This is a genomic window from Faecalibacterium prausnitzii, from assembly GCF_049532945.1.
GTDB lineage: Bacteria > Bacillota > Clostridia > Oscillospirales > Ruminococcaceae > Faecalibacterium > Faecalibacterium prausnitzii_N.
In genome coordinates this window covers 2164585-2218754 of the sequence record NZ_CP186691.1, presented here as the reverse complement: position 1 = coordinate 2218754, position 54170 = coordinate 2164585, and the positions used below count along the sequence as shown (strand labels likewise).

Sequence of the window (54170 nt, the reverse complement as noted above, 5' to 3'; positions counted from 1 at the left end):
TGCAATCCATGCTTTGAAAAACGACCGCCTTTAATGGAAATGATAAGGAAACGATATGTCCATCTATCTTGATGAAAAGAATCCCAGCAAGCACAAACCGTTCGATGATGCTTCGGCGGACATTGTGGAGTATGTGCGTTATCTGGAAGTGATCGCAGGCAAAAGCGCGAACACAGCGTTCAGCTACTACTGTGATCTGCGCGGATTCAGCCGTTTTATGAAGCGCCGCAGGGGCCTTGTGGCAGAGGATGCGGAACTGAAAGAGATCGACCCCAAAGGGCTGGACACCGCATTCTGGGCCTCCGTAACAAAGGAGGATATCTACGAATATCTGTACTTTTTAAACCGCGAGTGCGGCAACAAAAAGTCTTCAACGGCCCGGCGGCTGGCAAGCCTGCACGGCTTTTATGATTACCTGGTCAATCAGGTCAACCGCCTTTCGCAGGACCCGACGGCCTCCATCAAACCGCCCAAACAGGATAAGGTACTGCCCAAATATCTGACGGCGGAGCAGTCCATGGAGTTATTGGAAAGCACGCAGACCCAAAGCGATTTTCCGGAGCGGGATTATTGCATGGTGACGCTGTTTTTGAACTGTGGAATGCGTCTGGCAGAGCTTGTCGGCATGAATCTGGACGACATTGATTTGGAAAACCGCCAGATACGCCTGTTTGGCAAGGGCCACAAGGAGCGCATGGTTTATCTGAATGATGCCTGCATGGAAGCGCTGCAATTGTATCTCAAAAAGCGGAACACGATGGAAGGTCTGGACCCCAAGGAAAAGGCCGTTTTTGTGACCCGCCGCATGAAAGACCGCATCTCGAACCGCCGCGTGGAACAGCTGGTGACAGGTGCCATGAAGGCGGCAGGGCTGAAGGGCTTTTCGACCCATAAGCTGCGGCATACAGCAGCTACGCTGATGTACCAGACCGGCAATGTGGATATTCTGACGCTCAAGCAACTACTCGGCCACAGCAATGTGGGCACGACCCAGATCTATACGCATCTGCAAGAATTTCAGGTCCGCGCGGCCATTGAGCAGAACCCGCTGGGGGAAGTCCGGAAGACAAATTTGGATACAACAAAACAAGAAGCGGGGGAGACCCACGGGGGAATTTCGCCGGACGGCGCAGAAATGGACGCAGGATCGAAGGATGCTCCGGATGATGCAGCCGAAACGCCGACCGGGCCGATGGAAGCCTTTGATGGGGCTGCCAAAGACGGTTTCCGCGTAGATGTTTCGGCGCTGCGTGAGCCGGATGCAAGTGAGAAAATGGAGCGCTAAAATGGATTATACGAAATTTTCAGGCACTTATACGGTGCGACGACTGCTCCGTGATGATATTCCGTCTGTTTTTGCGCTCTGTGAGAAAAATCCGCAGTATTATGAGCATTGTCCGCCGTTTGTGACGCCGGAAAAGATCGAAGCCGATCTGAAGGCCATGCCGCAGCGCAAGGCCGGTCAGGAACAGGATAAGTATTATCTGGGCTATTTTGACGTCCACCAGCGGCTTGTGGCTGTGATGGATTTCATCGACCATTATCCGGATGCGCAAAGTGGGTTCATCGGATTCTTTATGATGGAGAAAGACCTGCAAGGAACCGGCGTCGGAAGCTCGATCATTACAGAGCTGTGTGCCTGTCTGGCGCAATGGGATTATCAATACATTCGTTTGGGTTATGTGGATGGAAACGAACAAAGCAGATCGTTCTGGCTGAAGAATCAATTCACAGACACCGGCTTGAGAGATCATACAAACGATTACACCGTCGTTGTGATGAATCGTTTCTTGACAAAAGTGTAGATCAAAAAGCAGAAAAAACAGACCAAGAATACACCAATTGCATACATACCGCAAAAAGGCCGCTGGAGCTCAAAATCGAGCCCAGCGGCCTTAATTGGCAAAAATTGGAGAAAAGAGGGCTTTTTCACTTCCCTATGTTTCGCATAACGTGCATTATACGAAACTTATGTTATTGAAAAAACAGGCCCCCTCTTCTGCTGTGTTCCACGCGCACAGCTTTGCCGGGAGGCTCGTTTTTCGTTTCTGTTTCAGGACGCACACCGTTGCAGGTTCAGGCTATGTGTGTTGCGCCGGGTCTGGTTTATTCCGGCAGCGGCGTGATCTCAAAATATGTACAGATGGCTTCATAGTAAGCGCGGGCGGTTCGCCTGCAACCTTCTTCACTGCCGAACTGTGCAACATCGGCTGCATTGGTCACAAAGCACTGCTCTGCCAGAGCGGCTGGACAATTTGCATCTTCCAGAATGGTAAAACTGCGCTCTGCCCGCACTTCGGTATGGCTGGTCTCGACCAGCTGCTTTGCTTCTCCGATATAATAAATGTATCGGACTCCCCCGCGCCCACGCAGACTGGCCCCGGCGGAACGCATGGCGCTGGCCAGGAGTTTCGCGAAATAATAGCTTTCCTGATGCCAAGTCCGGCCCGGCACACTGGGATAGCACTCGAACCCGGAGGCCGTGGAGCCTTCCGGTGCAGAGTTGCCGTGGATGGAAAGCAGCAGGTCCGGCGAGAGCGCATTGGCCGCAGCGGCGCGTTCTGCTGGCTTTACCGTGGCGTCATAGCTTTCGCGGGTCTGGAGCGGGATAAAATTAGGGTCGGCCTCCAGCCACCCGCGCAGTGCTTCGGCGGTAGCTGCCGTCATCTCCTTTTCCGTTACGTTCCCCTGCGCTCCGGGGTCCGTGCCGCCGTGCCCGGCATCGATCGCAATGCGATAGGGCGGCGGGCCGAAGGTAGGACGGAAATCATCATCGTCTACAGCGGGTGTTCCCTGCCCGATCGTAAAGGCTGCATACCACAAATAAAGGCCGAAACAGATCCCGATGAAACAGAGGCAGAGAACGACCGCGTGGCGGAATGAAAAGGCCTGATTTTTCTGCTTCTTTTTGCGATGGACTGCATGTTTTGCCATATAGACTTCCCTGCTTTGAATAAAACAAAACCTGCCCGCGAGATGGTTTCCGGGGCAGGTTTCCGGGAAATGCCCGGAGAAATTTTACTTCAGTTCGACCACGGTCACGCCGCTTTCACCCTCGCCATAACGGCCCAGACGGAAGCTTTTGACCATGCGGTTGCCGCGCAGATGCTTGTGGATAGCTGTGCGCAGCGCACCGGTACCATTGCCGTGGATCAGATAAACCACTGTCTGTCCGTTCAGGATGGCACGGTCGATAAAGGAATCCACCTCCGGCAGCGCTTCGTCCACCGTCAGGCCCAGCAGATTGCATTCCATCTTGGCGGAACGCTGTACCCTCTCTACCCTGCCGTTCGGGCGGTTGGCATCGCCGGTCAGGCGGGAATAACGCTGCTGTGCTTTAGTCTGCGGTTTCTTTTCCTTGACCAGCTTTTCCGGCTGTTTCAAGCCCTTGAGCGGAACTTTGGTCTTGATGATGCCTGCACGCACCAGAACATCGCCGTTTTTATCCGGCAGGGCCAATACGGTGGCCAGCTGGTTCAGCTCTGCAATGCAGACCTCCTGCCCTACCTTGACCTCTTTCAGCGGCACAAATTCCTTGACGGGGTTATGCACCGCCTCGGAGCCGATAAACAGCTTTTCCGATTCTTTTTTGGCGATCTCGCGGGCGCGCTGAGCTTTCTGCTGGGTGCTCATGCGCTCGTCCTTCTGCAACTGACGCAGTTCATCGGTCAGGGCGTAAGCCTGACTTTCCACCTGCTGTGCCAGCGCACGAGCCTTGGCACGGGCAGCTTCCAGTTCATTTTCGCCCTGACGGATCAGCTCATCACGCTTTTTCTGCGCGGCTTCCAGCTGGTGGGAAGCTTCATTTTTCAGCTCTTCCACCTCGTTCTGGCTTTCCTTCAGCTGCAGCTTCAGATCATCCAGCTGTCCCAGAACGGCATCCAGACGCTTATCCTCTGCGGAAAGATGCTGCTGTGCCGCTTCGATCACGCGCTCCGGGATGCCCAACTTTTCGCTGATGAGGAACGCATTGGATTTGCCCGGCACGCCGACGCTCAGCTTATAGGTCGGGCGCAGCGTTTCCAGATCAAACTCACAGCTGGCATTGACAACGCCCTTGGTTTCCAGAGCAAACACCTTCAGCTCCGCGTAGTGAGTGGTGGCCATCAGCAGCACGCCGCGGCGGCGCAGCTCTTCAATGATGGCCACAGCCAGCGCAGCACCTTCGGCGGGGTCGGTACCGGCACCAAGCTCGTCCAGCAGCACCAGTGTGTGCGGCATGGCAAGCTCCAGAATGCCGGTGATCTTTTTCATATGACCGGAGAAGGTGGAAAGGCTCTGCTCAATGCTCTGTTCATCGCCGATATCCACCAGAAATTCGTCAAATACGCAGATCTCGCTGCGCTCGTCAGCCGGGATCAGAAAGCCGCACTGCGCCATGGCGCACAGCAGGCCCGCTGTTTTCAAGGTGACGGTTTTGCCACCGGTGTTCGGGCCGGTGATGATCAGAGAATCGTAATCCCTGCCCAGAGCAATATCCACAGGCACGCACTTTTTGGGGTCGATGAGCGGATGCCGTGCCCGGATGAGTGAGAAGGACGAATCGGTCCGCACGGCAGGCTTAAAGGCCTTCATGTCCAGCGCCAGCCGCGCTTTGGCCAGCAGGACGTCAATTTCCAGCATAGCCTTGTAGCTGTACTGGAACTGCGGCTCAATGGCGGCCACCTGTGCGGTAAAGGCCACCAGAATGCGCTCAATCTCCTGCGCTTCCTGCGCACGGTACTGCAAAATGCGGGCATTGGCTTCCACAACGGCCTGCGGCTCCACAAAGACGGTGGCTCCGGTAGACGAAACATCATGAATAATGCCGCTCACCTCACCGCGGTATTCGCTCTTGACCGGCACAACATACCGGCCATTGCGCATGGAAACCACGCTTTCCTGTAGATACTTGGAGGTATCCATATTGCGGACCATGCTCTCCAGACGGTCACGGATGCTGTTCTCCGTTGCGCGGATCTTTTTGCGCAGGTCGTTCAGGGTATAAGAGGCCGTGTCTGCCATGGCATCCGGTGCCAAAATGGCGCTGGAGATCTGCTGTTCCAGGCCCGGCTGCGGTGCCAGCGCATAGAACAGATCGTCTGTAGGCAGCGCCTCGTGATCCGAGGAACCGTACCAGCTGCTCAGATTCTGGAAGTTGCGGAGTGCCCCCGCCACCATCAGCAATTCTCCCATCGAGAGAACACCGCCCTTGACAGCGCGGGTCACCAGCTGGCTGACATTCTCCACGCCGCCAAAGCGCGGGGAGCCGTTTTTGATCAGCAGGGTGTTGATGGCATCGGTCTGTTCCAGCGCATAGCGCACCTCGTCCGGGTCGCACTGGGGCTCAAGCGCCAGCATCTGCGCTTTGGCCTCCCGGCAGACACAGCCCTCGGCTGCGCGGGCGATGATCTTATCCAGTTCCAGAGTTTTTAAGTAACTTGTTTCCATAGTACACCTTCTAACCCTATATAATTGACGCTATATCGTAATATCGAACCGTGCAATGTAGGAATAAAAATGACGTCTAACTGCTGCTGTAGGAGTCGCAATTCCTACACTGCACATCCATTACGTGTCAAAAGCACGATTCATCCATATCACAAAATAGTATACCATACTCCCTCAAAAAAGAAAACACCCTGTCAAAACTGCGTTCCCCGACCCGATCGTCGGAGCCTCTCAGTCTGGCAGGGTGTTTTGTTATTTCGTCAGCTCCGGTTCTTCTCCCTGACTCGTTCAAAGGTCTTGTCCGCCTCGATGGCAGCTTCCGTGAACGAATTGTTATACCACCAGTTCACGATGGCCGTCACGATGGTCACCCCAGCGGTCACGAGCTGGTTCACGGTCTCGTTGTCGATGGGGATCACGCTGTGTCCGCCCGCGCTGAGCAGCTGGTTGACCAGAGCCAGAGCGAGGCAGACGGTCCGGACGATGGTCGCGGTCGATACTTTTTTGTCCATTTTGAAATCCTCCGTTATACGGCGTGGATGGGCAGGGCCTTGGCGCGGTTGTAAAGCTCCGTACCGGTGCCGTTCCCGCCCATCATGTGGTAAGTCTTATATAGGTATCCCAGGTTTCGCAGACCGTCCTGCGTGATGTACCCCAGCTCCATGAACCGGTAGCATTCGGTGTAGATGCGGTCGTGCAGCAGTGCCAATACTGCGTTCCAGAGGGCCTTGATCTTCGGCAGCGCAGCCAGAATGCCCGCACCGATCAGCGTACAGACCCATTGGGCCCAGTATTCCATGAGAAACTGCCACATCGGTGTCACGCCTCCTTCATCCGGGTCAGCCCGGCCCGCTTGAGGATGCCGGGGTAGTCCTTGTAGGCATGGCTGAGGTCTACGCCGTTTTTCACGCCGGGCACACGCCCCTTGCTCGTATACTGCCACATCCCATGCTTGCGGGTGGGGCGCTTGCCGCGGTAGTCCGCGATCCACAGGTCGAAGTCGGTCAGCTCGTGCATCGCCAGCGCCGTATCGGCGAAGTTCGTGTAGGTGTACACCATGGCATACAGTCCCCACGCTTCGATCTGCTTCGCCTCCATTTTAACGAGCTTCGCCAGCTCCTCCGGCCGCAGGGCTTTCAGGCTGGGGTCTTCCACGTCCACGGCAATGGGCATCGTAAAGTCCTTGCCCTCCAATGCAACTTTCAGCTTTGCCAGCTCCTGTGCGGCATAGAGGGCCGTGGTAGCTTTGGTGTAATAGTACGCCCCTACCGGCAGCCCGGCTTCCACGCAGCCCCAGTAATTTTTCTCAAAGGTCGGGTCGATGTAAATGCCGCCGTATACCGGGCTGGTCGAGACCGTCCGCAGCATCACGCCGTCCACTTTTCCGCTGGCCTTGACTTTCTTCCAGTCCACATTCCCCTGCCAGCGGGAAACGTCTAAAATCTCCATTTTGAAATTTCGCCTCCTTAGGTCGCAACTGCGTAGCTGTAATAGTTGATGTTCACCTTCAGGGTATTGGCATACCAAGCATAGTTGTCAGTGAGTTCTCTGTCACAGGTTGCAGTCACTCTACCATCTGTCGTAAAGTCCCAGCGTACATACAGGTAATGGTAGTATCTACCAGGATCATCGTATACACTCCATAACTGATTCACCGAGGAAGAGCCACGAAGAAGCTTACCTACCGTATCAATTTTAACAAATGCCACCTCGCTGCCAAAGGTCGCCATCGTGTGGGTCGCACCTTTATACAGGGTGTCACCCTTGATGGCCGGGCTTACGACCGTTCCGAGAAGAACTTCCGTCGTCTTGGCAATAGCTTGATACTTCTGTTCCAGTGTGGAGATGCGGGTGGTGGCTTCCCGCAGCAGATCGTCCAACGTGGCATAGTCTATGTTGTTGTCCGTGAACACAGGCACCCAGGTCGTCCCGTGCACAGTAGCATGGTTTTTCCGCAGGGTGTGGTTGTTCCACTGGGTGGCGCTGCCGGTCAGGTTGCCTTTGATGCCGCCTGCCGCTTTCAATTCGCCGGTCATGGTGCCGCCGCTCAGCAGCAGGTACTTCACGATGCGGTCGTTCAGGCTCTTGATGCCCTGTTCCGCCGCGCTCATCCGGGTGCCGGTCGCTTTGGCGTCGGCGGGCATGTTCTCCTGGGTCAGGGTCGGGTCGGTCAGCAGCGACAGCGTCGCCTGGTTGCCGACACTCATGGGTCCAAATGCCATTTTGAATTTTCCTCCTTACGCTGCATACTTGTAATAATCGATGTTCACCTTCAGGGTATTGGCATACCAAGCATAGTTGTCAGTGAGTTCTCTGTCACAGGTTGCAGTCACTCTACCATCTGTCGTAAAGTCCCAGCGTACATACAGGTAATGGTAGTATCTACCAGGATCATCGTATACACTCCATAACTGATTCACCGAGGAAGAGCCACGAAGAAGCTTACCTACCGTATCAATTTTAACAAATGCCACCTCGCTGCCAAAGGTCGCCATCGTGTGGGTCGCACCTTTATACAGGGTGTCACCCTTGATGGCCGGGCTTACGACCGTTCCGAGAAGAACTTCCGTCACCCCGCCAATGGCCTTGATCTTCTGTTCGCAGGTCGCGATACGGGTGATCGCATCGTTCAGGCTGGTGTTCAGGGCCTTCCCCATCGCGGCGCTCAGCGAGTCGCTCGTGGAGTCGCTGCTCAGGTTGTTCTGGATGCCGCGCCAGCTGTTCGTGTCCTGTCCCGGAATGCCCAGCGCTGTGATATCACCCTTCGTGATGCCCGCCACGCTGGAAACATGCCCCTGTCCGTCCACGGCCAACTTGTAAAGCCCCAGTCCGTGCCCGGTGTAGCCCGGATGGATGTAGACGGTATCCTGTCCCGGAATGCCCAGCGACGTGATATCGCCCTTCGTGGCACCTGCCACACTGGAAACATGGCCAAGTGCGTCAACGGCGATCTTGTAGAGCCCCGTTCCGCGCGCCGTGTACTTCGGGTGGGTGTAGACGGTATCCTGTCCGGGGATGCCCAGTGACGTGATATCGCTCTTCACAGCCTTTGCTGCGCTCGTCACGTGGCCCAGATTGTCCACTACGATCTTATACAGCCCCGACCCATATGCCGTGTGGCTGGGGTGGACGTATGCATTCGCCCTGATGGCCGCGAGTACATCCGCGTTCGTCTGGTATCCCGCATCGTTCACCAGATTGTTTGTGCCGGTCGGAATTGTAATGGCCACTCGTTTCTGACTGTCCACCGGCATTTTTGTGCCGTTCAGCAGCACCTGCTCGATGACGTTCTCCTGAAACTTTTTGTCGTTGTCCAGGTCTGAGATCTTGGTAGGGATCGTCATCCGAACGGCTTTTTCGCGGTCAGGGAACAGTTGCGTCCCGTTTACAAGGATCTTTTCCAGAACATTGTCTTCGCCGCCCCGTTCGTCGATGGTCTTCACCTGTGCCTGCAATGCCTTCAGCACCATGCCGATCGAACAAGCCATCTGATGCAGCTGTTCTAATTTTGCGTAGATCACATCCGCCATCCGTCTACCTCCCCGAAAGCGTCCTGCATTGCAGTCCGGAACTCTTCATTCGTTGCCCCGCGTGTCGAAATGCGTCCAGCCGCTGTCACGTCCATGCCGTCACCGATCATCACAAGGCCCAGCTCCGTCTTGGTGGCCGGGCGGTTCACGGGCTCTTCCCGCTTGAGCAGAATGACATTCACATGGATGTTCGCCTCCGGTCTGCGCACGGCATAGAACCGCACATAGCCGTCGCCGGTGCTCAGAACGCTTGCCATGCCTGCGTTTTCCGCTTCCTCCCAGTTCACAAGGTCAGTCATGCCCAGCGGGATCATGTCGGAGGTGCAGTTCTTCACGGCCACATCACAGTAATACTGGTTCGGGCCAATGGTAGGCCGCAGCGGCGTCCAGTCGGCCGTCGGCACTGCCAGAAAATAATTCAGGGTGCCCACACCGAACAGGGTCAGGATGATGTCCAGGTCTGCGTCCGGGATGCGGCGGGAAAACAGCCGAAGACAGCCCTTCCGGCTCTCCACACTGCATGCCACACCGGCCGCCGTGGCCGAGGCGTAGCTTTCCAGCGTCATGGCGGCAAACGGCGTGAACCGTTCGGTCAGGTCTTCGACCGGGATGTCACAGTAATAGGTGAAGATGCCCTGCGCCTGCGGCAGGGTGCCCCACTTGTTCCGGTAGGCCACCAGGTTGAAGGTCTTATAGTACCCGCCTTTGTAGTCATTTTGAAAATCGTTGACGATGTCCCGCGACCTTTCCGAGTAGAGCTTCGAGCTTTCCTCACTCAGCTTCGAGTTTTTGGCGCTCTTGGCCGAGGCTGCGGCGCTTGTCTTCGATTCTGCCGCGCTCGCTGCACTGGCATCTGCACTTGCTTTCGAGCTCGCTGCGCTGGCCGCACTCTGGCTGGCGCTCTCCTTTGATTCTGCTGCGCTCTTGGCCGAGGCCGTGGCGCTCCGCTGGGCATCCTGGGCGTAGTGCTTGGCCCATTCGAGCCAGTTCTTCATCTGCTCGACCTGTTCGGTCACCCATTCTTTTACCCACTGGATCGCATAGGCGAAGTATTCGCGCACCTCGCGTCCGTACAGCGCTTTCCGGATGCCCTCAATGATCTCATCGAAACTCATCATTTTGAAAAATCACCCCGCTTTATTTGTTCAGCCAACTCAGCACGCCCCGCAATTGGTTCTTGATTGTCTTCTGGTTTGTAGTGTTCGCGTTCTGCTGATCGGTCAGTTTTCTTGGCGGCAGGCCATATTCATACCGCTTGTTGTCCGGTGCATCCAGTGTCAGGGCTGTTTTGGTGCAAACATACCACCCGTCTATTCCATGCGGTTCGGACACCACATGGGTCTTTTTCAGAAATTGCAGCCGGTCCAGGTCCCGCCCCGTGTCTTTGTAGTCGAACGCTTCGATCATCAAACTCGGTTCTACGTCCTGCTTGTATTCCTTCAGCTGCTTGTCCGCCGTTTCCTGCAAGCTGGCTTCGGTCGTATCCCCATCCACGGTCACGATCTTCTCCACGACGCCGTATTTGCTTTCCGCTTCTTCGTTCTTTGCCACCGCCACTATGGCCGATGTTGAGTATTTCTTCCAGATCCACCACCCGTGCGATTCCGTCTTTGAGCCATACGCCGTGATCCGGGTCGCAAAGTCATTGGGGATCTTCTCGGTATAGGTCAGGTCCAGCAGATTCGAGCCGTAATAAATCGCCTGCCGGGTCGTCTCTTCGATGTCCAGCAGGTAATCCACGCAAATGCGCCACACATCACCGGATGTTTCGATGCGCGTTCGCAGATATCCGTCGTATTCGTCCAGAAAGAGCGTGTTCAACAGGTTCCAGTGGGTGTCGATCTGGGTGCCTTTGTCGGTCGTATCAATGGTCTTCCCGTTTTGCACTGTCACTTTCCCGATGCAGATCAACCCGCAGTCAGCCCTTCCAAGAGCGAACAGCTGATTGAACAGAGTGTCTGCATAATACGTATCGAACCATTTTGAAGTTTCGTTCCGAGCCTTCGTCAGGGTGTAAGTCGCCGGGTCCAGTTTCCAGCTCTCGTCCTGCATCACACCAAGAGCCCCCTCGGCGTATACACGCCAGCTCCGGTCAAACTGCTTTTCCAGTTCTGTCACCCGCCCGACGAAGATGGGCTTGTCGTCTTCTTCCACGCATACCCAGCTCTTGCGCAGCTTCAGCGCGTCGTACACGGGGTTCCGGATCGTAGCAAACGGCGTCTCGATCTCATATGGGATGCTGCACTCAAAGCTGTTCAGCTGGTTTTTCTCCTGCGTCAGTACCGGGTCCAGCACGACCTGTCCGGGGACATCTCCTTCGATGTGGTCGCCCGCTGCGTCGTAAAGTGTCACCCGGTCTACCCATCGGAACCCGACCCAGCTCCCCTCGCGAAAGGCTCCTTCCGCCCGCTCGATCCTTCCGGCATATACCCGATATCCCATTTTGAAAAGCTCCTTATAAGTATGCTGGCAGGTAGGTCACATTGACCACCTGTCGGATCAGGGTCATGTTCTTCAGCTTCAGTTCATACACGTCATATCGCAGGTCGTCGTCGATGACGCCCAGCGCGATCTCTATGTTGTTTACCAGTCGGCGCTCTGCGCGGTCCGTGTAGAGTCCTGCAAGCCCTGCATACCGGTACGGCAGGGTACGGCTTTTGTAGAGCCCTGCGACCACTCCGCCCCCTCCTCTGGCCCGCACGACGCTTGGTTTTTCGGACGGCGGCAGATACAAATTTACCTGCTCCTGTCCTCTCAGCACCAGATTCTTTGCATACGGCAGCGCCAGGTCGGTCGTAAAATTGAATGGGTCCCAGAGCCAGTCGTCCTGAATGTTGTTGTATAAATATTTGAACGGGTAAAGGCTGTATTTCAGCGTAATGACTGTGTGGTCGTTCTGCTGCTTGATACCTCCGCTCACCCAGACTCTTCCAAAATAAAAGAACGCCGGGTCATCCTCCAGCCGCACAGACTGCTTCATCGGCTTTGCGATGTCTTCGTTCAGTGCTTTTGCAAGATGATCCAGCGCCTGTTTTCCAACTGGCGAGGAACCATACTGCCCTCTCCAGGATTCGGTATCCAGATAAAACTCCCAGCTTCCTTCACGGGCCTTGAATACCGCCTCGCCCGTGACACTTTTGGAAAGATACACCGCCCCGTTCCGTCCTTCGACGTCCAGGGAGATGGTCTTTTCAACCGGGGGAGCGATCACCGGGGGAGTGACCGGGATCATGTGCCAGTCATCCCAGGTGTTCTTGTCGCCAATGGTGATGGAATGATACATGCTGCTCCCTCCATTTTGAAATTTCGGTTATTGTCGTTCTTCGTTCTGGGGCGCGAAGTTGTAACTGATGGCAAATACCATCTTTCCTTCGTTGGGTTTCACACTGCTCACCCAGCACCGCCCCTCGTATTCGGCATCTCTCGGCCCGCTTACAGCCGTGGCATCCACGTGCATCCGCACTTTGCAGTCTTTTCCCTGAATAAACCGCATCAGTCGGTAGTAGGTGCTGCTCCACTCGCCGGTTCGGGTATGCCATCCGTGATATAGCTTCAGGCTCATTTCGTTCGGTCCGGGAATGCCGCATCGCATCCGCACCTTCACCCAGTCTTTCAGGCTGTTTGCGCCATAGTCATCCCAGCTCGCATGCAGGGTTCCGTCCTGGACGTAATAAAACTCCCAGGTTCCCGTCGCGTTCTTATACACCCGTCTCAGGGCAGCCGGATACTCCGGTGCTCCGTGCATCGCGGGGATGCTGACGGTCTTGCAGTTTTCTTCAAATGCGTTTACATGCAGCGGGCTCAACGGCACCAGATTCAGGTCTTTTGTCGAACAACTTTCGTACTGCCCTGCACCGTTCTTTACCAGGAACGTAACCGACGCATACTCCGCCAGCGGGTTTCCGCCGATGTACAGGCGCAACAGATCTACGCTATTCATCGCCGTCTCCGTTCTGCCCGTTCCATGAGCTTCGTATCCACATCCTCGATGATCTCTCCGACCAGCTTTCTCCGGTCAATGGAAAGCTTCATGTTCCGCACCGCCTCGCTCACCGCGTCCACCCGGCTGCCCAGGCTCTCAATGGCTGCCACGACGTCATCGTTGCCGCTTGCGGCAGCTGCTGTCGGTTCTCCATTTTGAATTTCCCGGCGCTTGGCAAAGCTGCGCATCAGCTGGGTGGGCTGTTCGAAGCGGGCGTTCAGGGTCCCGTCCGGGTCTGCGAAGGCGCTCTGCATCCAGTTGGCACTGTTGCGCACCCCTTCCAGATCCACCACGGGCGTGATGGTCGGGCGGAAGTCCGCGTCCTCGTCAAAGCAGCTCAGGATCATGTCGGCGCTCATCTGCGCAGCGCGCAGCGCCGAGCGCATCACGTCGTTCATGCTCCGGTCCACAGCGTTCCCGCTGTCCGCGATGCCATTGGCAAAGCCAAGACTCATGTATTCGCCCAGCTGGGCCATCACGGTCGAGGGCGAGTGGATGCCGAAGAAGCTCTTCACCCTGTTCACAAGGCCCGTGCACAGGTTCTTGATGCCGTCACCCACAGCCTTCGCTGCCCCGGTGATGCCTTCCCACAGTCCCTTGACGAGGTTCTTGCCGACCTCCACGAACTTCGAGAACAGGTTCCGCAGCCAGTCCAGCGCCCTGCCGAAGAAGTTCTTCACCTTGTCCCAGTTCTTCACCAGCAAGGTGATGACCACTGCACCGGCTGCAACGACCGCCGCTATGAGCAGACCATGCGGGCCGAGCGATGCCGCCAGCGCCGCCAGCTTTGCACCGACCGTGGCCAGGATGCCGCCTTCTCCGCCGATGGTCGCTGCCAGTCCGGCCAGTTTAGTGCCGATCGTGGTCAGAAGCCCGCCTTCGCTCACTACACCGCCCAGTGTCGTGGCCAGTGTGCCGCTCAGCTTCTTGCCAGCGGTCGCCAGCATCGGGCCGACGTTGTCCAGCACAGTCTTTCCGAAGTCGCTGCCCATAAAGTCCAGCACGGCCGCAATGCCGCTCGTCAGAGCCTGTCCCCAGTCTCCGCCCACCGCTGCGGTGATCATGCTGTACACGTCGGTGATGACTTCGGTCGCGCCTTCCCGCACCACCAGCCCGAAGGCGTTGGCCATGTTCTGTGCGGCCTGCGGGAATTTGGTCTGTACCTTCTGCCAGACGTCCTGGAATCCCTTTTGGATCGGCTTCCAGTTCCGGGCGATGGCATAGCCCAGCTGCATGGTCATCCGCTTGCCGCTGTCGTCCAGATCGAACGCCGTGGCCAGATCTTCGGCAAAGCCCACGAAGTTGTACTGTTCGCCCTGCCACTCGGCCAGCGCATCCAGCGCCGCTTCGCTGTCCTTGCCGCTCTGTTTGACGGCTTCGTTGTATTTGTTCTGTTTGTTCGTCAGCTTCTTGACCGAATAGGCCATGCTGTCCAGAGCCGTACCAACGCCCAGAATGGCGGTCATCGTGCCCTGGGTGGAGGCGAGGCGCGCCTCCTTGCTGTCTGCACCGTACTGCTTGACCGCCGCCTTGTAGGCTTCCTCCCGCTGCGAGAGGTCGCCGTCGTTGTAGATCTTTTTCAGCACGTTCTGCCGGTTCGTGATGATCTTTTCCTGCTTTTCCAGCATGGCCAGAGCATCGTCAAAGGCGTCCAGCTGGGCCTGGTTCATCTCGTTGATGAGGTCCTGCTGTTCCTTCTGCTCTTCCAGCCACTGCCGGTAGGCTTCCTGGGTCTTCAGGCTCTCTTCGCCGAACTCGGCTTTCAGCGTGGTGTACTCCTCTTCGGCGGCCGTCACAACCTTCGCCTGGATGCCGATCTTTTTGTTCAGGTTCTCGATCTTCTTGTTTGACTTTTCCTCCACCGTGGCCGTGTCTTCGTACAGGCTCGCCCACAGCTCGTATTCGTCCGTCGCGGTGCTGGCTTCGTCGTCATACCGGTCTTTGATCACCTGGAACAGCGTCGCCTGCTTCTTTCCCTTCAGCTCAGTCAGTGTCTTCTCCTCGTTGAGGTAGGTCGCATACGCATCGCTCTTCTGGGTGTCGGTGGAGCTCTTCTCCGCAAGGATCTTGTCGTACTGTTCCTTCGCGATGGCCACCCGGTCGGTCTGGTCCGCGATAGCCTGCGTCAGGCTGTCGGTCTTCTTTTCCACCAGGGCTTCCACGCTCGACGTGTCGCCTTCGGTCAGCTCCCACAGTGCATATTCCTTGTCGGCGGCGTCCATCTTGGCCTTGTTCGCCTTCAGCTTCTTAGTGTACTCGTCCACCAGCTTGTCCGCCTCGGTCTTGGTCGACTTCGCGGTGCCGCCGCCCTTGGGTTTCTTGCCGGTATTCCCCGTGATCTCGTCGAACTTATCCTTTGTTTTCTGGTACATGGCGTCGATATCCACGCCATTTTCCAGCATGTCCGGGACGGTCTGCCCGCCCAGACCGAACAGCAGCCCGTTCGGTGAGATGCCGCCCTTGTCCTTAAAGTTCAGGCTTGAGGTAAAGTTAGCGATTCCCTCACCCCATTTTGAAGTATCGAGGTCCATCCCGCTCAAGGCCGTCTGCACAGTGGCTACGACACCCAACGCTTTTTCTCCGGCTGTGGTCTGAAGATCGTCCAGCGCACCCGTCACGGTGGTGCTCACGTCCGTCATACCGTCCTGCGCCGCCTGAACGAGCTTGGTCCGGTAGTCGCTGTAGTGGCGCTCTACTTCCTGGCTCTGCTTGTCGACAGCATCCGTCACAGCGCCGGTGCCGTTCTCAATGCCGTTTGCAGCACCTTCGTCAATATACTCACCATACGCATACGAAACGTCGCTCGGCGAATGGATGCCCCAGAAATTCCGGATGTAATTGTCCAGTCTGGTGCATAAGGCATTGGCCGAGGACAGAACCGAGTTGACGGCGCCTTCGTCCAGCAACCCTTCGGCGAGGCCCAGCGCCATCCATCGGCCATTTTCGGCCATCAGTCTGGACGGTGATTCGATCCCTGCTTCCTTCCGTACACTCTCGTCGGCGGCACTTACGAGATCTGCACCAGCGTCGGCAGCTTTGTACGCGTTTTTGGTCATGCCTGTGACATTACCATTCACGTAATGCTCGCCAACCTCATTACCGGCCTTCTCAGCATCGTCATTGGCATCCTTCGTGTTGAACCAGTCTGTGATGCTGACCCGCTGTGGCTGGTAATCCGGATTCGCCTTGAATACGATGTTTCTCTGCTGGAACAGCCCATTCCCCTTGAATGGCGCAAAGGCGGTCTTAATGGCATTCCACGTTGCGTCTGCCAGTTCTTCCCACGTCTCTGGAACACCCAAAAAGCCAAGTGCATCTTTCAGTTCCTGCCAGAGCACGGGAACCACTGCGCGTACGAGAGCATCGAATGCCTTAACAAGAGGCCCTGCACACTGCATGATCGCATTGCACAGCATGTTTATCACGGCAACGAGCGCCTGCTCGATGTCGGGAGCTGCATTGATGATCGCCTGACAGATCGGCCCGGCAAACATCGAGAGCACACCCAGAATGGCAGTTGCTCCGGCCAGTTTCAAGGCAGCGGATGCGAACTTATCGAACGCAGTTGCCAGTGCGGTAAATCCCACGCTGACCACTGGAAGTTTCGTTGCCAGCCACCCGGCTCCAAACAGGATGGCAATCAATCCGCCCAATGCCACGGCGGCAACCTTCAATGCGTCCCAGTTGACCACATTGAAAATGACGCACGCCGCTGCCAGCTTGATCATGCCTGTAGAAAGTGTGTTGATCGTCCATGCAGCTTGCAGGGCATCACCAGACATTTTGGACAGCGCAAAAACAGCCACGTACATTCCGGCAAGTGCAACCCCGCACTTGAGCATTGCGCTCCATGCTCCGTCGCCGAGCTTTTCATAAACCGCCACAGCTCCCGCCAGCACCAGCATCGCCGTAGACATTGCCATAATAGCCATTGCTCCGTCCGCCCCAGCGGCTTGCGATGCAATGCTCAATGCGGTCAGTCCGGCAGAAACTTTGATCAGTCCATCGATTGCCTCATCGCCCATTACGGCAAACAGCTCTACTGCTCCGGCCAGAACGATCAAGGACGATGACATCATGAAGATAGCCGCGCCGGAAGTAAACTTTGTCTTGGCGGACAGTGCCGACATCGTGGTTATCAGCAGCATCAGGGTCTTGATGCTCGTCATAGCCGCGTCGAGGTTGACCCGTTTGATATTTGCAATGCTGGATACTGCCTGTGCCGCGATCCAGATGCCGCTTGCCATTGCTGCGATTGCAGCTCCATTTTGAAATCCGGTGGGGCCGATCAGCTTCTGTACCGCAGCCAGAACGGTCGCCATGCTCGTCAGCAGTCCGCCAAGCGAAACTACCGCCAGTCCTGCTTTCGCAAGGCTTGCGAACTTGATCTTACTCAGCGGTTCCAACGCCGTGGAAACGATCTTGATGGCGGTTCCCAGCGCGATCATCTCTGCCGCCGTGGAAAGCAGCACCTTGTGGTTGATGACTTTTTCGCCGATCACCAATGCCTTACTCAGTTCTCCCATAGCCAACATAAGGGCAACCACTGCGGCTGCCGCGATTGCCAGGGCTGCGGCATTTGCTGCAATGTCCCCTTCGTTCAATGCTGCTACAAGGTTCGATAAGCCTTTTGCAATGGAGCCTACCGCAACGCCAAGCCCGATCAGTGCCGCCGCCGTTCCCCACAAGGTCGCTGCGTTCAGCATGCTGGATTTCAGGCTGTCAAATGCCTTATCGAATTTCTTTGCCGTCGGTTCCAGCAGCTTGGCTGCACCGGCGAGCAAAACAATGCTCAACATCGTGACGGCTGCAACGGACTTAAACCGATCGGGGTCGATTCGGCTCATCACGTACATTGCTCCGGCCAAGATCAGCACAGCACTTGCCATGCTCACCAAGGTCTTGCTGGCGTTGTTCTTCTGCCACGTCTTGATGGCGCTCGTCAACTGCTTGAAGGTGCCGGAGATGGAATCCAGCATTCCCGTCAGCGGCGTTTGCAGCATCTTCTTCAGGCTGTTCATCGCCTTCGCAAACTGCCCGATGCTGAACGCCAGCAGTCCCACGTCGATCAAGCTCAGCAGGCGGTAAACATCCGTTCCGCTGATGGAGTCGAAGCCCACCTTCAGCGCCTCGAAGAACTTCTTCACCGGGTCTACCACGGTGTCCGCCGTCGCTTCGATGCTTGAAATGTTCTTCTTGAAGGTCGTCGCAAAGGTCGTCACGGCCTCTCCGATCTTCACCGGCAGATTCGTCAGGGTCGTCTCCAGACTGTCTGCACCATCCAGCTGGCCCTTCACCCATTTTTTGAGGAAGTCCGCTGTCTCGCCCAGTTTCGCGATCACCCCTCCAGCCACCGCGCCGAGGACGCCCAGCAGGGTCAGACCGCCGCCTGCCGCCTGTCCCGCCAGCACGATCAGAGGTTTCAGCACTTTCTGCGCATTCTCAGAAAGCCCGCTGATCCAGCTCAGGTTCCCGCCGCTCTGCACGAGGGCGTCCAGCTGCTCTTTCAGCCCGGCCAGCGAGAAGTTCTTTGTGAGGTCTTTCAGGTCCCCCAGCGGGCTCAGCAGCTTTTTCAGGCTGGCCCGGATGGTGTCGAACCGCTCCCCCAGGGTCTTCGTGCCAGTCAGCGCTTCGCCCACTTCGGTCACAAAATCCCCGAAACCTCCCGCCACGTCAAGGATGCTGTCTTTCACCGGCTTCAGCACGTCCGCCAGTCCACCCAGCAGCTTCACCGCCGTCTTCACGACCTTTGCGATGGTGTCGGTGCCGACCCGGATGACCCGGAACAGTCCCGTAAAGGCGCCCCTGATCTTTGTGGCGGTCTCCTCGCCGATAATGAGCTTGCTCGTGGCGTAATCCAGCCCTTCCGCAAAGCTCTTGATCTGCTTGCCGCTCGTCGGCGGGAAGATCTCCTGGAACGCATCGTGGATGGGCTGCACCAGAGCGCTCAGTGCATCCATGATGTTCCACAGACTCTGCATCAGGTGTTCGCGGCCCGAAAGCTCACTCATACCGGCGGCATAGTCTGCCAGGTTGGCTTCTCCGGTCCGGAACTCCTCGTTCAACCGGCTCAGCGCTTCGTAGTCCCGCTCAATGGCTTCCTTGTCCAGATTGCGGGCATCCAGCGCCTCGTCACTCATGGCGAGGTACTTTTCCAGGCTGACGAGGGTCACGTCCAATCCATTTTGAAGCAGCTCGGCGTTGACGCCGCCTTCCCGCAATGCGTTCGCAAAGCTGCCCGCTTCTTCAATGGATTCTTCGGTCACCGCCCCGCTGGCCAGTGCCACTTTTTGCAGCACGGTGTCGTAGGTCTCCGCCTGGTCGCCCAGCTTGTCGTTCAGCTGTTTCCAGCCGGTGTCGAGACCCTCTTTCAGCCGTTCGTTCAGCGCGTCGATGGACGGTACGAAAATATCGTACAGCCGGTTCGCCAGTTCCGTCCAGGTCTCGGTCGCTTCCTCCTTGTTGCCGAAGAAGGTCTCGAAGACTTTCATCCAGGAGGAACTGACTGCGTCCTTCGTGGAGTCGATGGCCTGCTCGAAGCTCGTTGCCTGCTGGGCCGCCAACGCCGCGCGCTCTGCCAGCTCGCCATATTGCCCGCTCAGTTTCTCCAGCGCCTCGGAGCTGGTCATGCCAGGGTTCTGCTGCACCATATCGTACGCAGCTTCCATCATGGAGGCGTACTTTTCGAAGGTCTTTTCCATGACCTTCGTGTCAGCCCACTTGTTCGAAAGGGTACTTTCGAAGGTGGCAATGGTCACCTCGCCCTCTTTCAGTTTGCCCATCTCCACAGCCGTGTCGATGAGTTCCTGTTTCAGAGCCTTGGTGGCCGTGCCCATCAGGTTGAGGCTCTTCCAGTCCTGCAATTGCAGGTGACCGGCGCTGTAACTCTGGGTCAGGTTTCGGATGGTGCTCTGGAATGCAAAGCCCGTTTTACCGGCGTCGGCGGTGGCGTTGGCGATGCCCATGATCATGGGGATCATCTTCTTGATGTCGCCGCCTGCCGCAGTCATCTGCGAAAGGGCACTCGTCATCTCGCTGAAGCTGTAACTCGTCTCATCCGAGTACCACATCAGCTTGTTCAGGTAGCCGTTGACGTTGTCGATGCTTTCGCCCGTCGCGTTCATGATGGTCTGCACATTCGAGGTCTTCTCGGTGTACTTATTCCATCCGCTGGCCACCTGGTCCACCGAAAGGCTCTTCACCAGACGTTCGCCGGTGTCCACGATCTTGTTCGTGATGTTGGTCAGTGCGGCCACAGCCATCACGTCCAGCGCGTTGAACTTCACCTTCAGGGTGTCCAGTGCGCCTTCCATCTCGTCGAAGTTCACGTTCCGCTGGGCTTTTTCGATGTTTTCGAAGCCCTTGTCCACGTCCTTGAACTGCAACTTTTCCTTGAGCCGGTCCAGAGTCTTCATGCTCTCGCGCGTGTTCTTCTCAAACTGTGCGTTGTCAAACCGCATTTCGACCACGCGCTGGTCTACTTCTCTGCTCATCCTCTCTGCACCTCCCTCCATGCTTTGCGGGCGATTTCCTCAAAGATCGGCTTCATGGCCGGGTTGATATAATCAACGCCTTCCACATAGCCGCCGTTCCGTGTGCTGTGCCCGTACTGTAAAATGACCGCGATCGGTACGTCGTCCACGACGTTCGTGTTCGACCAGGTGATCACGATGCTGTCGGCCCCTTTTGTCACCCGGTAATTCCAGCTCGCGGCGGTCTTTCCGGTGTCTTTCGGGGTCGCCTCAGCCAGCGCTGCCACGCCCTTTTTGCCGTACTCGTCCAGCACCGCATCCAGGTCCATCCGGCTCACCCGCTTCAAAAATCCGCTCGTCTTCTTAAACTTTCCCTTCTGACGAAATACAATGATTTTTGGCATTCATTACCCTCTCGCGCCATATTTCTTCATCCGCGCTGCATTCAGCTCTCTGCGCTGGCGCAGTGCGTCTTTCCGGCTCATCTTCCGGGGCGGAGCCTGCTCTTCCTGACAGACCCGGATCAGGGTCATCAGGCGGTTCAGATGCCACCGCTCGCATTCAATGGGAACCCCGGCCTGGAACATCCGGGAATATAACACCTCGCTCGTCAGCACCTTCCCCGTGCCGGGCGGCCGCCTTCTTGCGCGGCGCTTTGCGGTTCCATTTTGATTTTTTTCGCCCGGTCTCCCTTCGCCTGCAAACCAGGTCGCGGTCATCGGGTCTTCCATATATCGGTAAATAGCATTCAGGTTTTCCACCGTCAGCCGGGCGTACACCGTCGGGTCCACGCCCTGAGTCACCGTCATGCAGCGCACAAAGTCCTGCATCTGTTCCGGTGTCTTTTCGATGCTGTCGTCGAAAAACGGGATATGCCACTTGCTTTCCCATTTGGACAGGGAGACAAGCGAATACTCCAGCCGCAGCGTCACCGCCTTCGTGCTGGTAAATTCCGCCCGCCTCGCATCCCAGAGCTCCTCGCCGGGAATTGTGATCTCAAACATTCGCCTTATCTCCCTGTGGTTTCAAATGTGGGTCAGCCCTGTGCAGAGCTGGTCACTGCCAGCGTCACGGGCACGGCCTGCGCTGCCGGGTTTGCACCGGGCTTTGCGCTGAACTTGCCATTCGGGGCAAGTGCGTTGATGAACTTGGTGGCCTTTTCGGTGTCGGTCGCCAGCGACATGTAGAAGTCAGAAAATGCCTGGGTCGCCGCAAAGTTTGCGAAGATCTCCGGGCTCTTCATGAACCGGCGGCCGTCGGCGCTCTTCTCGCCGTAGGCCTTCTCGATCACGGTCTTGAACAGTTCCACCAGCTCCTTCTGGCTCTTCGCCTTCACGATGCGGTCGATGTACTCCTGCAAGCCGCCCTCCACAGAGAGGCTCCATTCGGTGATCTCCGCCTCAGTCAGGTTGAAGTAGAAGTTTTCGGTGCGCTCCACACCGTCAAAGTCGGTGTAGGTAATGGGTTCACAGATCATGGTTTTTCTCCTTTCAATAACTGCCTGCCCGCTGGCGCGGAGCCCGGCATTTCACGCCCCGTCGGGCTTTTTCGTCCAGCACTCGCAATACCGCCTTGCCAATGGCTCCCCTATTAGGGGAGCTGGCGAGCGGGGCGAGACTGAGAGGTTACGCAGCGGCCTTCAGCAGCTCGATGACCTCGTCCGGGGTCGGCAGAGACGCGGTGGTGTTCTCGGTGCCGTACAGCTTGTCCTCCAGGGCCTTCAGCTTGGCCGGGTCGGTCTTCAGGCTGTTGATCTCCATGTGCGCAGTGGGCTTGTAGCCTGCCACGTTCACCGGGGTGGTGTCGCACTCCCAGCTGAAGGTGATGGCATCCGGGCTGTCGTTCACGGTCTCGTAGCTCTTCTCGCTGGGGGAAGCGGTCGAGTTCCATGCGATGTGGATGATGTAGCCGTCATCGTCGTCCATCACGGTGTCGTTGCCGATGCTGGTCACCCAGCTGAAGCCGAAGGGCAGACGGCGCTGCTGGCCGATGGTCACGCCGGGCACGATCTCCGCGCTGCCGTCGCAGGCCTCGAACTCCGGCGGATACATATAGGACTCAATGGTGTACTTGAACTCTTCCGCCGCGCGGAGACCTGCGTACACCATATCGTCTGCGTGCAGCTTGGTCAGGTCTGCACCGTCGGGGCTCTCGGTCACGGCGGTAAGGCCGTTCCAGACCACGCCCTTGGGGTAAGCGCCCTTGTTGTCCATCGGGTACAGCACGCCGTGCTTGGTACCAGTGTGGTAAAAGCGCTCACCAGTCTTATCCCATTCCAGTCTTGCCATAGGTTCATCCTCCTTAGTAGTAGATGGTAAATGTGTCATGATACAGCCCGTCCGAAACGAAGTGCCGGTCGTGCCCGCACCTCGGCAGGCGCGAAGCCGCCAGCACCATCGGGCTGTCCGGTTTCGGGTCGATCACCGTCAGGGTATAAAAAAGCGCTGCAGATAAACGTTGTCATCCGCAGCGACATTTCTGATCTTGCTCCGCTTGTAGCAGATGCAGGGGTAGTTCATCGCCAGTCCGTTCTTCGGCTGGTAGTAGACGTTCTCGCTCCCGCACCGCTCTTTCACAATGGCGCGCAGCAGCTTGTCCAGCGCCAGGCGCCGGTCCAGCAGGGTATCAGCCATGGTATTGCCCTCCCAGTGTCAGGATCAGCCGCGGGAACTGCACGTCCACGTTGTCGATGATCCACTTTGCGCCATAGAGCGTCGCATACCGCATGGCGTAGAAATGCTCCTGCGCAAAGGGGTCTGCCAGGATGCTCAGCTGGTTCGACACCGTCGTTTCGCCGTTCACCTGGTCACCCAGATCAAAACGGCGGGTGTTCCGCACAAGGTCCCCATAGTAGTCCCGCTCCGTCATGGTCTCTTCGTATACGCTCGGTTCTGTCTCCAGCGTCTCGGCGTATCCGATCTTGCCAAACCACTTGCTCATTGCATTTCACTCCATTTTGAATCGTTCAGTACAGCACCGTCCGGTCGAGCACTGCATCGTCCAGAACGGCGGCCCTTCAAGTCTGGTCGGCATCTGCGGCGGTGCAGGTCACAGCGGTGGTGCCGTCGGTCACGACCACACCGGCCGCCAGCAGCGCCACCGGCAGGTAGGTCTTGTCCGCACCCATGACGAGCAGGCGGCCCAGCTTGAACGCCTTCTCCACGTCGGCCTTCTTTGCCTGGGTCTTGTGCGCCTCATCCTCATACAGCTTCTTGTCGGTGTGCAGGTAGGCAACGTAGTTTGCCACATGCAGGTCATAACCGGTCTCATAAATGGTTTTCAGCATAGCTCAATTCCTTTCTGCCTGCCCTCTGTCGCAGGGCCCGGCGTAAACCCTCTCCGTCTCGCTGCGGTTTTACGTAGCAAACTCGATGGCCATCGCGCTGAAGGGCACCGCCAGTGCGCCGGAGCAGCGGGTCTCGATCAGGTACTTCTGGGCGTTGTAATCGATGTCGAAGTCGTCGAACATCGCAACCGCACCGCCCTTGTCGGCACCCACGGTGTAGTCGGCCAGGTTCACGATCACGCCGATCAGCTCGCCACCCTTGGCGCCGGTGCGGCCCTCCATCTCAGGGATGGTTACGATCTCCTTCACGCGCAGCTTGCGGGCCAGAGCAGCAGCGTCTGCATACAGCGGGTGGCCGATGCCATCTTCCAGAAGCAGCATCTCGGTCAGAATGTCCTCGGTGGTGAAGAAGGTCGGGGTACCAGAGCCACGGTAGTTCTTGCGGCTGCGCAGGATCTGCTTGATGGTAGCCTGCATCTTGTCCTCGATCTTGGTCAGACCGGCAATGGAGACCTGGATCTTGATGGTGAACAGGTCCGCGTCATTCACGACGGGGCGGATGCAGTTCTCGTCGATCTTGTCCTCGCTGCCTGCGGGGCGGCCGTCGCCCAGAAGGTAGCTCAGGGCCAGTTCCCGGTTCAGCTTGTAGCGCATCTCGTTCTTCAGCCAGGAGACCACATCAAAGCTGGTGATGTCGATCACATCGTCGCGATCCAGCTTCTGCTTCTTGTAGACGGTGGTGGGGCTGGTGGAGCGGCGCAGCAGGCCGAAGACCTCTTCCTTCTTGAAGTTGCCCTTGATGTAGCCCTTGGCACGAGCCTCATCCTCGGTCAGATCGGCAAACTGGCTCTTGAAGCGGCTGAAGGGGATGTGATGCACACCGCCCATCACCTTGCTCACCCAGTCATCCGGCTTCTCGATGATGCGGGGCGTGTTATCGAGCAGGTGGTCATCCGGGAACAGCCAGTCGATGTTGTCGATGCTGTGGGCCAGTTCATCGGTGTCAACGCCAGCGTCCTCAAAGGCCTGCTTCAGCGTACCGTGGCTCTTGGCGCCCTTGATGATGCCGTTGATCTCTTCCATGTTGTGCTGGAGCACAGTTGCGCGGGTGTCCTTGTCAAAAACATTCTGCTTCACGGTTTCATCCTCCTCACCGTCGTCTTCGCCGCCGTTCTCCTCCAGGGCCAGTCCCACGAGGGCGTGGCAGCATTCTTTCTGCTCGTCGGTCATGCCGTTATAGACTTGTTCGAGCGTCTTACCGTCTTTCTTTTCGTCCGCCATTTTGGCTTCCTCCTGTTTTGCGTTGTCTCCGCTGTGGGCCAGTTCCTCCAGCGGGTTGCCATCCGGGTCTATGCCGTGGGTCAGGCTCAGACCTTCGTCGTTGTAGATGAAAGCCTCTCCGCCCTCGTAGTCCTCATCAGCGCTGTGCTTGATCACCTCGTCGATGAGTGCGCCGGGGTTGCATCCTGCCAGCACGAGGCTCACTTCCCGGATGAAACCGTGCTTCACAGTCTTACCCACCTTCTGCAAACCGTTTGCGAAGATGGAAAAAGCGTTCAGGTCGCCGCTCTCCACGCACTTTCTTGCGGTCTTGCCGGTGTCCGTGTCGTTGAACTTCGCATAGGCATACACACCGCCCGGCCGGTTTTCCAGCAGGCATTTGCCGATCACATTGCCGATGTCGCTGTGGTCGTGGTTGTAGACCATCGGCACCACCTTACCGTCGCATTCCTTGAACGCATCCTGCGCAATGGTCAGCCCGTCGTAACAGCGGGTGTTCGCTTTCGTCGCCCAGCCGCTGCAATCATAGTCAAACTTCACCATTTTGAAAAATGTTTCTCCTTTCTACCCATTCACCAGCCGCTCCACGGTGTCCCGCCCCGCTGTCGTTCGGCTGCGAGATGTTCGCATTCCGCAGTCTGTCCGCATTCGGGTCTTTCGAGGGCTTCATGCCGATGATCTGCCGGAACTCGTTGCTCGTCATGATCTCGTTGCGGGTAAACTTGTCCGCCATCTCGGCCACCATGCTCACCGGGGCCAGCTTGAACGGGTCGCGGAAATAGAGCACGGATTCGCCGTTTGCCCGCGCTTCCTCGGTCAGAAACTTCCGCTTCAGCTCGTCTACGGCAGCCGCTACCAACGGTTCAATGGTTCGGTTCTCGTAGTTGGTCATCACAGTGTCGTTCGCCGTACCATTCATGATCTCCGGTGTAATGCCCAACTGACTGTATGCCATGTTCGTCAGGTATTCCACGGTCTTCAGAAGGTTGTTTTCGAGACTGCGGTTCAACTGCGTGATGTGTTCAGTGCCGTCGGTGTACGCGATGCCGTATTTGCTTCCCGCCAGCTGCCGTTCGATCTCGGCGCGGCGGTCTTCGGCCTGTTTCTTCCGGGCTTCGCTCTTGACGATGTAAGGCAGCTGGATGATGAGGTCGAGCTTGCCGCTGCCCAGCTGGTCATCCACCACGTCCATCAGGTTCAGTTTCCGGATGAGCCGCTGAACGGTGCTGTTCGGCTCGTTCATCACAGCATAGAACGGGTTCTCGATGATGGCCACCTGCGCTTTCGGCAGGGTCAGTTCCTCCCGCTGTCCGGTCCGGTCGTTGTACACTTCCAGCCGCACGTCGTCGGGGTACCATTCCTTGATCTTGCCCACCCGCATGGATTCGATCGTCACGTCCCCGGTCTTCGGATCAGTGTCAACGTCCACCGGCACCAGCGCCACCACGCCTTCGTCCAGCACCGAAAGAAACAGGTCATACCGCAAAGCACGTCCCGTCTGGTCTTTGTTGCCGGATAGATTCAGGCATGAATTAAGGCCCGAATCAACGGTCTCGTCATAGCGTCCGTTTTCATCGAGCCTTACATGGTTGATGGTGATGCTGGCCGCATCCATTGCGATGCGGGTATAGATCGCGGTCAGGATGGTCCGGTCATTTCCACGGTTCAGCCGCACCCGGTCGGGCCGGTAATTGTATCCTCCGCCGTAGGAACTCTTTCCGGGAGGGTCCCGGTTCGTAAAGGCATTCCAGGCCCGCTTCAGCCTGGAGCCAAATGTCTGCGCCATTTTGATTTTCCTCCCGGTCAATTATCTTTCTTCTCGTCGTCTTTCTTCTGCTGCTGCCCGCCGCTGGCGCCTCCGCTCACGATCGCGTTCGCCAGTTCCGGGTTCTTCAGCTCTTTCGTGATGAACTGCTTGGCACTGTAGCTCATCGCACCGGAAACCGCCTTGGTCAGAAACTGCTTCGAGGCATCTTTCATCACGCTTTTCACAAAGCTCTGCCCGCCGTACACATCGTTCCGCAGCTGCTTCACGTCCTTCTGGAGCTGGAGCCGCTCTTTCTCGGCTTTCAGTTCCTTGTTCGGGTCGTCGGCGCGGATGTTCGTCTGCCCCTGAAGATCGCGGTACTGCTTCTCCATCTGGAGCCGGTTGATGCGGCTTCGCAGCTCGTCGTCCGAGTAATCCTCTGCATTCCGGCCGGAGCGTTTCGGTGCATATTCCACCTTCGGTTCATCTTCTGAACCGGCGTTCCCATCTCCGGCATAGTGCTTTTTGCCTGCGGCCGTCAGGGTGCCGTCCTTGTTCTGATACCGCCGCACGCCCCACTTCATACCTTTGATGCCCCAGTGGTATAGCTCGTCCTTGTATACCTGCACTCTTCTATTCACCTCCGGTCATTTTTCAATCTTGTCTGCATAATTCCGGAGGATATCGGCAACCTTAGACTTTCCCTTCTTCACAGCACTCCGCATATTGTGTTTTACCTTGCGCAAGGTTTTGTAATCGTGTTTTGTTTTGGTGTGTGCTGTCACGCTGGCGCTGTCAGCCGAAATACCAGTGATACCGCCATACTTGTCAGAAGGGGTCCGGATTGTGTCGATCCCACGTCCTCTGGCTTTATCAATATCTCCCTGAACTTTTTTCTGGTCGGTCATGGTGCTTCCGGTGCCAGTAACATAGTAGGTCGTCTTCGTGTCTTTTTTCTTATACGGAAATTCGATCGCTGCCGTTTTATCCTGCTTTTTCCGGGTCATGTACGCACCATATTCCCGTGCATCGTAAAAATAGCGGTACTGCGTAAAACCAAGCTTATTGGTCCCCACAGGCACGCGGGCATAATATTTGTGCCCTTTTCGCTCCTGACCTTTGGTGCCATGTGCCAGATATTCCCAATAATCGTTCATTTAATTGCTCCTTTCGGCAATTTACAGAGTTCCTGTCGTATGATATACTGAAATCAAATAAGTAAGCGGCTCCTCTTCAGGAAAGAAGGTATATCATGACAAAACGTGAAAAAACTATGCTCAGTATTCTGGCGTCTGTAAACGAAACTGTCATCATGCCATTTCAGAACGAACAAGGTATCATTGTAAGCTATGTAGTCATTTCCGGGCTTCCTGTCAGATTTGAAACATCTCCAGAGCATCATGATAAACCCCAAGTGACAAAAGAATATGTGACCGATGCAGATAAGTTATTGTTTCTCCGTCAATTCGGGCAGTATATGCAGGATGAGTCTTTACGGGGATATGGATCAAGCCATTACGTTCCCTGTCCGGAGTTACGTTTTCGCTATACAGAAACCGAACGGCATCTTTTAGCACGTTTGGATGCTGGTATATTCGATGGCCCGATTCCGCACTATTGGGAATCACCGTATGGAGCATCGTTCAACTGGGTAATCGAAAACGGAATTCCTGTTGAATATAAACTTCCAAAAGCTACTCGTTTTTTCGATGGAAATGAAAATGAAACTATCTCAAAAGACGCTCACATATACAGAAAATGTATAACAGATGACGATAAGCTTGACTTTTTCCAGAAATTCGGTCGTGACTTAACTGACGACGAGGCATTTGACTACTGTTGGGAATATACTCATAAACGCTATCAAAAATAGTCACTCAAACGCATCCCGGTTCAGTTTCCAGGCCACATAGGCGTCCATCATGGCCGCTACGGCGTCGATCTTCTGGTCCTGCCGCTGCTTGTACAGTTTCCGGTTTCCGTTCGTGTCCACCAGCGTGATGCAATTTCCCATGGCAAACTGCATCAGTTTTTCGTCAAAGACCAGTTTCCGCTGTTCGCTCAGCTTCTTCAGTTCCCCAAGCGGCACGCTTTCTGTCTTTGCGCCCTGGATCACCTTGGTGATGCCAAAGCTGCCGTTCTCCAGCGCCCACCGCTCCACGAATTCCTTCGCGTTATAGGGGTCATAGCCAAGGGCCCGCACATCGTACTCGTTCTCCTGGATGAACCGGTCCAGATCGTCGTAGACCTGCATCATGTCCAGCACCGTGCCGTCGAATACGAACAGTGTCCCTTCGTTCATGAACTCCTCGTATTGGTTCCGGCGGCTCATCGGCAGCTGGCTCAGGGTGTAGCTCGTGATATAGTCCCGCGTTTTCACGCCGAAATATCCGTTCGACAGCGGGAACAGGAAGGTAAACGAACAGAAGTCGTCGCCCATCGAAAGGTCTGCTCCCATCGCGCATGGCATCTGCCAGTAATTCCGGTGGCGGTGGCACAGCGTCTCCTCGTAAGGGAAGAAATAGGTGTATCCTTCCATCGGCAGGTTGAACCGCTTGGCCAGAATGTCGTTCCGGGCGCTGGGCGATTTCTCGGCGCGCTCCACGTCCAGCTGGTAGGTCTCGTAGCTCACGGTCTTGCCCAGATTCGGGTTTGCCTTCAGCCACATCTCCGGCTGCCCCACCTCGTCGAGGGAGTCCAGCTTGTAGTACCAGATGCTCACATGCGGGTTGATGTACTCCCCTTTCAGGATCTGCATCAACTCCATTTTGATGTCATCGCCGCAGCCGTTACGCACGGTGCCTTCCGAGCTTGCCGCCACGATAAGGTAGTTCTCGTTCTTGGCCGCACCCTGCTCAATGGCGCCGATGGGGTCTTCCCGGATATCGCACGAGAGCCACTCGTCCACGGTCGCCACCGTGTCGCGCCGTCCCTGCAATTTCTCAATGGTCATCGGGCGCACTTCCAGCAGGCTGTTCGTCAGGAAGTTCTCGATGCCCTTCTTTGTGCTGGCCATCTTGACGCGGTCGGCCTTCGCGCCTGTCGTGTTCTGCAAACTGCCTTCGGTCATGAACTTCAGCACAGGGCCTTTTGCCCGCGCCAGCGCGGTGCGCATCGGGGCCAGCACCTCTTCGGCCTGTTTCATGGTCGGGGCGGTCGTCAGCTGCTGGGTCGTCGTGGTGTATGCCGTCAGGAAATAGGCTTGCAAAAACTCCAGATACATCGTCTTTGCCGCCGAACGGGTGATGATGAGATACTGCTTCGTCACCAGCCGTTTCTTGATGCGCCGAGTCTCATAGTGCCCGCCCGCACCGTGCTCGTTCGGCACAAAGACGCTCCGCTCCACGAAGTAGTACCAGCCGAAGATCTCCTCCGCCCACAGCTTGAAGCTCTCTAACATCTTCACATCGGTGCCGTCGGTCAGGGTCAGCTCGTCCTCGCAGAATGCGATAAAGCCGTTCACTGCCTTGTCATCGTACCAGATGCCGGGGTTTGCGATCAGGTCGTCGATCCGGTTCATCTCCATGGAGATTTCCCGGCAGACCGGAATCTCGCCACGCATCACGGCCTCCCGAAAGCGGCCGTAGTAGATCGGCGTGGCCGTGTTCGAGAGTGCCATGATTTATGCTCCTTCGTTATTGCAGCGTGCTTGGCGCGTCGCTCAGGTTGTGCACGATGCCGTACCAGCGGCAGTTCGTCTGCTTGCTCAGGTCCACATCGCTGAACTTGGTCACGCCCGAACCGTTGATGTCCGCGCCAAAGACCTTGTACATTGCCTGCCCGGTCGGGTTGGCCGGGAAGACATAGGCCGTCAGGCCGGTGGGCCAGGTTTCAGCAGCAATATACCATCTGAAGTTCGTGATATAGGCAAGGGTCCGCCCGTCGTAGAATTTGAATCCTCTCTGGTAGGTGTCGCAGTAGCAGTCCGAGAAGCGGGGGCCATTCACGCGAATGTACGCAAAGACCGTGTTCTCCAGCAGGGCCTTCTTGGTGTCGTTGTCGCTGTAATTGAAATCGAAGCACCAGGCGTGAACGTTGTGAAAGATGCTGCTGCCGTTGCACGAGAGCGCCGTCTTCACGTTCATGATGACGATATCGGTGTACATGGAGTCGCCGGTGTCGTAGATGCCCACTGCATCCGGATAGATCAGCGACGTCTCGATCAGACAGTTGCGCACCATCAGCTCATACGAGAGGTTGCCTTCCGTCTGGCCGTCGCTGTTGGTCATCGAAGCGTCGTTGAATTTGCCGCAGATGCCGTACCGCTGGAAGTTTTGGATGGAGATGTGGTCGATCAGGGTGCATTTCTGCCGTGCCACGGCGATGCAGTCGTCTGCCTTGAAGTTCGCGTTGACTTTACCGTTGCCCCGGATGAACATGTCCTGTTGGGGCGTTTCAGGCGGGGTCATCTTGCCGCGGATCTCGATAAAGCGGTTCACTTTGGTGGCCGCCGTGCACTTCAACTCAGCGTTGTCGAGCACCATGTAGCAGAGGTCGAGCACCAGCTTGCCGGAAAAGGCATAGACGCCCTTCGGGAAAAACAGCGTCTCGGCCGGGTGTGCGGCGATGAGCGCGTGGAACGCGGCCAGGTTGTCGGTGGTGCCGTCTCCCTTGAAGCCATAGTCCAGCACGTTCAGCATCCCGCTGCCGCCTGTGCTCAGGGTGGTGCCATTCAGGTCGTATACCATATCAGTTTGCCTCCATCAGGGTCGTGATCTGTGCGTCGGTCAGCGCCGTGTCGAATACCTGGAAGTCGTACACCGTGCCATTGAAGAAACGTGCCTTGCCGTCCGTAGTTTCGTCTGAGCTGGCGGTCCACGAAGCACCAAGGATCAGCGAACGATCTACGGTCTTGTTCGCGGCATAGTTCGGGATGTTCTTCCATTCGGTCATGGAACCGTACGACAGGAACCGGAACTGCGTTCCCTTGATCTGGAGCAGAAACTTCAGTTTCTTCCCGGATTCGATCTTGACAAAGTGACTGCCATAGGTGAACATGTTCATGCCCACGGTTCCGTTGGTCCATGTTGCAACCATGATGCCTCTCTGATCGTTGGTGAGATCGCTGAAGCAATCAAGTAAAACTGTCACCGTATTAACTGCACTGTCAGCCACCGTAAAGGTGGCGTACACTGTCAGATTCATGCCGGTGTCGATGGCTGCGAACGGCTTGATCCCGGTGTCGATAAATGCCTTGTTGGCCGGTACAAAAGTCTTCGGAGCTGCCAGCTTATACCGCGGCGTCGGCAGGCCGTTGCTGGGGGTTTCAGGCTGACTGGGCGTGACAGTGCTGCCACCAAGTCCTTCCGCCAGCAGGGTCTTGACCTGCGTATCCGTCAGCACCTTGTTATATACCTGGAAGTCGTACACCGTACCGACAAAGAAACGGGACTTGCCAGCGACTTCGACGTCGTTGGCGTCGGTCCACGAAGCGCCGATGAGCAGGCTCTTGGAGACTGTCTTGCCGGTCCCGTAATTCGAGATGCTGTTCCAGGCCCCAAATGTTCCGTTCTGGGTCGTGCGGTATGTGCCACCCTTGATCTGAATGGCCAGCTGCAGCTTGGTGTTGTCCACCAGAGTATTCGATACGCTGGAAGAATGATAGACGTTGACACCGAAATTGCCTTTGTCCCAGGTGCAACCCATGACACCGCGCTGATCGTTGCCACCACCATTGAAGCAGTCGAACAGCACAGCCGGAGAGCTGCCGGTGTATGTACCCGCCGCGACCGAGAACGTCGCAAGCAATGTCAGCTCCATGGCATCGTTCACGGTTTCGAACAGCTTCAGCCCAGTGTCGATGAACTCTTTCTTGGATTGTACAAAGGTCTTCTGCGCGGCCAGCTTATAGAGCGGAGTCGGCAGCGTATCGCTGGGGGTATCCGGTGTTCCCGGCTGGCTGGGCGTGACGGTAGTTCCGGACCCCATCCCCCATTCTGCTTTCAGAGCATTGTAGGTCGCCTGCATCGTGCCGTTTTTGTAGGCGGCATTCTCAAACAGGGCCAGAATGTAACGCTTTGCTGCATCCGAGATGCCGCTTCCGCCGCCCGTGTTCGTCACGGGGAACACAAGGTTCAGTTTACCATCCTGAATGCTTGCTGCGGCCTGTGCACCGGTGGTCACCGTGCCAATCGAAAGACCACTGGCATTCTTCATCTCTTCTGCAAGCTCAAGGATGGCATCGTCCATGCCATTGAGCTGGGAAGCATAAAGGCGCTGCCCTGACCTGAAATTGTGTTTCTGATAGTCCATGTTTTGCACCTCTCATCGTCTTTATCCAAGCAGCGCCTCGTCGAAGATCGCCTCGTCCAGCACCGCAAATGTTCCGGAATAGACCGAATCGTTTTTCGCATCTTCCTTGTGGATGCTCTTCAGGCACTTCATCGAAGACGTCGTGGTGTTAAATTCCGCCACCAGCTCCTTCTCAGCATACTGCCGCATACACACGCTGAACTCCACCGTGCCGCTCACCTCGGCCGCCTGCGCGCGGATCAGCCAGGAAAACGTCAGGCTGTCGCCCTCAACGGTCAGGTCGGTGGCATCATAGTAATAGTTCTTACCCGCGGCATTGATGTAGTTGATGCGGGGCGTAAACGCCGCCAGGTCCGTCCCGCGGTAAAGCCGATCCATTTTGAAGTAGAGCCGGTTCACATCCTTGTCGCCCTCTGCACCGATCACGACGGCAAGGTTCGGGATGTCGATGATGCGCAGATTCTCATCAATGGTCAGGATCACCCGGTCAACCTTTGGGGCGTCCATTGCTGCAAAAAGTTCGTCTACCGTCGTCATGCTCTCACCTGCTCGATCAATACCGGGTTTGTCTTGATGCGGGTCACTCCGTTCTGGCCGATCAGCGCCACCTTGATGCTCTTGCCGTCCGTCACTTCGTCCGGCACCATGCACTCACCGGCATCGTTCACTGCCGCCGGGTACTGGTCATTGAACAGCGCGATCTTCTTGGCGCCCAGCCAGTCCTGTTCCGCCATGCCAAAGTGGCAGAGCAAATATCCCTTCGTTCCGGCGATCACACCGGCAAAGCTTCCTTCTTTGCGCAGGCTCTGCCCGCTCACCGAGAATAAAAGCCGTCTCATTCCTCTGCCTCCTTGTCGCATGCAACATAAAGCCGCCATTCCAGCTCGCTGATCTGGTTCTTGATGGCGTCCATTGTTACCGAGCTCTGCGGCGGGTCAAACAGCAGCCGCACCTTCAGCGCTACATAACTCTTGACTGCTGCAAGGTCGGCCCGTTCCCCGCAAAATCGCTCCACGTCGCCGTCGCGTCCGTAATGCAGAACGCATCCTTCGGCCCGACGCCCATCTGGTTCAGGATCATGAACACACTGTTGATGTGCATGATCAGGTCAGTGTCGAACACAGCATACTCCTCGGTCATCCCAAGGAGCTTCTTCACCGAGGTCAGTATACTTTCCATCTGTTCTCCTTTTTGCGCTTTATGCTTTTAGTCCGGGACGCACTTGTTATCCCACTTCTTGTAGACGTCCACATAGGTCTCACCCTTGTCGCCGTTGTGGGTGATCTCGTAATACATCCCGTCCGATACGGTGGTGCTCACCAGGGCCTTCCAGTTCTGCAGAGTTTTGCTGAACCATACGATGAACACGTCCTCCATCGTCAGCTTCTTGCCGTCAGTCACGTCCACATGGGCGTTAAAGTAGTCCACCACCAGCTGCTTTGCGCGGTTCATCATTGCTTCGTTGTTCATTTTGTTTTCTCCTTTATTGCATGTAATCTTCCACACCGGCCTGAGCAATTGCCACGTTCGCCCACAGCAGTGCCTCGTCCAGCTTCGTCAGTGCCAGACTGCGCTCTCTGCAAGGGCCGATTTTGCAAAGCATCTGCTCCACTTCCTCCAGCTTCGCGCGGATATCATTGCTGGTTTTCGTTTCCTTCGGTTCAAACGCTCGTCTCTGGTACATGTTCTTTCCTCCATGGGCAGGTGTCGCCTGGTCTTCGTTCTCCGTCTGGCAGTTTTGCATTTTGACCCGTCCCGTAATGGATGGCTTTATGCGTCGCCGCCGAAACACAAATGGCGTTCTCCGGGTCCAGCAGTTTTTTGCTGTGCTGGAGGACATCTTCTTTTGTAATGGGGTTCAGATGATGAATCGAGATCTTCGGCCGGATCGCTTTTCCGCCCTGGAGCACCCAGTCCGTGATCGGGCGGTCTTCGCATCCCAGGTCACAGCCGTTGTCCCTCACGATGATCCGGTCCCGGAACTGCCGCCACTCCTTCGATTGATAAAACGCCTGATTCAGCCACCGGTCAAACCCGAATGTGTCTTTCCCAACTTCTCCGTGCAGCTCCAGATACTTCAGCCGCTCTTCAAATGTCGCCAGCTGGCATAGTTCTGTATAGCTTTTCATCTCAGCTGTCCGCATACTCGTCATCCTCGCCAAGGCCGTTGTACTTCCGCATCGCCTGAACGGCCTTTGCGTACAGCTCTTCCGAGTTCTTTGCATTCTGCAACGTCTCTGTTTTCGCCCGCAGCAGCTTATTTTCCTCTTCGAGTTTCTTCTTTTCAAGGTCCGCTTTCGTCGTCGCCAGCTTCAGAAAATGAGTCGTCTCGGCGCTGGATGCCGTACCCTCGCGCAGCCGCTTCTCCACCAGCTTCATCGCAAGGTTGATCATGTAATTTTCCTGTGCTTCCGGAGATGATGCTGGCCGGGCCGAAGCCGCAGCCGTTTCTCCGGGCGCGTTTTTCTTCGGTTTCATCCGCAATCCTCTTTTCGCACATATGTAATAAGGTTTACGCTTTTGCAAGGGTTCATGGGAGGTGTCAGGAGTAGCAGCGAGGCCTATCATTTGAAAGGAGAAAATGAAAACAAATGCCTTCCGTCGCAAAGGTAAAATGGACAAACTCGATCATGAACAATGTTAATTTTGGAGGCTTAACATCATGAAACCCAAAAGGAGGAACGATCTTCCTCCCATGAGCCCTTGCAAAAACCGCCGAAGCCGTAGTCTACTCCCCACAGCCTCGGCGATTGTCTTTCTTTTGTTCCCGCTTGACTTGGCATATACTTATCTGTATACTTGTTCTGGAGGTTTAACATCTTAACAGACTCGTTTATTCTGTTTGAAAGGTGGTGATACAGAATGAACGATACTTTAGAAAAAGTTATAACCTTGAAAAGCGATTATACAGTCGTCAAAAATGTTTCAGTAACTCGTGAAGATTGTCTCCGAAACATTACAATGTCTTTAGAGCAGCTTGCGACTGCTTCTATGGACACGGAACAAAAGCAGTAAAATATAAAAAACACCAGTATTCTCAATGCACGGCGAGGATTCTGGTGTTTTTTCTTGTTCTTAAAGCCCAAATATCAATTTTCCCTCCGGGGAAATATCAAAGACCGGCGCGATTTGAGAGGGGGTGTCATTTTTGAGACCCCCTCCCTATGCCTTTATGCGCTTTCTTTGATGGTGTCCTCGTCTTCGAGGGTGAGCTTGAGCTTTTTATAGATGTTTAACGGATCATTCGCAACGATTTTGTCAATTGCGCGCTCAATTTCATAGGCATTTTCATTGTCTGTGAATTGAGAGGACGTCTCTGCCAGCCGCATAAGCAGACCAGAAGAGTTATAACCATGATCCGTATCGTACCGATACCACTGATCGAACTGGTCATACGGATTGTACGGGTTGTCGATCGTAGTCAAAAAGCATCGAACCATAATTCAAAGCCTTTCTGAAATGTTTTTATTTGTTGAGCGCACTATAAACTGTGGATTCTGGCACACCGCAAGCCTGCGCGATTTCTTTGTACGTGTATCCGCTGCGGAGCATCGCTTTTGCTTTGCTCATCTTAGCAGAAGACATAACAGATGTCGTTTTCGGCATTGCGCGCTTTACGATTTCGTCAGAATCCGAAGAATCGAGAAACTTCGTCAACATGTTGTCCGAAATTGCGCCAGCCTGAACAGCTTCCCACTCCTTATCCGTGAAGGTCACCTTGGACTTACGGCCGCTTGCACCGACAGAGTCACGTGCACGTTGCATTTCAACAGACGAAATCTTCTTGATTTCTTTCTTGTCTTCCGTGTTTTTAGGGTCGAGGCCCTGTTCCTGGATCTTCGCTTTGATATTGGAATTTGCAATCAGCATTGCCTTACGCTCTTTGGGCTTATTGGCGATCATTCTGTTATACTTTTCCTTCAAAGACGCAACCTCAGGAGCGTATGCTTTGGCGGCGGATGGACTATACTCCAAGCCCTTCATGTTAGCAGCCTCTTTGCGAGCCTGGTTAGCCATGGCTTTGAGCTTATTGGAAAAGTCTGCGTACAGGTTCTCCTGGATCGTGCCAGACGACAGAGTGCGGGCGTCCTTCGTCTCAGAGATAAGGCTTACCGTATCCTCAGCGATACGTTCCTTGCCCGTCTTGGGATCGGTAAAAGTACGTCCGCTCTCTTTGTAGATAAACTCGCCTGTATCCTTATCAACACGGATGCTGCCACGACGCTCAGGAACACGAACCGTCTGCTTACGGCGGGATAGCAGGGTGGATGCGCCACCATACTTAGTGTTGCCGTCCTCGTCAACACGAATCTGCCACTTCTCTTTCAGCTCCTGGATTCCATTCTCTTTTTCAGAGCGCTTGTAGTCCAGCTTGTGCTTCTCGGCATCAATAACAACCATCGAATGCTTGACTGCACGAGCCAATTCATCTTCTGATGCGCCACGCAAAGTCATATCAGTGATGAGGTTGGAGATCACGCCCATCTCACGCTGCTTCTCTTCCTTCTTCATGATACGCACATGATTGGGATTGCCTTCGGGTACAGCATAAGCAGTCTTAGGATCAAACCCCTCAAGTGCTTTTAGCGGCCGCGTAGATTTGATGGGCACCTTATCGCTGATAGGGATGGTCATGACGGTATCACCGTCGAAGTCGGCACCAGACAGGCGCTCTGCAACCTTTGCGTTGATGCCGATTGCATCCTGGATCTGCCCAAGATTACGCTTACCATGCAGATTCTTATTGTTTACCGTAACAATAGGAATTTCAAAAGTGCCTGCATGAGGATAACGAATCAATGCAAGCTGAGTGCCGTTCTCATAAGTCGGGCAGTAGGCTTCGTTCTCCTTGATCTTATTGATCGGCAGGATAACTTTGGTCGATTGTCCGGGGAATGCCGATGCTTTCAGAGTCATCGACGTACCTTCGCAGGTATCCGCAAAGTCGTTCAGCAGCTTCTTCTTGACCGTCGGGTTATCATAGTGCATGATTTCATCATACTGCGCTTGATAATCCGCAACCGTAAACTTCAGCTGATTCTCAATCAGCTTTTTGGGCTGCTTGGATAAAAACTGAGAGGAAACGTTTCGGGACATAGTATCCCAATCCCCTTCTTCTTTCAGTTTATTGATGGGCGACAGATGTTCTTTGCCATCAGCGCCAATGTACATACTCTGTCCGTTAGCTTTGATGGCTGCACCAAACGGGTTATCCGGGTCAGCTTTCGCTTCCTTCAAGACTTTCATCTTGGGTGTACCGGACGGTTTGTTGGTGTTGAACATGACATCAATACCATCAGGGAGATCATCCGAATAGACTGCCATGCCTTTCAGATAATGGTCTCCATCCACCAAAATACGAACCTGCGCATAGTGGCTTTTGCCGAGATCCAGATCAGGAACGCCACGACGAATTTCCATTACGCCGTCTTTGTCCAGACCGCCCTCGTCACCATAACGAATAGCAACGCGGCTTGAGTCTAGACTGGACGGGCGCTGCAGCTTCGTAAAAGTGTCCCCACCATCATCAGAATGATAATCACCCAAAGAGTCGATCTGGTCCTGATGCTGATAAGCGTACTTTTGGTCAAACTCTGGCTTGGCCAGCACCGTGATATTCGTTTGCTGGCGAATATTGGTCGGCTGCCGGATACCAACGCCATAGCGCTTGTATCCGTATTCTGCCTCCAAGGTGTAAGCAGCATTAGAAAGTTCGGTTTCTGTCACGCCAAGTACCTGATTGGCACCTTCGGAAATATCAACCATACCTTTTTTATCTACTTCTTTTTTCAAGGTATTGGCAATATTTTCAGCACGTTTGGCTTTTTGGTCGATATTTCCGGCATATTTTGACCGAACGCTCGATTCACTCATACCGAGTTGGTTCGCAATCTCCGTCCAACCGAGCCCTTTGTTGTCTTTCAGGTCCTTGATCTGCTCGTATTCAGACTGCTTCCGCAAACTGATTGCTTTACTTCTCGCAACCCGAAACTCAGTAGGGCTCAGCTGATACTCCTTGGGGAGTGTGTCGTTTATGGCATTGATGATGTCCTTTTCGGACAGCCCTTTTTTCTTCAGTGTCTCAATACGAGACAGAAAATCGCCAGAATGCTGATAAGGATTATCACCAGAACCCCACGGATAGCGACCAGAATGACGTTTGGTGCCATAGTGCTCCAAAACGCTTTCGTTGAAAGGAATGCCAAAATAGGCGCGGACATCTTTCTCGATCTGGTTCATGCTACTGCTCCTAACTTCAATTCTGCAATTACCTTATCAAACTCGCGAATCTTCTCGATGATGGGGTCAATATCCTCATACGTAGGATTTTCGATCCAAACATCGTCATTCTGGTAGATACGAGCCTCGAACTGAATATCTTTCGGTCGAATCCCGTATTCCATGCAGAACAGAGCAGCATAAATAAAGAGCTGTTCCATATGCGCAGGAACAGCTCCGGTTTTAAGATCATGGATGCGGAGAAAATCGTCGTTGAACGAAATCGCATCCGCAGTTCCAAAGCAGTTCTCACTGTAATAGAGAACCATCTCAGGAATCATGCGAAAGCCAATTGCGTCATTGACATAGGCATTGAGCGTCTTTTTGCTTTTAGGCAACTTCTGTCGGAGCGTAATGCACTCTGCTGCAAATGCGTGAAGCCTCGTGCCTTTTTCTTTTGCTTGAAAGCTCAAGTACGCATCGGCCAAACGCTGTGCGTCGTAGTTGAGCCAATGATACTTACTAGCTCCCAGAAACGCGTGCTGCCCTGTGAGCCTCGAATGATCGTTCCATTGCATTGAGTATCTCCTCCTTGTTTTCGGGATAGATAAAGGCCGCAAAGCTCATCTCGCTCATATGCTGAACATAATAGTCCTGGTTCGGGCGATGAGATGCTTTTGCTGACTTTTTACCTTCCAATGCTGCCCATGTGTCCTCATGCAAAACCAAGAGATCCGGGATACCCTGAATCTCGTTTGGATCAAGATGAATAACCATGCAGCCAGGAAAGCGTTCTTTCAGTTCCTTTACCAATCCTGTCTTAAATTTGTTTTCGAGCATAGTACAACCTCCAAAATGAAAGGAATAGTGCGTAAGACGCATTCTACTCCCCCCATAAAAGAGGATGTTTTTATCGCGGGGGTTTTTGTGAGAAAGCGTGAATTTTTGTGAAAAAATGGACAAAGAAAAAAGCCCCTGCGTTATTAGCGCAGAGACTTTTACAATTAACAGTATTACCGCTTAGAACCCATCGAAATCATATTCATTATGCGGAACATGTAGGTTTTCATAGCGACCATCTAACCATTCAGGTTCAGGCTCAAAGTCATCGGCATAGCTTGCTTCTTCTGTTGGGGAAGATGCGATATCTATGTCTCTCTCCTCGATTTCGCTCTCGCATTCTGGGCATACCCAAAGCTCACCGTGCTGTTCCATTCGACAATGACAATCCCAGCACCAATGTTCGCCTGTGGGTTGATCATAGCCCGGAGTATGAATCACACGGTATTCAAATGCGCCATCCGGATGTTTCACCCACAGAACTGGTAGACCCAATTCCAAGGTGCTGTAAACCCAAACCTCATCGCCATTTGGAAGAACATCGCGTCCCTCGTAAGAACAGTCGTGTACCCGCCAGTTTTCAGCCAACTCGTCCATGTAGTCCATGCTCTTTACCTCGTAGAATCAGAAGCATTACGTTCGTACACTGTGGTTCTATGATACATCTATGGGCAAGTTTTTTCAAGTCCCAAAATAGCGCTGGCCAAAAACCCGTTTTTCAGTGTCAATTACTATATATAATTTTTCATTTTTTATTAACTAAAAGAAGAAAGTGGGCTTTTGGCCAAACTGCATAATTTTAACGAATAATCGTTATTTTTTGTGGCCGTTTTTTCTAATTTTTTGGCCACGAACTGGGTTTTTGGCCACGAAAATGACAAATTTTGATGCTTTATCACAAAAATTCACAAAAAGCGGCAAATTAAAATGGGTAGACAGAGCAATCAAAAGAATCCTTTCGAACCAAGAAGGCATATAATCATGAATACTGCAAAACCAACCGCACCAATTATAAGCCCTTTGTTCTCTTCTTTAATATCTTCTTTCCGCTTCTTTTCTTCCATCTCCATCCTCTTGAGCTCCAGCTCTTTCTCAGCCTTTACTCTCTGGACTTCCGCTTCGTTTACATACCGGTGCGTCTCCTGATAATCATCCAACCGAACCTTCGTCCCGCAGAACTCGCAAAACATAAAGTCCAGGTTGTCATCTTTCACCGTCAGTTCAGCACCGCAGCTAGGGCATTTTACTGTCCGTGTCATAAAAGCACCTCCTCATCTTGGTATAAGAATATCATGGAGACGCACCATCGTCAAGATTTACGGCGGCAATTCCCAAATAATCGTATTAAACCTTTTCATTATTTCACATCCCACTCAATTATAACATTGTTCCAACTCGCACTATATCGTTTGCCATTGATTTGGACTTTAATCCTATGATCGGTTGAGCTCATCCAGAACACATCACCATTGCCTTCTACGTACACATCCCTAGTGTTCGGATAGTAAATTGTAATGTGATACTCCTGCTATCAGCCCGTTTTGAGCATCCGCACAACCAGATACTCAGACACAGCATCAGCGTACACCAAATCAGGCATATCGCTCGATCCTTATTACTCATAACTCATCAGCCTCCTTGCCGCTGCGTAGAGGAATTTCTTAACCGACCATGTATTCACACGATACTCAACGCGCAGTTTCTCCAATTCCGGATTCGGATACTCTCCTGCCCTGAACTCCATCATATCCATTGCCCTACGAAGTCTCCGATCCGCAGAACCTGGACTACAGCTGAACTTATCTGCCAGATTGCACTCAATATCTGCCAGCGAGATGAATTGATGAACCTCCAGGTCGTGAATCACCAGTTCAATTGCCTCGCCCAGCAAGTCTCCGCCAAAGGTAAGCACAGGAGCCCTCATCTGTATGAGAAAATCATACGTTTTCTGCTGCATTTCTTGCCACCACATCCTTTCCCACTCAGGTTTTCATAATAGCATTTGCGGCATGAACCAGATATGTGGTACCGTCAATCGTGATTTGCAGCTGATCACCTTCGTAGTCAGTCCAGTTATCTACCTTACCTTCGATGATAGTTCCATCGGGCAGCTTAATCTGTGCCCAGGAGTAGGTAAAGGTCGTATCGAACATCTTATAGTTGCCACAGCTGCACAGAACCACACAGCCCACGAGCATCATCAGGCATGCGACAACGCAAATAATACGATTTTTCATAGTTACTTCTCCACGCTTTCCTTTCCCGTCTGGTCATCCTCCGGCCAGTATGTGTAAATATCATCGAACACCACCGGGATCTTGCTCTGCAGTTCCTTCAGCAGCGGGCACATCAGCTCACGCATCTGAGGATGAGCTGCCACAGGAGTACGCAGCTTGAAGATGTTGCGCCACTCACGGTAATTGGCAGTCACCACGATTTCGGTCTTCAGGCACAGCGGCAGCACGCAGCGAGCCTGTTCGGGACGCATACCGTTAGCTATCATCAGCTTGTAGTCCTTTTCGGCATAAGTCATAGCTTCCAAGAACGAGCTTTTGATCGTAACCTCGCTATCGTTCAGTTCGCAATACTGCTCACCACGGACATAGGACGGCCAGATGAACGTAAGCTCATTGCCAAACTTCTCCTTCGAGTAGTTGCAGTACCGAGTGCTCTCCTGCGCAAAGCTCGCAATGCGGTGCCGCACCAGCTCATTGGCAATGGCCCGGTCACAGGTAAACAGCACGGACAGCTGAGAATGCTCCAGCATAGCCTCATGCCCCTGCTTCACCAGAAAGCCCACCAGCTTCTTTGCCGACTCACCGTCCGGCGTGATCTTATCCTCGCTCTTGTAGCAGACACGGGCCACCCGCTCGATCTGCTGCAGTTCCTTGATGCCGCCCTCAGAAATATCAGTGAGGATTTCGTACTTAGGTTCAATGATTTTCATAATTAAATCTCCTTTTCATCAGTGAATCCACCATTTCGAGCTGACTGAAGCTCTTTCCGTTGCCCCTTTGTGGAACTATGTATCCGAGATGAGCCATTTGTTTATGGTCACAGGATTTCACTTTGGGGCACTTCTGGCATTTTGGAGCAAGAATGGTAATCGCTCCAAAGTCTTCGTTCATAAACTATCCTCCCGCTTCAACTTACACTCCCAGTCGCCGCAGATATCTCCGCAAGCAAACTTCTTTGCAATATTCATGCCTTTACGGATAGCCTCCTGCTTATTTTCTGCTTTGACCACGAAACCCTGATGCCCGCCACCATTGTCCGTGCACTCAAACCAAAATGTGTACATCTTCATATAAAATCCTCCAAAATCGAGTCAAGCAGAATCTCCAGCACCCGGTTTATGCCCGCCACCACTCGATATGGCCACGGTTCTTTCGGTTCCACCCGGACAGGGTTATCAGACTTTCTCAGCGCACCATAAAGCCACCTGTCGAACTGCCTAAGTGAAATATCATTCTCCATGCACCATTCACGAGCATCTGCGTAGCTAATGTCACCATTTATGCAAAGCTCGACCGCATCACGCAACTTAGCGTTCGGCTTAATCAGGATATCTTTTTGAAGCTCGTAATCCTCAAAATACAAGTCCTCGCGTGACCCGTCAGACCTGCGAATAACTTGTGCATAAGCTTTGCCATCCGCATAAAGTGTCGTAATATCCTCATCAATGTCAATTCGAGGACAATCGTACCTCCATATGGCCTCAACAACTTCTTCATAGTCAATCATATCGTACCTCACAGCAGAATCCGGAACAAAATGAACCAGATCAGTTTCAGCGTAAACACAATTATCAACAGCCACGCACAGATGGTCACTGTCGCCGCCAGCAAATGTCCAAGGAATGTACCGAATTTCTCCCAAGTCATACCACACACCTCCTTGCAGCATCCAGACGGCTCTCCGCAGCGTTCAGCTCGAAGATAGCAGCCGTGATAAACTCCGGGTCACAGTTTTCAAAGTGGTTCCGGGCTACCTCAAGATCCTGCATGGCATCTTTCAGCGTGTTGACTGTCGAAATCATCGGCTCTGTCCAGAATATCTTTTTGACGAAATCAACGATTTTGCGCAGCATTTCTACACCTCCACATCTTTGCGACCTGACGAGCCGTGAGCCAGCCCTCAACATCATCATGGCCAAGTAGCTGTGCGCCCATCACCTCGATAAGCCCTTGCTCAAAGCCATAGGAACCCCAACCCCAAATGCCATCCCAGATACGATTTCCAGCAGCATCATACGCAATGATTTGCTCGCCGCCATCGTGTCGTCCGCCCGGAAGATACTCCTGACAGTTCGGTCTGTCCATCTCTGGCCAGCGACGTCCATAACTATGCGGAACCTTAGCGTGCTTCAGCAGAATATCCAGCTTCTGCATCTCGGTCATGTGATTCCAAACCCGGAGTTTCCATGTTTTCTTCGACATGTTTCTCATTTTGCCGCTTGCTCCTCCTGATACTCTACAATTTTTGTCACTTCGCTCTGAACCCGGCATAAGAAATCAAACGCACCGAAGCAACCGCATTCCGCCAATGCCTCGGCGATATCGCCCAAATTATCCATATCGTTTCTTGTGAGATTAACTTGAGCGTTAATATCAATTGCTTTCGTGGCGACCAATCTCGAATACTCGTTCAAGGCGTTGCGAATCACCTCAGATTTTGTTTGTCCTGTACGTTCACAAACATTGGCAAGCAGAGCATTTTCTTCTGGGGTCAGTCGAATTTTAACTGCTACATTTCTCACAATCTCTTTAGGTGGTCTGCCTCGCATGTATTTCACTCCTTTTATAAAAAAATAAAGAGCCGCAGATTTCTCCACGGCTCTCGCCTTTGAGTTAATTGTTCTCAATGTTTTTCAACTGCTTTTTCGATTTCTTTGGCTCCCATCGTAAACATCTTGCCAAACAAGTTCCTTTCATTTTTCTCGACATATTCCAAATAGCCAAGAGCACCACCTTCAGCGCACATGATGTGCTCGGTCGCATACCCAAGTGCCACGCCTGCTCCTTCACCGTGCCAAATGCCTAACTTCCAAATTGCAAATGCACCAATGTAAAGCACTCCCGCCTTTGCCATAGTCGTCATGAATTTGTTCATGTTCATAATTCGTACCTCCAAAATATAATTTCGAGACTAATCATCTCATAAAGGGGCCCATTATTTTCGCGTCTTCTCCTCAAACTTCGCGGGCTTCACCGTACCCTCCCGCGCGCACTCCGTCAGGCACCCATTGCAAGGCTCATCCGTCTCCAGCACCCTAAAGTTCTTGCACTTCGGGCAGTAAGTAGCATAGTCCACTTCACGCATCCAGTCATTCATCAGACTTCATCTCCTCCACAATACCATGAGCCACTGTCTTTTTACAAATAGGGCAGTATGAAAGTTTCATATAGGAATCATGCAAATGTGGTGCATTATTCCATACTTCTTTAGGTACTCTGTGCGTATCGCCACATTGCAGGCATTTAATGCGCACTATATCTAGCGGTTTTACTACGAGATGCTTCTCCAGAAGCTCTAGGTTACACTTTGTGCTAAACCTATCATCCAACTCCGGATGGGTCTCCCGCTGGTTCAGTGCCCAGAGCAGGTTCCAGCAGGCAGCACGCAGGTGGTCCTCATCGTCCATACCGACCATGTACTTTGCCAGATGCCGAGAAGCACTGTCCAGAAGCGAATGCAGCGGGATGCCCTTATCCACATTGTGTTCCCCGTACTTCAGCGCACCTTCCTCGCAGTGCTTGCTGACCTCCATAATGCCATACCAGGGCAGAAGATCCATCCGCCCCTTCCCTGTGTGCATGTCACGTTTTGCACCAGTTTCAAATTCGGTGCGATCTCCAGAATCTTTAATCATTTCCTTTTCCTCCATGTGTAATAAACAGCATAAAGCTGGTTGTGTTCTTTTAGTCTATTGACAATTTGTTTGCCGATTTCGATATGCGCTCTTGGAGCAAATAATTGTTCTGGAGCATTGATGCAACAGTAGCGCTCACGGAAAGGAATATGTTTTTCGCTTCGATCAACCAAGAAACGACCTGTAAAAACACCGTCATCTCTGATGCAGAGATATTTCCAAATAGCAGACAGTGGGCTGCTGTCGTAAGGAACAAATATCGCATTGTGCTCTCCAAAGTGCGTTACACGATGGCAATTAGCATTGATAACTTTGACAAGCTTCTTTCTGATTTTCTTTGAAATATTTCCCATTAGCAGAACCTCCTGATTCTCCCCTGCATAACCTTGTTGGGAATATCCAGCCACCGGATTTTGCATTTGTCCTTGTAGTCAGGGCGCAGCTTCTGCAGAATCATCTTCAATGGCTGCCTCTTAATTTCTTCAATCAAGTCCATGAGACAAGCCGTTACTTTCTCGAAGTATTCTGCAATCGCATTTAAGGCATCTGCTATTTTCTCCCAGGTCGTCGCAGTAAGCCTTAAAGAATCATAAATATCGCGCTTGGCACCGGTTTCAAACTCCGTGCGATCTCCAGAATCTTTAATCATTTGTCTTCCTCCTTTTTGAATCCTTGAAAGTCTCCTATCCCCAAGCTTCCGTCTTTACAATGGTGAACGTCACGTACATGCGCACCAATTCCGCAGCCCTTCGGATACCATTTGCCATCATAGGCTGCACCCGAAACGGATTCAATTGCCGTGTTTTCACTAGCAGTCGCAATAGACTCAAATAATTCTCCACACAAGCGGCACTTGTAAATTCCATGAAACAGCGCCATTAGTTTTCCGCCTCCAACTTTTCAATAATTTTCCCAATCGCGCCAATAACATAATTTCCAAGGAAATTCTGAAAAGCAGCATCATAGGTGGCGCGAAGCATCATTTTGAGTGCCAACTCATCAGAAACTGCGTAATCAGTCATTTCTTTGTTGGCTTTTTCTACGATTTCCTTGGTAAACAGTTCTCGAATATCATTACTCTCCATAAAATTTCCTTTCGTTAAATGCCTTCTTCGAGTTCAGTGCCCTCGAAATTGCCAGATCAATCCCTGCCCGGCTCTTCATGTGGTAGTACCAGAGATCCTTATACGGTGTGTTCAGTCGGTCGATACGCCCAGACGCCTGTTCCATAATCTTGTAGGAGTAGTTCTGACTGTAAAATATAATTGTGTCTGTCTTGATACAGTTCCAACCCTCAGCACCGGCATTGTATTGCACCAAATATACCCATCGCTCTCCATCCGGAATCGGTTGATGCTTATGCCCGTTCCATTGTGCTACTTCCACGCCTTCGTCATAGGCCAGATTCAGCAGAATATCCAGCTCATAGTCAAAGTTGTAGAAGATGATGACTCTGGACCGGGTCATGCAAATATCCAGCACTTCCCGCTGGCGGCTCTCATCCGAATTGACGAGCTTCCGCAGCAGATAGCAGAACTCGCTGGCTGTCTCGATTGGCTTGTTCTCCCAAAGATTCCACCGGTTCTTGCAGATTGACATGTATTTCATCTTGTCATAATCTACGAAAATATTTTCATGGTGAGACACCGTCGAACGTTCAAAATCCATATCGACCAGGACCCGTTCCCGCAGCCTTACCAGACGCTGGGTATTCAAATATCGGTCGATCTTCGGATATTTTGTGCAGAATTGGCTATAAACCACATGCTGGTTATTGAAGTCTGACCGGTTACGGTAAAATCCATTTGCAATGAACACCGGAATATAATCTGTCCAGCAATCGCCGGGGGTCGCGCTGAGCAATATCCATTCATTGCTCTGCGTGATTTTCAGGAAAGCCTTTACCCATGTGCCCTTCCCGACGACTCGCTGCTCGTCAAATATAAAGAACGAATTCTTTACACCAGCATACTTTCCAATGTTATTCCAGGAATCTACAATGACGGTATGCTCGTAAACATCATGCTCTTTATCCGTAGACATGTAGAAATGGGCCAGTTCTTCATCCCATTCGCCAGTATCTCGTTTACGAGCGGTCGTGATGATGTACAAATCCGGTGGTTCTGTCATCTTAACGTAATTTTCCGTGTTCACCATCCCATCAAATAGCGTATAATAGAACGCCAAACTGGTTCTCGATTTTCCGCTTCCTACGCCTCCACATAAGATGCAGCCAATTTTCATCCGTTTGAGTGCATCCAGCTGGTAGTCGTAGAGCGTTACGCCTGCCATCAGTGTAATTACCTCCATTCCGTGTGCACATGGATCGAAGTTTTTCTACAATGATTTTCGTAGGCCAGCAGTGCGATAGTCGCCTCCTGTTCGTCTTCGCCTTCACCATAGACCGTGTAAGCAAAAATCTCCTTGCCGTTTTTCGTAAAGACCTTCCACTCTTTCTTAGTAGAGTCCGTGCTTTTTGCAGTAGGACGCATATTGCAAGCCCTCCTTATCAGCTTCGCGCATGATATCCTGAAGTGTAAGTTTCTTCGGCTTCGGTTCGTCTTTTTTCAGGAACCGCGCCTTTCTGCATTTCTCGCAGTACCTTTGGCCAGGATAAACGGCGTACATCATCACCCCGCAATCCATACATGGCTTGTCGATCTTCCAAGCTTTTGCCACAAATATCAGTCTCCTTTTGCTTTGAGTATTTGCGAGTCATGCGGGAATCGAACCCGCCGTACAGCCCATGCTAATGACTCAAATAAAAGAGCCGCAGATTTCTCCACGGCTCACGAAATTATTGCGATTACTGCTTCGGCTTCATACACACAATATATCTTTTACCGTCCTCGTCCTCAAGCAGACCATAGCAGCGGCGAAACATCCTGGTGTATTTCTCGATCATTTCAACCGAAAGAGAGCCAAAGTCATCTTCGGTCAAGCCTACAATCAGAAATGCACCAGCCACATAGTCGTACATCTGAGCGTCAGCGTTATAAAGCGGCCGGTTGAACTCCAGGCCCTTGAGTTTGCCCTCATCGTTACAAATAAGAGCAACTTTGTCGTCCCACGGGTAGGTTGCTTGAATCAGGCCACCGACCTCTTTCTGCAGAGATTCCAACGAGCCATCAATGTCGATGACCTCCGGTCGGCACATCGGTTTGATGCGCAATACTTTCATAGCTCTTCTCCTTTATTAAAAATATAAGTCTGAGCTGCTGCCTCTGAGAACGCCATTTGCGACGTGGGCACTCACCGGCTGGAGCATTCGACTAGGGACTGACCCCGGCACTCGAAATATCATTTAATAGATTTCAAGGTTCGCGATGCGTTCATCACGACGCTTCTGCTCGATGATATCAGGAGCGACATAGCTGACATTCACCAGATAGGACGGGATGCTGTAGTTTTTTGCAACGAGATTCTCGATGATGCAACCGCGATATCCCTTATCCTCATCGTAAATACCGATGAAGCGGTCTGCTTCAGACAGTTTCTTGATGCTCTCACCGAGATACCAAATCGCCATATTGGTGTTCTCCGGAGGATCATCCTCAAAATAAGTCGGAATCACCTCCAGCTCTTCGCCAAAGACTGCTTCTGCAATCCGGTGCATCTGCTCCATCGATGCCTTGATATCGTATTCCGTGCGGTTGCGCATAGGAACGCTAATAAACAGTTTCTTCATACGCGCCTCCCTTAGAACGGCATGTCGTTCGGGTCGCTCGGCTCGGCCATGTCTGCTTCCGGTGCAGCATAGCGCGCATACCGTTCTGCATACGGATCGGCATCTGCATCCTGCTCGACATACATAACGTCGGCATACAGGCTGTACTCGCCCGGAGTGTTGCGCTTCTCCACGAGATTGGCCTGAACGCAGACATTCTTGACCCGAATGAAATCAAGCTGGCTGATCGTATCAATGTCACAGAGCAGACGCTTGCCGGTGGTAGTGATCCAGTACACGTGCGGCGGCCACTTGGACTCCATGTTGATCGTCACCGGCACGAAGTAGGTCGGAACGAACGGCTCGTCGTAGGTACGCTCAGGATTCGGCTTAGTCTGCCGTACCTTCACACCGAGAGCCACCAACTGATCGGCCAGTTCCTGCGTAGGAATGACCACATTGACGCGGCGCTTGTCCGAGCCAAAGCGGTCGCGGCTGGGATCACCAGAGAAATTGGTGGCATAGATGAAACGTGTATCGTCAATATTGACTTTCTGACGCTTAGTGTACATAAATATCAGTCTCCTATTTTTACTTATTGACTTTCTCTTCGAGAATTTCCAGATTGGCAGTAAGCGCTGCCATTTTAAGAAGCATGGTCACGCTGTTACCGTTTGCTGAGGCAGCGATAAAGTCTTTCAAAGCCTTATTGGCCTTGAAAACATACTCTTTCAGTACATCCTGATTTGCGGATCGATCCGGCGAAACAACAGTGCTTGGGCACTTATACTCGCTCTTCTCAATCCATGTCTTGATTTCCTTGTAGAAATCATCGCTGTTGCTGGCGCAGCGCTTCGCAATAGCCATGGTCAGTCCCTTCTCAGGGTCAAACCCATCCTTTACATTGCACTTCACAACGGTTTTGCTACCATCCGTCCAGAACACAATGGTTGCGGGGGGATTGAAGATCACATTCTTGATACTTGGTGCAGTCATATTGGTTTCCTCCTTCTTTTTGGCTGCCTCTTCCATCACACAGTCAGCCCAGTGCATATAACGCATAGAATCGAGCACCGACCCTTCCCGCTTCCGAATACGCCAGTCACCCTGACGGTCACGCAGAAGATCACCCGGATTGAACTGGAACGTTCTTCCGTCTTCCAGCTCAATATTCATTTGAACAGAACCCAGTTTAGTGTAAAAGTTATTGACAAACCCGATATGATGGCCATAGGGGTCATACAAACTTCCATGACACATAAAATATCACCTCACTTCAAAATTTCTTGCAGCTTCATCCTGAATATCATTCCAGGGAGGAGTCCCAGAATCATCTGCGGCGAACCATTCGAAGTCGCCGTATTTGGAGATCTCATCGACAGCTTCATTGACTTCCTTGTCGAAGTATGCCTTGTCGATATCGTCCTCCATGTGGAGTGAATAGACCGCCTCGCTTTCCAGCCAACGGTAATCCTTTGCTCCGGTCACAGAAGCATATTTCCGTTCACCGGTATCACTCAGGCCCGCTTCCCGCAGCAGCAGAGCACCACCCTTTCCCGGAATAATGGGGCAGAACTGACCGACACGTCCCACAAAAATATAATTGTGTTCGCCTTCGGGCAGGTCCTCATTTTTATCCAGATAGATGGCACCCTTCGACACAGTTTTGGTCTCGCAGAGGTCAGGAAACTCGATGGGTTCCTTCGAGAAGAGCGTCTTGAAGACATACGGCACCTGGAACTGTGTACCGGTGGCAGTCCATTTTCCGCCTTTCTTCTCGTTCTTTTCGGGAATATAACCGTACTGCGCTTTTGCCGTATCCGCATCGAGATACTTTGCAATATAAACGGCGTTGTTCACCAGGCACATCTTTTCATAGGTAGCCTCGTGTTCAAACGTGTACCCGTACTTTTTCGCAAAGTTCATGCAGAAGTCGATGATTTCAGGCGTGGCATCCGGGATTTTGATGGAATCCGTCTTGATGTGTGCCACGGTGAAACCACGCTGCTGCACCTCGTCCTGCAACGTGCGCATGAATAAAGCCCCTCGAAGCGCCACAATGTTGTTGACGTTCTTGGGGTTGCGGAACGGGTTGTCAAAGGTCGCGCTGGTCATCCCGTACACCATGTTGATGGCGATCTTCAGCGCCTGTGTCAAGGCTTTTGCCTGGCCAGGGTCATCCAGATACTTCGCAAGTTTTCCTCCGAACAGCTTCTTGGCCTTGTCGTACTCACCATGCTTTACATGAATACGCACGTCCATCAAGTCGCTGAACTGCTTGGTGTACTCGCCAAAGTAATTCATGGCCACTGCCGAATGCGGATGCATGGATGCTACGTCCAGCAGAGCGATGTTGTGGTACATCCCCGGCTCGGCATACACATAGCCGCCCATGCCGAGGTCGGTGCCGCGGAACATGTTGTGCATCTTTCCGTCATCACCGCGTACCCATTCGTAACCGGGAAACGCATTGATGATGCTCTGATCCGTCAAAATATCAGGCTCAACTTCCACCACCGAATCCGATTTACCTGTTGCCAGGTCGGTGTAGACCAGCTTCGGATGCTTCTCCCGCCCAAATATAATTCGGGCGGTTAGGCTGTTGGTCGTGTCGTTGACTGTCATTCCGGCAAGGTCTGCCAGAATCTCACGCGCAATGAAGTCCGCCTGCCGGTCTTTCGAATAGAACAGCGCTTCCGTTGCCAGAACGTCGTTGTCGCAATACTCCGCAACTTTGTCCCAAAGACTCTTGGGCACCGGTTGATCCCATGGAAGTCCCAACTCCTGATGGTGGATGCCCAGTTCGATTTCGAACTTCTTCAAGCTCTGCTTTTTCGACGAGAAGTCGTAAATATCAGTGTACGAGAGGTTGTACGCCTCGCCAAAGAAGCCCGTATGCTGGTTGACGATTTGATTGGACAGGGCATAGATCTGCTCATTGGACATTCCCAGCATCCGTGCCCAGAGAATATGGTTGTCGTACTTGCGGTTATTGAACCCAACCAGCCGATACTTTGTTAGACCTTCGATCTCCGCCGGGGTGGGGTTGATCATCCGGTAGACTTTATCCTGCTTGGCAAACTTCCAGTTCACGAGCAGTAGGTTCGGAAACACCTCGCAGTTGAAAAATATCATGGGCTTTTCCTCTCCGGTCGGAGCGTTGCGCTCGATGTCATCCTTCGACTTAAAGTGCATTTTCGATATGATTTTGAGGCATGCGTCTGCCTGGTTGGTGCTGTTGGCCGCGAAGGCAAGGATCACATTCCGCATGTCATCGATGTCATACGTCACGTTTCCTTCATACGCTTCCTCCACGATGTGCGCAATGAAGTCCACGCTGGGCTTGGTGTAGGGGCTGATTTCCTTGGCGAGTGCTTTCTTGATGAGAACACGCAGATGCCGCTCATCCTGAATCTGCTTTGTGTCAACCATTTTTTCTCCCTTCAATGGTAAGCCGCTGCTGATGTTTGCAATTGGAATATCATTGCATTTCGACAGTTTTCTCCGGAGCGAGGACTTTCCCGTGAACACCTTCACCTCGATGTTCTCGTCATAGATCCGGCTCAGTTTGGCCGCATCGCCGGTGTAAATATAATGTAGGTGGATTCCCGCACCCGATTTGCTCAGCTCCGCGTAGGTTCTGGGCCATTTGGATGCCGCTTCGAGGTTTCGCTCAAAGCTCTTTTTCCCGTCTGGCCCTGGAATATCAAAGTCGATCACAATGTGGTTCTCCGGGACTTTCACATAGTGCAGTCTTGATGTGTCCAGTCCGCCCAGCCTGGTCCTGACATTCTCCCACTTTTGCAGGGGCGTGCCATTTTCGTTCGCATACTGGGCCAGGCAATCCTTGCAAATATCATTGAAGAGAGAATGCTGCTCTTTGAAGTCAATCCAGGATGAAGGCGGGGGGTCATTTTTCGCAGACTCCCCCTGGGAGGTATCCGCAAATTCCTTGAATTTGTCCGCCTTGAAACCGCTGTAATAGCTGCGCACCCGCTCGCCGTTCACGTCGGTTTCCCGCTCCTTGTAATCCTCGAAGTAGTTCATCAGTTCTTCCCGGAAGGCACGGCGCGAATACGGATATGGCACGTTTGCAGCCGTATTGTATTCGTTGTACATTGCCCATGCCCGTTTCAGGGAGACACCGTTTTCCTTCTTGAAAATATAATAGGAATCCAGCATGAAGTTGTAGAAATCATTGGATGCACCCATCATACGAGTCGGAATATAATCGTCGTACAAACGTTTGTTCTTCTCGTACACTTCCTTGCAGTGGAAGGCAATCCCGCCAAGCTCAAAGTCTACCTTGCCCACCAGGTCGAGGTATTTCTTTGCCGGTATCTTTTCCCCGCTCGGATTCACGTCAATGAGCCGTCGGATCAGGCCCGATTTCGCATCGGTGATCTTGACTGGCTTGTTGGTGCCGAGAAACAGGAAGCACTTAAACTGGTTTGCATAAGCGCTCCGGAATTTCTCATTCACCATCATCGTCTCGTGGGAAACGAGCGAGTTCAGCCGGGTATTGTCCTCGATATGTGACAGGTCGCCGTCGTGCTGGATTGCGATCAGCGGGTTCGATTTGAACGCTTCCA

The 54170-nt window shown here is 53.4% G+C and carries 68 protein-coding genes and 1 pseudogene (2 of these 69 only partly in view); 5 read left to right on the top strand and 64 right to left on the bottom strand.

All coding sequences use genetic code 11. The features are described 5' to 3' along the window. The 3 genes in view from radA to ACNQFG_RS11115 are tightly spaced (at most 21 nt apart) and all read left to right on the top strand, a layout consistent with a single transcriptional unit that may run on beyond the window. Positions 1-34, top strand: partial view of a DNA repair protein RadA gene (gene radA, locus ACNQFG_RS11125; protein WP_423404950.1) — the end only. The gene continues 1379 nt to the left of window position 1, outside the view; 34 of the gene's 1413 nt are visible here — the last part of the coding sequence; the start codon falls outside the window, past its left edge; it ends in the stop codon at positions 32-34. A 21-nt stretch (positions 35-55) separates the two neighbouring features. Beyond that, a complete protein-coding gene (locus ACNQFG_RS11120; protein ID WP_423404949.1) occupies positions 56-1285 on the top strand; it encodes a tyrosine-type recombinase/integrase in 1230 nt (409 codons plus the stop codon). A gap of 1 nt (position 1286) precedes the next feature. After that, positions 1287-1805 (top strand): GNAT family N-acetyltransferase, encoded by a 519-nt coding sequence (locus ACNQFG_RS11115; RefSeq protein ID WP_423404948.1) that lies wholly within the window; start codon positions 1287-1289, stop codon positions 1803-1805. Positions 1806-2106: 301 nt separating this feature from the next. On the opposite strand, the gene ACNQFG_RS11110 is transcribed toward ACNQFG_RS11115, so the two are convergent. The 23 genes from ACNQFG_RS11110 to ACNQFG_RS11000 all read right to left on the bottom strand — a co-directional run bounded on the left by ACNQFG_RS11110 (position 2107) and on the right by ACNQFG_RS11000 (position 27885). After that, complete coding sequence (locus tag ACNQFG_RS11110) at positions 2107-2934, bottom strand: N-acetylmuramoyl-L-alanine amidase family protein (RefSeq protein ID WP_423404947.1); 828 nt, start codon at positions 2932-2934, stop codon at positions 2107-2109. 84 nt (positions 2935-3018) lie between these two features. Then, positions 3019-5430, bottom strand: a complete 2412-nt coding sequence (locus tag ACNQFG_RS11105; protein WP_423404946.1) for an endonuclease MutS2 — start codon at positions 5428-5430, stop codon at positions 3019-3021. Between the two features lie 260 nt (positions 5431-5690). Then, positions 5691-5942, bottom strand: a complete 252-nt coding sequence (locus ACNQFG_RS11100) for a phage holin (RefSeq protein WP_423404945.1) — start codon at positions 5940-5942, stop codon at positions 5691-5693. Between the two features lie 14 nt (positions 5943-5956). After that, positions 5957-6244, bottom strand: a complete 288-nt coding sequence (locus ACNQFG_RS11095) for a hypothetical protein (RefSeq protein ID WP_223381475.1) — start codon at positions 6242-6244, stop codon at positions 5957-5959. A gap of 5 nt (positions 6245-6249) precedes the next feature. Beyond that, complete coding sequence (locus ACNQFG_RS11090; protein WP_423404944.1) at positions 6250-6879, bottom strand: GH25 family lysozyme; 630 nt, start codon at positions 6877-6879, stop codon at positions 6250-6252. Between the two features lie 17 nt (positions 6880-6896). Continuing rightward, positions 6897-7652 (bottom strand): hypothetical protein, encoded by a 756-nt coding sequence (locus tag ACNQFG_RS11085; RefSeq protein WP_423404943.1) that lies wholly within the window; start codon positions 7650-7652, stop codon positions 6897-6899. A 15-nt stretch (positions 7653-7667) separates the two neighbouring features. Next, complete coding sequence (locus tag ACNQFG_RS11080; protein WP_423404942.1) at positions 7668-8960, bottom strand: hypothetical protein; 1293 nt, start codon at positions 8958-8960, stop codon at positions 7668-7670. Beyond that, positions 8948-10078, bottom strand: a complete 1131-nt coding sequence (locus ACNQFG_RS11075) for a hypothetical protein (RefSeq protein ID WP_423404941.1) — start codon at positions 10076-10078, stop codon at positions 8948-8950. Before ACNQFG_RS11075 ends, ACNQFG_RS11080 begins: the two co-directional genes overlap by 13 nt. Positions 10079-10097: 19 nt before the next feature. Further along, positions 10098-11402, bottom strand: a complete 1305-nt coding sequence (locus tag ACNQFG_RS11070; protein WP_423404940.1) for an XkdQ/YqbQ family protein — start codon at positions 11400-11402, stop codon at positions 10098-10100. Positions 11403-11415: 13 nt separating this feature from the next. Then, entirely contained in the window at positions 11416-12243 is an 828-nt protein-coding gene (locus tag ACNQFG_RS11065) for a hypothetical protein (RefSeq protein ID WP_118552997.1), read from the bottom strand. Positions 12244-12270: 27 nt separating this feature from the next. Next, positions 12271-12900 carry a hypothetical protein gene (locus ACNQFG_RS11060; RefSeq protein WP_118552996.1) on the bottom strand — a complete coding sequence of 210 codons (630 nt, stop codon included), beginning with the start codon at positions 12898-12900 and terminating at the stop codon, positions 12271-12273. Then, entirely contained in the window at positions 12897-20435 is a 7539-nt protein-coding gene (locus ACNQFG_RS11055; RefSeq protein WP_423404939.1) for a hypothetical protein, read from the bottom strand. Before ACNQFG_RS11055 ends, ACNQFG_RS11060 begins: the two co-directional genes overlap by 4 nt. Continuing rightward, positions 20432-20818 (bottom strand): HK97 gp10 family phage protein, encoded by a 387-nt coding sequence (locus ACNQFG_RS11050; RefSeq protein WP_423404938.1) that lies wholly within the window; start codon positions 20816-20818, stop codon positions 20432-20434. Before ACNQFG_RS11050 ends, ACNQFG_RS11055 begins: the two co-directional genes overlap by 4 nt. 3 nt (positions 20819-20821) lie before the next feature. Further along, on the bottom strand, positions 20822-21418 hold the full coding sequence (locus ACNQFG_RS11045; RefSeq protein WP_118552994.1) for a hypothetical protein: 597 nt from the start codon (positions 21416-21418) through the stop codon (positions 20822-20824). A gap of 32 nt (positions 21419-21450) precedes the next feature. Next, positions 21451-21891 (bottom strand): hypothetical protein, encoded by a 441-nt coding sequence (locus ACNQFG_RS11040; RefSeq protein WP_187116969.1) that lies wholly within the window; start codon positions 21889-21891, stop codon positions 21451-21453. A 148-nt stretch (positions 21892-22039) separates the two neighbouring features. Further along, entirely contained in the window at positions 22040-22702 is a 663-nt protein-coding gene (locus ACNQFG_RS11035) for a hypothetical protein (protein ID WP_118552993.1), read from the bottom strand. 138 nt (positions 22703-22840) lie between these two features. Then, complete coding sequence (locus tag ACNQFG_RS11030; protein ID WP_423404937.1) at positions 22841-23047, bottom strand: hypothetical protein; 207 nt, start codon at positions 23045-23047, stop codon at positions 22841-22843. Then, complete coding sequence (locus ACNQFG_RS11025; RefSeq protein WP_423404936.1) at positions 23040-23354, bottom strand: DUF7253 family protein; 315 nt, start codon at positions 23352-23354, stop codon at positions 23040-23042. The genes ACNQFG_RS11030 and ACNQFG_RS11025 overlap by 8 nt, the downstream gene beginning before the upstream one ends. A 76-nt stretch (positions 23355-23430) precedes the next feature. Further along, positions 23431-23700 carry a hypothetical protein gene (locus ACNQFG_RS11020; RefSeq protein ID WP_423404935.1) on the bottom strand — a complete coding sequence of 90 codons (270 nt, stop codon included), beginning with the start codon at positions 23698-23700 and terminating at the stop codon, positions 23431-23433. A 69-nt stretch (positions 23701-23769) separates the two neighbouring features. After that, positions 23770-25524: a phage major capsid protein gene (locus ACNQFG_RS11015; protein WP_423404934.1), complete on the bottom strand. Its 1755-nt coding sequence runs from the start codon at positions 25522-25524 to the stop codon at positions 23770-23772. Further along, complete coding sequence (locus tag ACNQFG_RS11010) at positions 25511-26767, bottom strand: phage portal protein (RefSeq protein ID WP_423404933.1); 1257 nt, start codon at positions 26765-26767, stop codon at positions 25511-25513. Before ACNQFG_RS11010 ends, ACNQFG_RS11015 begins: the two co-directional genes overlap by 14 nt. 17 nt (positions 26768-26784) lie before the next feature. After that, on the bottom strand, positions 26785-27357 hold the full coding sequence (locus ACNQFG_RS11005) for a DUF7211 domain-containing protein (RefSeq protein WP_423404932.1): 573 nt from the start codon (positions 27355-27357) through the stop codon (positions 26785-26787). An 18-nt stretch (positions 27358-27375) separates the two neighbouring features. Next, positions 27376-27885 carry a hypothetical protein gene (locus tag ACNQFG_RS11000; protein ID WP_423404931.1) on the bottom strand — a complete coding sequence of 170 codons (510 nt, stop codon included), beginning with the start codon at positions 27883-27885 and terminating at the stop codon, positions 27376-27378. Between the two features lie 95 nt (positions 27886-27980). Between ACNQFG_RS11000 and ACNQFG_RS10995 the strand changes: the two genes are divergently transcribed. Further along, the gene (locus ACNQFG_RS10995) at positions 27981-28601 is read left to right on the top strand and encodes a hypothetical protein (protein ID WP_423404930.1); all 621 of its coding nucleotides are present in this window, start codon (positions 27981-27983) and stop codon (positions 28599-28601) included. Here the strand turns inward: ACNQFG_RS10995 and ACNQFG_RS10990 are convergent, their stop codons facing one another. From ACNQFG_RS10990 to ACNQFG_RS10945, 10 genes and pseudogenes are all read right to left on the bottom strand, one after another. Next, a complete protein-coding gene (locus ACNQFG_RS10990) occupies positions 28602-30347 on the bottom strand; it encodes a terminase TerL endonuclease subunit (protein WP_423404929.1) in 1746 nt (581 codons plus the stop codon). A gap of 16 nt (positions 30348-30363) precedes the next feature. Further along, positions 30364-31416: a glycosyl hydrolase family 28-related protein gene (locus tag ACNQFG_RS10985; protein WP_423404928.1), complete on the bottom strand. Its 1053-nt coding sequence runs from the start codon at positions 31414-31416 to the stop codon at positions 30364-30366. Position 31417: 1 nt separating this feature from the next. Then, on the bottom strand, positions 31418-32980 hold the full coding sequence (locus ACNQFG_RS10980) for a hypothetical protein (protein WP_423404927.1): 1563 nt from the start codon (positions 32978-32980) through the stop codon (positions 31418-31420). Between the two features lie 21 nt (positions 32981-33001). Then, positions 33002-33517, bottom strand: coding sequence for a hypothetical protein (locus tag ACNQFG_RS10975; RefSeq protein WP_423404926.1), 516 nt, complete (start codon positions 33515-33517; stop codon positions 33002-33004). Next, positions 33514-33819 carry a hypothetical protein gene (locus ACNQFG_RS10970; protein WP_118552979.1) on the bottom strand — a complete coding sequence of 102 codons (306 nt, stop codon included), beginning with the start codon at positions 33817-33819 and terminating at the stop codon, positions 33514-33516. The genes ACNQFG_RS10975 and ACNQFG_RS10970 overlap by 4 nt, the downstream gene beginning before the upstream one ends. Continuing rightward, a pseudogene (locus ACNQFG_RS10965) lies at positions 33816-34120 on the bottom strand (phage head-tail connector protein). The gene ACNQFG_RS10970 and the pseudogene ACNQFG_RS10965 overlap by 4 nt, the downstream one beginning before the upstream one ends. A 66-nt stretch (positions 34121-34186) precedes the next feature. Continuing rightward, a complete protein-coding gene (locus tag ACNQFG_RS10960; RefSeq protein WP_118552977.1) occupies positions 34187-34450 on the bottom strand; it encodes a DUF6275 family protein in 264 nt (87 codons plus the stop codon). A gap of 13 nt (positions 34451-34463) precedes the next feature. Beyond that, positions 34464-34664, bottom strand: a complete 201-nt coding sequence (locus ACNQFG_RS10955; RefSeq protein WP_423404925.1) for a DUF7681 family protein — start codon at positions 34662-34664, stop codon at positions 34464-34466. Then, complete coding sequence (locus ACNQFG_RS10950; RefSeq protein WP_423404924.1) at positions 34642-35109, bottom strand: hypothetical protein; 468 nt, start codon at positions 35107-35109, stop codon at positions 34642-34644. The genes ACNQFG_RS10955 and ACNQFG_RS10950 overlap by 23 nt, the downstream gene beginning before the upstream one ends. 1 nt (position 35110) lies before the next feature. Beyond that, positions 35111-35458, bottom strand: a complete 348-nt coding sequence (locus ACNQFG_RS10945) for a hypothetical protein (protein ID WP_423404923.1) — start codon at positions 35456-35458, stop codon at positions 35111-35113. Positions 35459-35842: 384 nt separating this feature from the next. On the opposite strand from ACNQFG_RS10945, the gene ACNQFG_RS10940 reads away from it, so the two are divergent. Beyond that, positions 35843-35995 carry a hypothetical protein gene (locus ACNQFG_RS10940; RefSeq protein ID WP_423404922.1) on the top strand — a complete coding sequence of 51 codons (153 nt, stop codon included), beginning with the start codon at positions 35843-35845 and terminating at the stop codon, positions 35993-35995. Between the two features lie 155 nt (positions 35996-36150). Here ACNQFG_RS10940 and ACNQFG_RS10935 read toward each other — a convergent pair whose 3' ends face one another. From ACNQFG_RS10935 to ACNQFG_RS10785, 31 genes are all read right to left on the bottom strand, one after another. Next, complete coding sequence (locus tag ACNQFG_RS10935; RefSeq protein ID WP_423404921.1) at positions 36151-36405, bottom strand: hypothetical protein; 255 nt, start codon at positions 36403-36405, stop codon at positions 36151-36153. A gap of 40 nt (positions 36406-36445) precedes the next feature. After that, on the bottom strand, positions 36446-39220 hold the full coding sequence (locus tag ACNQFG_RS10930) for a helix-turn-helix domain-containing protein (protein ID WP_423404920.1): 2775 nt from the start codon (positions 39218-39220) through the stop codon (positions 36446-36448). After that, the gene (locus ACNQFG_RS10925) at positions 39217-39777 is read right to left on the bottom strand and encodes a DUF2800 domain-containing protein (RefSeq protein ID WP_118552971.1); all 561 of its coding nucleotides are present in this window, start codon (positions 39775-39777) and stop codon (positions 39217-39219) included. The genes ACNQFG_RS10930 and ACNQFG_RS10925 overlap by 4 nt, the downstream gene beginning before the upstream one ends. Continuing rightward, positions 39722-40039: a hypothetical protein gene (locus ACNQFG_RS10920; RefSeq protein ID WP_423404919.1), complete on the bottom strand. Its 318-nt coding sequence runs from the start codon at positions 40037-40039 to the stop codon at positions 39722-39724. Before ACNQFG_RS10920 ends, ACNQFG_RS10925 begins: the two co-directional genes overlap by 56 nt. 180 nt (positions 40040-40219) lie before the next feature. After that, entirely contained in the window at positions 40220-40645 is a 426-nt protein-coding gene (locus tag ACNQFG_RS10915; RefSeq protein WP_423404918.1) for a hypothetical protein, read from the bottom strand. Between the two features lie 338 nt (positions 40646-40983). Further along, entirely contained in the window at positions 40984-41298 is a 315-nt protein-coding gene (locus ACNQFG_RS10910) for a hypothetical protein (RefSeq protein WP_423404917.1), read from the bottom strand. A 356-nt stretch (positions 41299-41654) separates the two neighbouring features. Further along, entirely contained in the window at positions 41655-41996 is a 342-nt protein-coding gene (locus tag ACNQFG_RS10905) for a hypothetical protein (RefSeq protein ID WP_223381436.1), read from the bottom strand. Between the two features lie 25 nt (positions 41997-42021). Next, positions 42022-42276 carry a hypothetical protein gene (locus ACNQFG_RS10900; RefSeq protein WP_223381434.1) on the bottom strand — a complete coding sequence of 85 codons (255 nt, stop codon included), beginning with the start codon at positions 42274-42276 and terminating at the stop codon, positions 42022-42024. A 2-nt stretch (positions 42277-42278) separates the two neighbouring features. Next, positions 42279-42986 carry an FAD-dependent thymidylate synthase gene (gene thyX, locus ACNQFG_RS10895; protein ID WP_223381432.1) on the bottom strand — a complete coding sequence of 236 codons (708 nt, stop codon included), beginning with the start codon at positions 42984-42986 and terminating at the stop codon, positions 42279-42281. Then, positions 42973-43167, bottom strand: a complete 195-nt coding sequence (locus ACNQFG_RS10890) for a hypothetical protein (RefSeq protein WP_223381430.1) — start codon at positions 43165-43167, stop codon at positions 42973-42975. The genes thyX and ACNQFG_RS10890 overlap by 14 nt, the downstream gene beginning before the upstream one ends. After that, the gene (locus ACNQFG_RS10885; protein ID WP_223381428.1) at positions 43164-43346 is read right to left on the bottom strand and encodes a hypothetical protein; all 183 of its coding nucleotides are present in this window, start codon (positions 43344-43346) and stop codon (positions 43164-43166) included. The genes ACNQFG_RS10890 and ACNQFG_RS10885 overlap by 4 nt, the downstream gene beginning before the upstream one ends. After that, positions 43343-43783 carry a hypothetical protein gene (locus tag ACNQFG_RS10880; RefSeq protein WP_423404916.1) on the bottom strand — a complete coding sequence of 147 codons (441 nt, stop codon included), beginning with the start codon at positions 43781-43783 and terminating at the stop codon, positions 43343-43345. The genes ACNQFG_RS10885 and ACNQFG_RS10880 overlap by 4 nt, the downstream gene beginning before the upstream one ends. 8 nt (positions 43784-43791) lie before the next feature. Beyond that, positions 43792-43923, bottom strand: a complete 132-nt coding sequence (locus ACNQFG_RS10875) for a hypothetical protein (protein WP_423404915.1) — start codon at positions 43921-43923, stop codon at positions 43792-43794. After that, entirely contained in the window at positions 43920-44078 is a 159-nt protein-coding gene (locus ACNQFG_RS10870; RefSeq protein WP_423404914.1) for a hypothetical protein, read from the bottom strand. The genes ACNQFG_RS10875 and ACNQFG_RS10870 overlap by 4 nt, the downstream gene beginning before the upstream one ends. Before the next feature lie 31 nt (positions 44079-44109). Beyond that, the gene (locus ACNQFG_RS10865; protein WP_423404913.1) at positions 44110-44487 is read right to left on the bottom strand and encodes a hypothetical protein; all 378 of its coding nucleotides are present in this window, start codon (positions 44485-44487) and stop codon (positions 44110-44112) included. Then, the gene (locus ACNQFG_RS10860) at positions 44484-44903 is read right to left on the bottom strand and encodes a ribbon-helix-helix protein, CopG family (RefSeq protein WP_423404912.1); all 420 of its coding nucleotides are present in this window, start codon (positions 44901-44903) and stop codon (positions 44484-44486) included. Before ACNQFG_RS10860 ends, ACNQFG_RS10865 begins: the two co-directional genes overlap by 4 nt. Beyond that, on the bottom strand, positions 44900-45157 hold the full coding sequence (locus ACNQFG_RS10855; protein WP_423404911.1) for a hypothetical protein: 258 nt from the start codon (positions 45155-45157) through the stop codon (positions 44900-44902). Before ACNQFG_RS10855 ends, ACNQFG_RS10860 begins: the two co-directional genes overlap by 4 nt. A 54-nt stretch (positions 45158-45211) precedes the next feature. Continuing rightward, complete coding sequence (locus ACNQFG_RS10850) at positions 45212-45373, bottom strand: hypothetical protein (RefSeq protein ID WP_423404910.1); 162 nt, start codon at positions 45371-45373, stop codon at positions 45212-45214. Further along, complete coding sequence (locus ACNQFG_RS10845) at positions 45366-45911, bottom strand: dATP/dGTP diphosphohydrolase domain-containing protein (protein WP_423404909.1); 546 nt, start codon at positions 45909-45911, stop codon at positions 45366-45368. Before ACNQFG_RS10845 ends, ACNQFG_RS10850 begins: the two co-directional genes overlap by 8 nt. Then, positions 45908-46264, bottom strand: coding sequence for a hypothetical protein (locus ACNQFG_RS10840; RefSeq protein WP_423404908.1), 357 nt, complete (start codon positions 46262-46264; stop codon positions 45908-45910). The genes ACNQFG_RS10845 and ACNQFG_RS10840 overlap by 4 nt, the downstream gene beginning before the upstream one ends. Further along, complete coding sequence (locus ACNQFG_RS10835; protein WP_423404907.1) at positions 46264-46560, bottom strand: hypothetical protein; 297 nt, start codon at positions 46558-46560, stop codon at positions 46264-46266. The genes ACNQFG_RS10840 and ACNQFG_RS10835 overlap by 1 nt, the downstream gene beginning before the upstream one ends. Further along, positions 46557-46790, bottom strand: a complete 234-nt coding sequence (locus ACNQFG_RS10830; RefSeq protein ID WP_118552958.1) for a hypothetical protein — start codon at positions 46788-46790, stop codon at positions 46557-46559. Before ACNQFG_RS10830 ends, ACNQFG_RS10835 begins: the two co-directional genes overlap by 4 nt. Continuing rightward, positions 46790-46996 (bottom strand): hypothetical protein, encoded by a 207-nt coding sequence (locus ACNQFG_RS10825; RefSeq protein ID WP_118552957.1) that lies wholly within the window; start codon positions 46994-46996, stop codon positions 46790-46792. The genes ACNQFG_RS10830 and ACNQFG_RS10825 overlap by 1 nt, the downstream gene beginning before the upstream one ends. Next, positions 46986-48203, bottom strand: coding sequence for a hypothetical protein (locus tag ACNQFG_RS10820; RefSeq protein ID WP_423404906.1), 1218 nt, complete (start codon positions 48201-48203; stop codon positions 46986-46988). The genes ACNQFG_RS10825 and ACNQFG_RS10820 overlap by 11 nt, the downstream gene beginning before the upstream one ends. 8 nt (positions 48204-48211) lie before the next feature. After that, positions 48212-48403 (bottom strand): hypothetical protein, encoded by a 192-nt coding sequence (locus ACNQFG_RS10815; protein ID WP_223381402.1) that lies wholly within the window; start codon positions 48401-48403, stop codon positions 48212-48214. Positions 48404-48420: 17 nt separating this feature from the next. Beyond that, positions 48421-48579 carry a hypothetical protein gene (locus tag ACNQFG_RS10810; protein ID WP_423404905.1) on the bottom strand — a complete coding sequence of 53 codons (159 nt, stop codon included), beginning with the start codon at positions 48577-48579 and terminating at the stop codon, positions 48421-48423. A gap of 138 nt (positions 48580-48717) precedes the next feature. Continuing rightward, a complete protein-coding gene (locus ACNQFG_RS10805; protein ID WP_423404904.1) occupies positions 48718-49092 on the bottom strand; it encodes a DUF3846 domain-containing protein in 375 nt (124 codons plus the stop codon). Between the two features lie 123 nt (positions 49093-49215). Then, positions 49216-49599 carry a hypothetical protein gene (locus ACNQFG_RS10800; protein ID WP_423404903.1) on the bottom strand — a complete coding sequence of 128 codons (384 nt, stop codon included), beginning with the start codon at positions 49597-49599 and terminating at the stop codon, positions 49216-49218. 11 nt (positions 49600-49610) lie between these two features. Beyond that, complete coding sequence (locus tag ACNQFG_RS10795) at positions 49611-50150, bottom strand: hypothetical protein (RefSeq protein ID WP_423404902.1); 540 nt, start codon at positions 50148-50150, stop codon at positions 49611-49613. A 19-nt stretch (positions 50151-50169) separates the two neighbouring features. After that, positions 50170-50838 carry a hypothetical protein gene (locus ACNQFG_RS10790; RefSeq protein WP_223381397.1) on the bottom strand — a complete coding sequence of 223 codons (669 nt, stop codon included), beginning with the start codon at positions 50836-50838 and terminating at the stop codon, positions 50170-50172. Positions 50839-50844: 6 nt separating this feature from the next. Further along, on the bottom strand, positions 50845-54170 hold the 3' portion of the coding sequence (locus ACNQFG_RS10785; protein ID WP_423406585.1) for a DUF5906 domain-containing protein. 658 nt of this gene lie beyond the right edge of the window; the window shows 3326 of its 3984 coding nt (coding positions 659-3984); its start codon lies off the right edge, out of view — the gene reads right to left on this strand; its stop codon occupies positions 50845-50847.

Excerpts from the sequence above, each read along its gene's own strand:
- ACNQFG_RS10800 (WP_423404903.1), bottom strand. The coding sequence starts at position 49,599 with ATGAAGAAACTGTTTATTAGCGTTCCTATGCGCAACCGCACGGAATAC.
- ACNQFG_RS10960 (WP_118552977.1), bottom strand. The coding sequence starts at position 34,450 with ATGAACAACGAAGCAATGATGAACCGCGCAAAGCAGCTGGTGGTGGAC.
- ACNQFG_RS11105 (WP_423404946.1), bottom strand. The coding sequence starts at position 5,430 with ATGGAAACAAGTTACTTAAAAACTCTGGAACTGGATAAGATCATCGCC.
- ACNQFG_RS10870 (WP_423404914.1), bottom strand. The coding sequence starts at position 44,078 with ATGATTTCGACAGTCAACACGCTGAAAGATGCCATGCAGGATCTTGAG.
- ACNQFG_RS11040 (WP_187116969.1), bottom strand. The coding sequence starts at position 21,891 with ATGATCTGTGAACCCATTACCTACACCGACTTTGACGGTGTGGAGCGC.
- ACNQFG_RS10885 (WP_223381428.1), bottom strand. The coding sequence starts at position 43,346 with ATGAAGATGTACACATTTTGGTTTGAGTGCACGGACAATGGTGGCGGG.
- ACNQFG_RS10920 (WP_423404919.1), bottom strand. The coding sequence starts at position 40,039 with ATGCTCGAAAACAAATTTAAGACAGGATTGGTAAAGGAACTGAAAGAA.
- ACNQFG_RS11020 (WP_423404935.1), bottom strand. The coding sequence starts at position 23,700 with ATGCTGAAAACCATTTATGAGACCGGTTATGACCTGCATGTGGCAAAC.
- ACNQFG_RS11060 (WP_118552996.1), bottom strand. The coding sequence starts at position 12,900 with ATGAATAGCGTAGATCTGTTGCGCCTGTACATCGGCGGAAACCCGCTG.
- ACNQFG_RS10995 (WP_423404930.1), top strand. The coding sequence starts at position 27,981 with ATGACAAAACGTGAAAAAACTATGCTCAGTATTCTGGCGTCTGTAAAC.
- ACNQFG_RS11045 (WP_118552994.1), bottom strand. The coding sequence starts at position 21,418 with ATGTTTGAGATCACAATTCCCGGCGAGGAGCTCTGGGATGCGAGGCGG.
- ACNQFG_RS10930 (WP_423404920.1), bottom strand. The coding sequence starts at position 39,220 with ATGAACCAGATCGAGAAAGATGTCCGCGCCTATTTTGGCATTCCTTTC.
- ACNQFG_RS10795 (WP_423404902.1), bottom strand. The coding sequence starts at position 50,150 with ATGTACACTAAGCGTCAGAAAGTCAATATTGACGATACACGTTTCATC.
- ACNQFG_RS10940 (WP_423404922.1), top strand. The coding sequence starts at position 35,843 with ATGAACGATACTTTAGAAAAAGTTATAACCTTGAAAAGCGATTATACA.
- ACNQFG_RS10925 (WP_118552971.1), bottom strand. The coding sequence starts at position 39,777 with ATGCAATGGAACGATCATTCGAGGCTCACAGGGCAGCACGCGTTTCTG.
- ACNQFG_RS10910 (WP_423404917.1), bottom strand. The coding sequence starts at position 41,298 with ATGACACGGACAGTAAAATGCCCTAGCTGCGGTGCTGAACTGACGGTG.
- ACNQFG_RS11035 (WP_118552993.1), bottom strand. The coding sequence starts at position 22,702 with ATGGCAAGACTGGAATGGGATAAGACTGGTGAGCGCTTTTACCACACT.
- ACNQFG_RS11120 (WP_423404949.1), top strand. The coding sequence starts at position 56 with ATGTCCATCTATCTTGATGAAAAGAATCCCAGCAAGCACAAACCGTTC.
- ACNQFG_RS10820 (WP_423404906.1), bottom strand. The coding sequence starts at position 48,203 with ATGGCAGGCGTAACGCTCTACGACTACCAGCTGGATGCACTCAAACGG.
- ACNQFG_RS11050 (WP_423404938.1), bottom strand. The coding sequence starts at position 20,818 with ATGCCAAAAATCATTGTATTTCGTCAGAAGGGAAAGTTTAAGAAGACG.
- ACNQFG_RS10805 (WP_423404904.1), bottom strand. The coding sequence starts at position 49,092 with ATGAAAGTATTGCGCATCAAACCGATGTGCCGACCGGAGGTCATCGAC.
- ACNQFG_RS10945 (WP_423404923.1), bottom strand. The coding sequence starts at position 35,458 with ATGAAACCGAAGAAAAACGCGCCCGGAGAAACGGCTGCGGCTTCGGCC.
- ACNQFG_RS11030 (WP_423404937.1), bottom strand. The coding sequence starts at position 23,047 with ATGGCTGATACCCTGCTGGACCGGCGCCTGGCGCTGGACAAGCTGCTG.
- ACNQFG_RS11100 (WP_423404945.1), bottom strand. The coding sequence starts at position 5,942 with ATGGACAAAAAAGTATCGACCGCGACCATCGTCCGGACCGTCTGCCTC.
- ACNQFG_RS11070 (WP_423404940.1), bottom strand. The coding sequence starts at position 11,402 with ATGGGATATCGGGTATATGCCGGAAGGATCGAGCGGGCGGAAGGAGCC.
- ACNQFG_RS10970 (WP_118552979.1), bottom strand. The coding sequence starts at position 33,819 with ATGAGACGGCTTTTATTCTCGGTGAGCGGGCAGAGCCTGCGCAAAGAA.
- ACNQFG_RS10865 (WP_423404913.1), bottom strand. The coding sequence starts at position 44,487 with ATGAGAAACATGTCGAAGAAAACATGGAAACTCCGGGTTTGGAATCAC.
- ACNQFG_RS10790 (WP_223381397.1), bottom strand. The coding sequence starts at position 50,838 with ATGTGTCATGGAAGTTTGTATGACCCCTATGGCCATCATATCGGGTTT.
- ACNQFG_RS10975 (WP_423404926.1), bottom strand. The coding sequence starts at position 33,517 with ATGACGACGGTAGACGAACTTTTTGCAGCAATGGACGCCCCAAAGGTT.
- ACNQFG_RS11115 (WP_423404948.1), top strand. The coding sequence starts at position 1,287 with ATGGATTATACGAAATTTTCAGGCACTTATACGGTGCGACGACTGCTC.
- ACNQFG_RS11080 (WP_423404942.1), bottom strand. The coding sequence starts at position 8,960 with ATGGCGGATGTGATCTACGCAAAATTAGAACAGCTGCATCAGATGGCT.
- ACNQFG_RS10830 (WP_118552958.1), bottom strand. The coding sequence starts at position 46,790 with ATGGCGCTGTTTCATGGAATTTACAAGTGCCGCTTGTGTGGAGAATTA.
- ACNQFG_RS10835 (WP_423404907.1), bottom strand. The coding sequence starts at position 46,560 with ATGATTAAAGATTCTGGAGATCGCACGGAGTTTGAAACCGGTGCCAAG.
- ACNQFG_RS11075 (WP_423404941.1), bottom strand. The coding sequence starts at position 10,078 with ATGATGAGTTTCGATGAGATCATTGAGGGCATCCGGAAAGCGCTGTAC.
- ACNQFG_RS10900 (WP_223381434.1), bottom strand. The coding sequence starts at position 42,276 with ATGAAAAATCGTATTATTTGCGTTGTCGCATGCCTGATGATGCTCGTG.
- ACNQFG_RS10980 (WP_423404927.1), bottom strand. The coding sequence starts at position 32,980 with ATGGACTATCAGAAACACAATTTCAGGTCAGGGCAGCGCCTTTATGCT.
- ACNQFG_RS10845 (WP_423404909.1), bottom strand. The coding sequence starts at position 45,911 with ATGATTAAAGATTCTGGAGATCGCACCGAATTTGAAACTGGTGCAAAA.
- ACNQFG_RS11110 (WP_423404947.1), bottom strand. The coding sequence starts at position 2,934 with ATGGCAAAACATGCAGTCCATCGCAAAAAGAAGCAGAAAAATCAGGCC.
- ACNQFG_RS11065 (WP_118552997.1), bottom strand. The coding sequence starts at position 12,243 with ATGTATCATTCCATCACCATTGGCGACAAGAACACCTGGGATGACTGG.
- ACNQFG_RS11010 (WP_423404933.1), bottom strand. The coding sequence starts at position 26,767 with ATGGCGCAGACATTTGGCTCCAGGCTGAAGCGGGCCTGGAATGCCTTT.
- ACNQFG_RS11055 (WP_423404939.1), bottom strand. The coding sequence starts at position 20,435 with ATGAGCAGAGAAGTAGACCAGCGCGTGGTCGAAATGCGGTTTGACAAC.
- ACNQFG_RS11015 (WP_423404934.1), bottom strand. The coding sequence starts at position 25,524 with ATGGTGAAGTTTGACTATGATTGCAGCGGCTGGGCGACGAAAGCGAAC.
- ACNQFG_RS10890 (WP_223381430.1), bottom strand. The coding sequence starts at position 43,167 with ATGAACGAAGACTTTGGAGCGATTACCATTCTTGCTCCAAAATGCCAG.
- ACNQFG_RS10985 (WP_423404928.1), bottom strand. The coding sequence starts at position 31,416 with ATGGTATACGACCTGAATGGCACCACCCTGAGCACAGGCGGCAGCGGG.
- ACNQFG_RS10840 (WP_423404908.1), bottom strand. The coding sequence starts at position 46,264 with ATGGGAAATATTTCAAAGAAAATCAGAAAGAAGCTTGTCAAAGTTATC.
- ACNQFG_RS11095 (WP_223381475.1), bottom strand. The coding sequence starts at position 6,244 with ATGTGGCAGTTTCTCATGGAATACTGGGCCCAATGGGTCTGTACGCTG.
- ACNQFG_RS10955 (WP_423404925.1), bottom strand. The coding sequence starts at position 34,664 with ATGTACCAGAGACGAGCGTTTGAACCGAAGGAAACGAAAACCAGCAAT.
- ACNQFG_RS10915 (WP_423404918.1), bottom strand. The coding sequence starts at position 40,645 with ATGGACTACATGGACGAGTTGGCTGAAAACTGGCGGGTACACGACTGT.
- ACNQFG_RS10950 (WP_423404924.1), bottom strand. The coding sequence starts at position 35,109 with ATGAAAAGCTATACAGAACTATGCCAGCTGGCGACATTTGAAGAGCGG.
- thyX (WP_223381432.1), bottom strand. The coding sequence starts at position 42,986 with ATGAAAATCATTGAACCTAAGTACGAAATCCTCACTGATATTTCTGAG.
- ACNQFG_RS10905 (WP_223381436.1), bottom strand. The coding sequence starts at position 41,996 with ATGCAGCAGAAAACGTATGATTTTCTCATACAGATGAGGGCTCCTGTG.
- ACNQFG_RS11000 (WP_423404931.1), bottom strand. The coding sequence starts at position 27,885 with ATGAACGATTATTGGGAATATCTGGCACATGGCACCAAAGGTCAGGAG.
- ACNQFG_RS10825 (WP_118552957.1), bottom strand. The coding sequence starts at position 46,996 with ATGGAGAGTAATGATATTCGAGAACTGTTTACCAAGGAAATCGTAGAA.
- ACNQFG_RS11090 (WP_423404944.1), bottom strand. The coding sequence starts at position 6,879 with ATGGAGATTTTAGACGTTTCCCGCTGGCAGGGGAATGTGGACTGGAAG.
- ACNQFG_RS10850 (WP_423404910.1), bottom strand. The coding sequence starts at position 45,373 with ATGAATGACTGGATGCGTGAAGTGGACTATGCTACTTACTGCCCGAAG.
- ACNQFG_RS11085 (WP_423404943.1), bottom strand. The coding sequence starts at position 7,652 with ATGGCATTTGGACCCATGAGTGTCGGCAACCAGGCGACGCTGTCGCTG.
- ACNQFG_RS10875 (WP_423404915.1), bottom strand. The coding sequence starts at position 43,923 with ATGACTTGGGAGAAATTCGGTACATTCCTTGGACATTTGCTGGCGGCG.
- ACNQFG_RS10880 (WP_423404916.1), bottom strand. The coding sequence starts at position 43,783 with ATGATTGACTATGAAGAAGTTGTTGAGGCCATATGGAGGTACGATTGT.
- ACNQFG_RS11025 (WP_423404936.1), bottom strand. The coding sequence starts at position 23,354 with ATGAGCAAGTGGTTTGGCAAGATCGGATACGCCGAGACGCTGGAGACA.
- ACNQFG_RS10990 (WP_423404929.1), bottom strand. The coding sequence starts at position 30,347 with ATGGCACTCTCGAACACGGCCACGCCGATCTACTACGGCCGCTTTCGG.
- ACNQFG_RS10855 (WP_423404911.1), bottom strand. The coding sequence starts at position 45,157 with ATGAACATGAACAAATTCATGACGACTATGGCAAAGGCGGGAGTGCTT.
- ACNQFG_RS10815 (WP_223381402.1), bottom strand. The coding sequence starts at position 48,403 with ATGCGTCCTACTGCAAAAAGCACGGACTCTACTAAGAAAGAGTGGAAG.